The following is a 50,126-nucleotide window of genomic DNA, read 5'->3' as shown; positions in this document are numbered from 1 at the left end:
GAGGTGGCTTAACCTGACCCTGTGCTGATCCCTTGTAGGCGCGGCCTTGTGTCGCGATGGGCCGCAACGCGGCCCCCTTTCTCATTTCTTGCCTTTCACCGCAGCCGGCGCCTTGCCCGCCTTCATCTGCTGCAACAACGGCGTGCACTGGTTAGGATCATCCCCGCTGCTAGGCGCAATCAGTGCCAACAGCCCCGCCGCCGGTCCGGCCACCACCCCCAGCGCCACCATCCCCGCCCCACGCAACGCCAGCGGCACCGCCTGCACACCGGCACTCGGTTTGGCAAACGGCCCGCGTACATACAGCGGCGAACGCAGCGAGAACAGGCGCAAACCTTTCGATTCCGGGGTGACCTTCAGGTCCAGCTGCTCGCTGGCAAAGTTGGCCGTGCCGTTGATGTAGATGATCGCGTTCTCGGTATCGAAGATGAACAACCGGGTCGTCGCCAGGCCATCCTTGATCCCGACATCGGCGGCCGCGCAGTTGATCTTCACGTCCTCATCGCCGAACAGCTTGCCAACCACATAGTTGCCCACGTTCAACCCGGCGATTTCCATGAGGCTGCGGCTGATCGCGCCATCATTGACCAGCATACGCAAATCGCCATTTGCCGTGCCCAGCAAGGCTGCCACCGAATTGCCCCGGCCACTGATGTCGGCATCGCCGTTCAGCTCACCAAAGCTGGTCTGCATCGGCGCAAAGGTGGGGAACAGTTGCTTGAGCTTGAAACCGCGCGCCGTCAGCCGGGCACGGCCTTGCAGCGGCACGCTTCGACCATCCAGGCGGATATTGGACGCAAGGCTGCCACCCGCCACGCCAAACCGTAGGGGGTCGAGCCGCAACAGGCCATCTTCGAGGATCACGTGGGCCGACAGGTCGTTGAACGGCAGTTGCTCGCTGTGCACGATGCGCTTGCCGGCAAAGGTGACGTCTGCGTCCATTGCGCGCCAGCGCTCGGTGCGGAACTCTTCTACTGGCAGTACCTTGCCGGCCGGCTGCTTGCTGGCGCCGCCACGGGCTTTTTGCTCGGCATTGCTGTCGGCACCGATCAGCGGCGCCAGGTCCTTGAACAGCAGTTGGTTGGACACCAGGTTGCCGGCCAGCTTGGGCCGTGGCTGGCTGGCGACGAAGGCCAGGTCGCCGTGGATATCACTGTCGCCGATCTTGCCGTTGAAGCCCTGGTAATTGAACGTCGCCCCCTGCGCCGCGTGCAGGTTGGCGCTGAGGCGGCCGTCGGTGGAGTAGGCCGGGGTGTCGGGCAGGGTAACCCCGGTCAGTGGGTACAGGTTGCCCAGGCTGGCACCCGACAGCCGCAGGCGCAGGTCGAGGGCGCCGAGGTTGCGCGGGTCGGTCAGGGTACCGGCAAGCACCACGTGGGTATCGGCGATGCGCACGTCAGCCTGTAGCGGGAACGGCTGGCTGGCGTCCTGCAGGGCCAGCAGGCCGCCGATCTTGCCGGTGCCGGATACCGGCTGGCCCTTGTAGCGGCCCTGGGCCTTGAAGCCGAAGGCGTAGTCCTGCGCACCGCCGGCTTTCTCGGCGCTGGCCTTGCCGACAATATCGCTGAACGGGATGGGCTTGCCCAGCGGGTCGACCTGCACCTTCATGCTGGTTTTCAGGGTCTGGTCGTCGAAGCTGACATTGCCCTGGTCAAAACCGATCGCACCAATGTCCAGCACCCACTTGGACGGCGCTGCGTTTTCATCCTTCGGCCCGAAGTCGAAGGTCCAGTTGGCGCGGCCATCGGCCAGGCGCGTCAGGCTGGCCGTGGGCTTGGTCAGGTTGATGCGCGGGATGCTGATCTGCTGGAACAACAATGGCAGCGGTGCCAGGCGAAACTCCACGCGCTCCAGGCCGACCATTTTCGGTTCCTTGAGCCACTCGGGGTTGCCCAGGGTCAGGTCTTCGGCAATGAAGTGCGGCCACGGCACCCAGGCACGCCAGCCGCCCTCTTCGGGCTCGGTGCGCCAGTGCACGGCGAGGTTGCCATTGATCGCGAATGGCCGGTGCAAGGCCTCGGAGACCTTCTCGTTTAGCAGCGGCTTGACCCGGTTCCAGTCAAAGGTGGCGATCACTACCACCAGTATTGCCAGCACTGTCAGCAGCGTGGCTAGGGTCCAGACGACGATTCTGGCGGGGCGCGTCATTGCGTGATTCTCCTTGCGGTATGGCACAGAACAGGCGCAGCGATGGCACTTAGTATCTGGGACTGATGAAAACCCGAGGGGTTTTATCCATGGCGCCATGATAACCAAGTTTTTCCTGGCGTTTTGCTCAGCAATGCGTCGCGCCACTACCTCGTGTTACCCATGGGCGATGACGCCATATAGCCATCATCCTGCCCGAAAACCGCGATCTAGAGATGTTGCGAACCTCTATCAATACGGTCGATTGTTACCATTACCCGTATGAACTTCTCTCTGGCGTTACCCGGCGTAGCATTGGTTTCGTACCCACTTTCCAGCCCCCGAGAGGAGCACCCAATCATGAAACGCCCCCTGCTGACCCTGACCCTGTCCATCCTGGCTGCCAACGCTTTCGCCCTGCCAGCCGCCGAACAGCACCTGACTGCCGAATCGCGCTCCAGCGCCATCGAAATTGCCCAGCCGCTGAAAACCGTTGCTGAAGGTGGTTCGGATCGCCTGATCGAGAAATCGGGTCGCGTTGCCGAAGGTGGCTCGGATCGCCTGATCGAACAGTCTGGCCGTGTTGCCGAAGGTGGCTCCGACCGCCTGATCGAACAGTCTGGCCGTGTTGCCGAAGGTGGCTCCGACCGCCTGATCGAACAGTCTGGCCGCGTAGCCGAAGGTGGCTCGGATCGCCTGGTTGAACTCAGCCGTGTGAGCTGATCAACATGGCCGAAAAGAACAACCTTTGTCACAACGCATGCTCCCCTCCAGGCCCGGTCATTGACCGGGCTTTGTTTTTTTAACTAGAGTGCCCAGCCTTACCGTCACAGAAGCCCGCACCATGCTGCCGCGCGCCGAACAGAAGCTACAGACCCGCCAGGCCCTGCTCGATGCCGCCTGCCTGCTGATGGAGAGCGGCCGTGGTTTCGGCAGTATCAGCCTGCGTGAAGTGGCGAAGACGGCCGGCATCGTGCCTACCGGCTTCTACCGGCACTTTCCCGACATGGACGCCCTGGGCCTGGCCCTGGTGGCCGAAATCGACACCACCTTCCGCCAGACCATTCGCCTGGTGCGCCACAACGAATTCGAACTGGGCGGCATTACCGACGCCTCGGTGCGCATTTTCCTCGACGTGGTTGCCGCTCACCGCGCGCAGTTCCTGTTCCTGGCCCGCGAGCAGTACGGTGGCTCGCAGCCCGTACGCCAGGCCATTGCCCGCCTGCGCCAGGACATCAGCGACGACCTGGCCACCGACCTTGCGCGCATGAAACGCTGGCAGCACCTGGACAGCGCCGCGCTGGCGGTGATGGCCGACCTGGTGGTGAAGACTGTGTTCGCGACCCTGCCCGAGCTTATCGACAGCCCGGAGGCAGGTTATCCACAGGCGCTGACGCCGCAGGAAAAAATTACCCAGCAGCTGCGTTTCATTTTTGTCGGGGCGCGGCATTGGCAGGGGTTAGGCAACCCGGGCTGATCTTTAGCCTGTACTGGCCTCTTCGCGGCGGTTCGACGCATCGATAAACCTGCTCCCACAGGTAATCCACATTGCTCGGTCCTGTGGTGATCCTGTGGGAGCGGGTTTACCCGCGAAGAGGCCCGCACAGGCTACCGAAAACCCCACTTCTGCTACCATGGCGCCCTGCCCGACAGCGACGAGCGCCGAAATGTCCAACCCCCGCCCCACCCTGCCCGCACTGGCCCGTTTCAACCAGCATTTTGCCGAGCGCATCGTGCCGATGTGGCAAGGCCCGGGCTGGAACGCCGACATGGCCCTGCCCTACGAAGCCCTCGACGCCCAACACCAGCCCTTGCCGGTGCAGCGCTACCGGGCCATGGCCTGCGCACGCCAGCTGTACCTGTTCAGCAGCCGTATCGAACAACCGGGCGCGGCCGAACGGGCGGCGGCCCTGTTCCGCTCGCTGCAAAAGCATTTCCACGACGCCGAACACGGTGGCTGGTTCTACAGCATCGATGCCCAAGGCAAGCCGCTGGACCGGCGCAAGGACCTGTACACCCACGCGTTCATCGTCTTCGCCTGCGCGCACTACTGGGGCAAGGTGCGTGAAAGCCTGGTGGCGTCCACCCTGAATGCCGCACTGGGCATCATCGACCAGCAGTTCGCCCGTGACGATGGCCTGTACGAAGCCAGCCTGGGCGAAGACTGGGCCGACCTGGGCAGCGGCCCGCTGCAGAACCCGCAGATGCACCTGGCCGAGGCCTTCCTGCAGGTACTGGCCGTACGTGACGACGAGTACGTTCAGCAATCGCTGCTGCAACTGTGCGAAGCCCTGCAGGCGCATTTCATCGAACCTGCCCACGGCCTGATGCTGGAAAAGCCACGTGGGGATGTGGATAACTGGTTTGAGCCAGGGCACCAGTTCGAATGGTTCTACCTGCTGCACACCTCGCCGCTGCTGCGTGATACGCCGCTGCATGCGTCGATCGACCGGGCGTTCGGCTTTGCCGAGCAGCGTGGGGTGAAGGATGGTGCAGTGCTGGCGATGCTGGCTGTGGATGGCCAGGTGCTGGATGCCACACAACGGATCTGGGCGCAGGCGGAATACCTGAGGGCGCTGGTGTTGCGGGCTGGGGACGAGGCGAAATTGCCTGGGCAGTTGCAGGTGCTGGAGGCGCGGTTCCTGCGGGACGCGGGCTGGTATGAGTGCCGGGATGGTGAGGGCAATGTCAGCCGGCACGATATGCCTTCGACGACGCCCTACCACTTGGCGACCTGCCTGGAAGGGTGGCAGCGCCTGGGCTGACGCATTCGCGGGTGAACCCGCTCCCACAGGTACTGCACAGTTTTCAAGTTCTGTGATGTCCCTTGTGGGAGCGGGTTTACCCGCGAAGAGGCCCTCGGATCAGCCCCTGGCCGAACGGTCGATCGAGAGCCCGGCGAAGTCCTGGCGCACCGGCATCAGCTCGAGGCTGTTGATGTTGATGTGCGCCGGCTGGTTGAGGATCCAGAAGATGGTCTCGGCAATGTCCTGCGGCTGGATCGGCTCGGCGCCCGCGTAGGTGGCGTCGTATTTCGCCTGGTCACCGCTGTTGCGCACCAGTGAGAATTCGCTCTCGCACAGGCCCGGCTCGATGTTGCTCACCCGTACGCCGGTGCCGCGCAGGTCGCAGCGCAGGCTCAGCGAGAACTGGCCGACGAAGGCCTTGGTCCCGCCATACACGTTACTGCCCGGGTACGGGTAGTTGCCCGCCACAGAACCGACGTTGAGGATCGACGCGCCGCGACCATAGGCGATCAGGCGTGGCAGCAACAGGTGGGTGGTGTACATCAAACCCTTGATGTTGGTGTCGACCATGGTGTCCCAGTCGTCCAGGCTGCAGTTCTGCGCTGCGTCCACGCCCAGCGCCAGGCCGGCGTTGTTGACCAGGCCGCGCAGCTTGTCGAAACCGGCCGGCAGGCTAGCGATGGCCTGCTCCATGGCCTTGCGATCACGCACATCAACAGCCAGGCCATGCACTTCGGTCTTGGCCGAAAGCTCGGCGCACAGGGCGTCCAGGCGCTCCTTGCGGCGACCGGTTAGCACCAGCTTCCAGCCAGCATCGGCAAAACGGCGGGCAGTCGCCTCGCCAAAGCCGGAAGTGGCGCCAGTGATGAATACGGTGGACGTCATGCTCTGTTCCTCACGGTAGGTGGTCATGGCAGCTTCGCAGCATGCCCGCGGCCGACGCTGGCGGCAAGCTGTACAGGCCGCTGTTCATTTTTTGTTCATATGCTGCAAACCCTTGTGGCAGAAGGCCCGGCGCCAGCTATGCGCATGTTATCCACAAGGCTTTCCCCACGGATTGGGGGCAACTTGTCCACTGAGCGGAACCCTTTCAGCGGGTTGTGGTCGGTGGATATCTTTTGGGTGATGGCGCAAGGCTTTCAAGCATGCCGCTTGTAGCGGTCTGTCCAAGGTTTTTGCACAGAGTTACCCACAGGATTTGCACCCACCGAAATATGCACGCAGGGCACTGAAAAGCTTGGGGAAATCATCCACAACGGGGTTCTGATCAAAAAATGATCACCTCGCTTCACGCCTTGGTATCAAAGGGCTTGAGGGAGATGCCACCATGTTTTCCACAGGCAGTTCCACATTATCCGTGGAAAAGATCTGGCCTGTGGAAACAAGGGCTTGGGAGAGGATGGTGATGCGTATGGCGAGAGGTGCGCGACAAGTTGTCCACATTGGGAATGGGGGTCGCAAAGGGGCTCCCTTAGGCAAATACGGCCCAAATGGCCAATCTTCAACTCTTCATTGATCAGCATCTCGTACCCATCCGACTATGCGGGTCTCTGGCCCGCCACAGAACCTTAGATGTCAGGGTACTAGTGTGCTAATATTCCGGCGAAATCTTATCCAAGGGACACTTGGAATCAAGCAATGCTTAATCGCCCAGATTTGTCACAAATTTTTTCCAGCAAACGTATTACCGAGCTTAGCTTCGGAGATACCCGCTTCATTGAAGCCATAGCCTCATCCTTCGAAGCTGAACTTGCAGAGAACTTCACTATTAGTGAAGTTTATGATGCGTGTTATAGCACACTGAGCAAAACTTTCAGAAATGAATATTTTCTTAAGAACATCATCATTCAAAAGATACTTTTAGGAAAACATTCCCTCAATACAGCTACAGCAATTACTGAGTTCCGCGTAGGCAAAAGTAAAGCTGACTGTGTGATAATAAATGGTCACTCAACGTGCTATGAAATAAAGTCAAATTACGACAACCTCGATAGACTCCATGGCCAACTCAGCCATTATAGGATGATTTTCGACAAGACGTATGTGGTTGCTGAAGAATCTCAAATTGAAAAATTGAGCAAATTCGATCTTGGTGATGCTGGCTTGATGCAACTAACCCAGCGAGGAACGCTAAAAACGCTAATAGAAGCCACGACCATTCGCGACGCTATTGATGCTAGCACTTTGATTCGTTCATTGAGGATGAATGAATACCTTGAGCTTGTGAAGCGCATCCATGGCTACAAACCGGACCTTTGTAACACTGAAATTTTCTTCGAGTGTGAACGATTGATGAAGGCTGCATGCCCTACTAAACTGCGGATCGAGTTCTGCAAAGTACTAAAAAACTCAAGAAAAAATGATCAGCACTTTCTGAGCGCTTTGCCCGACTCACTACTTGCTGCGGGAATTAGCTACAAACTAAATAAAAGCCAACAAAACAAGCTTATATCAACGCTCAACAGCCAACATAGAAAGGACGCTTTATGTATTACCCAATCCTTAGAGGCAAACAGTTTGAATTAATCGCACTTAGAGAACTGGCAGCCAAACTTCCACCCAAAACAGTCACACCATTTATCGAGCCTGTCAGAATTAATTTAAGACCACTGACAGCTACCATCGAATGCCTCTACGAACAAGGCATAATGCCCGTTATCGTTATAAACCCATCACTCGGCGATTTTTCAAAATCAGAAACAAACTTAGCAGACTCCCTAAACAAGGTAGTTAAGAACAAGTACATACCATGTATAAAAATTAGCGCAAACCGAAAAATCTCTGAAGAAATTCAACGGAGCATCAACAACGAAACTGCAGTTTTCATCGAAGGCAGCATTGACAAAACAACCATTGCACTTATAAATGATGCAAAGTTCACTTTCATTAATACTGAAAGAGTTTCTACCGCAGCAATCCCACTACTGAAAAATTTAGTTATCTATAAAGATTCCTTTGATAAACAGTCAAGAAACGCCGACTATCAAGAATCCTCCTTTTATTCGAACACTCATGTCGACTACAACAAAACAGAAAATGCAATCGGATTTGGTGACTTCACCATTTTGAGCGAGGATTATAGCGAATCCGGCGGACCTGCTTATGTAGTAACCATACATTTGAGCTACATTGATGACGAGCAGTTCGATTCAATGTACGTGCGTCATTTCTCCTCATTTAACGATGATTCTCCTACCAACCCTGGCGGTAAATTTAGTGATGCTCTGCAAAAATTGACCGCCTATGTTAATGACAACCCCCAAAAATTTTATAAATCGACGGGGTTAACTGGTCTTCTCGATCTGAATGCTAAGCCGTTCCCCGGTCTAGGCGTAGTTAAGAAAATGTCTTTGAAACATCACATTGAAACTATTGCTGATTACATAGGGGAATGATGAGATGACGGCATGCTGTATCAACTGTTTCTCAGACATTGCCATCAAGGAAAAAATTAACAGCCTTGCTGAAATAAACCGCTGTAGTCACTGTGGCAGCGCACGAACAAACTGTATTTCTCCCGAAAACCTCAGGGACAAGCTAGAGCTATTCACCTATGGCCTTGAAGAATCAACGGATGGATATAGCTTTACCGAAATACTTGACTATCACTACGGTATCTTTACAAAAAACGTCCGATCAGCCTCGGACCTAATTGATGAGATATTTTCTGAACAGGGGTATTCGAATCGTCGCTTCGTATTTACATTCGACATCCTACGCCACAACCAAGAATGGGAAGAATTCAAGCAGGAAATCAAGCACACCAATCGCTTTTTCCCTAAAGCCTCTATTTACTCAACCATTTTCAAACAAGCAACAACTGCCGCCGGCAGCATAGTACTATTTCAACTAATAGAGCAGCTTAAAACCCCGATCTACCCTCGTGAAGGTTTTTATAGGGCGCGTATCTCCGACACGCCCCTAAAGAGCGATAAAATGGGGAGCCCTCCCGCGAGCATTGTTAGTGGAGGAAGGGCGAATCCTGTTGGCGTCCCCTACTTATATCTTGCTGAAAACATCGAAACCTGCATCAACGAAGTTCGCCCAACTAACTCAACAAAAGTTTACGTCTCAGAAGCCTCCCCTAAGAAAGAACTTTCCCTATTAGATTTAACTGAACCTCGAACTGCTTGCTCAGCCGCGTCATTTGAAGAGGATCAATTAGAGCTTGTCCTAAACTTACTTAACCTGCTTGAGATTTTTTCAAAAGACTTATCAAAGCCTGTCAGGCCTGAAAGCGGTCACTTAGAATATATCCCAACTCAATTCCTCTGCGAATTCATAAAAACCGAGGCCAGATTGGATGGTATTATATTCAACAGTTCGTTCGCATCAGGGAAGAATTATGTTGTTTTTGATACTGATTCATTCAATATAAAAGACCCCAACGAATATACCGTCATTGAAACTTCCCACAGAACGCTACCGTCATATTCACAATAATGCTGAACGTTGCTAGCCCGTCGCGGCTAGCAACGTTGATGATTCTTAATGCCCGCCCAGATAAGCGTTACGCACCTCTTCATTGACCAACAACTCCTGCCCCGTCCCGGTCATGCGGATCTGCCCGTTGACCATCACATAAGCCCGGTCCGACAGCTTCAGCGCATGGTTGGCATTCTGCTCGACCAGAAAGATGGTCATGCCAGTCTTGGCCAGCTCACGCAGGGTCGAGAAGATCTGCTTGACCACGATCGGCGCCAGCCCCAGCGAGGGTTCGTCCAGCAACAGCAACTTCGGCCGGCTCATCAGCGCCCGGGCAATGGCCAGCATCTGCTGCTCGCCACCGGACATGGTCATGGCCCGCTGGTTGCGCCGCTCTTTCAGCCGCGGGAACAGCTCGTACATACGCTGCATGTCTTCGGCGGCATGCTTGTCGCCAATGGGGATGGTGCCCATCATCAGGTTTTCCTCGACGGTCATGTCGGGGAACACCCGGCGCCCTTCCGGCGACTGGGCGATGCCGTTGGAAGCAATGTAGTGCGACGACTTGCGGGTGATGTCGGTACCGCGGTACACGATCTGCCCGGAGGCCGCACGGGGCTGGCCGAAGATCGACATCAGCAGGGTCGACTTGCCGGCACCGTTGGCGCCGATCAGGCTGACCGTCTCGCCTTCGTTGATGTGCATCGAGACCTTTTTCAGCGCCTGGATCGGGCCGTAGAACACGTCCAGGTCCTTCAGCTCGAGAATGGGTGCAGTCATACCAGTTCCTCTTCGTCGGCACCCAGGTAGGCGGCGATCACCGTCGGGTTGTGGCGGATGTCCTGCGGCGCGCCTTCGGCAATCACGTTGCCGTGGTCCAGCACCACGATATGGTCGGAAATGCTCATGACCATGCCCATGTCGTGTTCGATCAACACCACGGTGATGTCGTGCTCGTCACGCAGCACGCGGATCATGCGGCTGAGCGCCTCGGTTTCCTGCGGGTTCAGGCCGGCCGCCGGTTCGTCCAGGCAGATGATCTTCGGCCGCGTGCACATGGCCCGGGCGATTTCCAGGCGGCGCTGCTGGCCGTACGACAGCTCGCCAGCCAGGCGGTTGGCACAGTCGACCAGGTCGACCACTTCCAGCCAGTAGAAGGCGTGGTCCAGCGCGTCGCTTTCGGCCTTGCGATAGGCCTTGGTGTTGAGCACCCCGGCCAGCAGGTTGCGGTTGACCCACATGTGCTGGGCCACCAACAGGTTTTCCACCACCGACATTTCCTTGAACAGGCGAATGTTCTGGAAGGTGCGCGCCAGGCCGGCACGGTTGACCAGGTGGGTACCGCCGAACATCTTGTAGTACATGCGGTTGGCAAAGCGCGCCGGCGACACGAAGTCGGCCGCCTGGAACCGCTCGCCGAGCAGCTGGATGACGTTGGTGTGGCTGCCGCGCACGTTCAGCTCGATGCGCCCGCCACTGGCCTTGTAGAAGCCGGTCAGGCAGTTGAACACGGTGGTCTTGCCGGCGCCGTTGGGGCCGATCAGGGCGAAAATCTGGTTGCGCCTGACCTTGAGGCTGACGTCGCTGAGCGCCTTGATGCCACCAAACTGCATCATCAGGTTGTCGACCGAGAGAATGATTTCGTCGCTCATGGCGCCACTCCTTTACGCGGGGTCACACCGGTACGGCTGATGCGGATCAGCCCACGCGGTCGCCAGATCATCATCAGCACCATCAACACGCCGAACAGCAGCACGCGGTACTCGGAGAAGCTGCGCAGCAGCTCTGGCGCCACGGTCAGCACGAAGGCGGCAATGACCACGCCCACGGTCGAGCCCATGCCACCCAGCACAACGATGGCGAGGATCAGTGCCGACTCGAAGAAGGTGAACGACGACGGGTTGACGAAGCCCTGGTAGGTGGCGAAGAACACCCCGGCCAGACCTGCGGTGGAGGCACCCAGGGTAAACGCCGAGAGCTTGACCAGTACGTGGTTCAGGCCCATCGAACGGCAGGCGATCTCGTCTTCGCGCAGCGCTTCCCAGGCACGGCCAACCGGCATGCGGGTCAGGCGGTGCTTGATGTACAACACCGCCAGCACCACCAGGAACAGCACCGCGTAGATGAACACGAACTTGAGGTTGGCGTTGTATTCGAAGCCGAAGAACTCATGGATCGGCACCCCACCGTCCTTGGCCCGGCGGCCGAACTCCAGGCCGAAGAAGGTTGGCGACGGTGCCGGCATGCCATTGGGGCCACCGGTGAACGACAGCCAGTTGTTCAGCACCAGGCGGATGATTTCGCCAAAGCCCAGGGTCACGATCGCCAGGTAGTCACCGTGCATGCGCAGCACCGGGAAGCCGAGGATGCACCCCGCCAGCGCCGCCGCAATGGCCGCCAGCGGCAGTACGCTCCAGAAGCCCAGGCCGAGGTACTGGTAACCCAGCGCCAGGCCGTAGGCACCGATGGCGTAGAACGCCACGTAACCCAGGTCGAGCAGGCCGGCCAGGCCGACCACGATGTTCAGGCCCAGGCCCAGCAGCACGTAGATCAGGCCGAGAATGACCACGGTCAGCAGGTACTTGTTGGCGAAGATCGGGAAGACAATGGCGATCACCACCAGCGCCGGGATGATGTAGCGCAGCCGCGACACGTAGTTCGGCGCGCGCACATGCACACCCGAGCCACCGCTGTCGAAGCCTTCGAGCATGCGCCGGCCGGCAGCGGTCTGCACGTACAGGCTGAGCAGGAAGCGCCCGAGCATCACCCCACCCACCAGCCACGCCACCCGGCGCGGTTCGGCGTTGAAGGTGTAGCCGTCGAGCACCACGCCGACGATCGGGCCGAAAACGATCAGCGCCAGCAGGCCGGCAACGATGGTTTCGAGCAAACTGCGTTTGATATCGAAACCTTTGGTTTCAGAGGCAGAAGCAATCTTGGCAATCGACATGTTCACACCTTAGCCACGAGCGGGCGACCCAGCAGGCCTTGTGGGCGGAAGATAAGGATCATCACCAGCAGCGAGAAGCTGAACACGTCCTTGTAGTCGGAGTTGATCAAACCCGAGAACAGCGACTCGGAGATACCCAGGATGATCCCGCCAAGCATGGCGCCCGGCAGCGAGCCGATGCCGCCAAGCACTGCAGCGGTGAACGCCTTGATGCCGATGATGAAGCCGGCGTAGAAATCGAAGGTGCCGTAGTTCATGGTGATCAGCACGCCGGCCAGCGCGGCCATCACCGCACCGATGACGAACACGTAGGAGATCACCCGGTCGGTGTTGATGCCCAGGATCGAGGCCATCTTGCGGTCTTGCTGGGTGGCGCGGCACATGCGGCCGAGCTTGGTGTACTTGATCACGTAGGTGAGCAGGCCCATGCCGACGAAGGCTGCCACCAGGATGAAGATCTTGGTGTAGGTCAGTTGCACGAAGCCGGTACCGACCTCGACGCGCATGGCGCCTTCAAGCAGGGTTGGCACGCCTTGCTGGCGGGCGCCCTGGCTGATTTGCGCGTAGTTCTGCAGGATCAGCGAAATGCCGATGGCACTGATCAGCGGTGCCAGGCGGGTGGAGTTACGCAGGGGCTTGTAGGCGATGCGCTCGATGGTGAAGCCATACACGCCGGTGACCACCACGGTGAACAACAACGTGCCGAGCATCAAAAGCGGGAAGGATTCGATACCGAAGTAGGCCAGCAATGCCAGGCTGATCGCCGCCAGGTAGGCGGAAATCATATACACCTCGCCGTGCGCGAAGTTGATCATGCCGATAATGCCATAGACCATTGTGTAGCCGATGGCGATCAGGCCATAGACCGACCCGAGGGTCAGGCCGTTGACCAGTTGCTGCAGGAAAATACCATCCATAACGCAATCTCACTGAGCGAGACTGCACGCATGCCGACCACGCAAGGCCACGGATGAAGCGGCCCCAGCAGTGCACAAACGTGCAGGTCTCCGAATAAGGACAGGTACCGCGGGGCTTCGGCCCGGGCGCAGGCGCACCCGGGCTGCGGGCCGTTATTATTTTTGTTTATCCAGCTGGTGGTACTTGCCGCTCGCGTCCCACTGGTAGACCACGTAGTCGGACACGGTCAGGTCGCCCTTGCTGTCCCACTTCTTCTCGCCCATCACGGTTTGCACCGGGTTGGCCTTGAGCCACTTGGCCGCGTCTTCGCCCTTGTTCGACTTGGCACCGTTGAATGCGGCGGCCAGCGCCTGCAGCGAGGCGTATGCATAAAGGGTGTAGCCTTCAGGTTCGGTACCGGCCTTGCGGAACTCTTCCACCACCGCCTTGCTGTCTGGCAGCAGGCGTGGGTCGGCACCGAAGGTCATGTACACGCCATCGACGTACTGCGCGCCACCGGCGGTCGCTACCAGTTCGTCGGTGACAATGCCGTCATCGGACATGAACTTGACGTCTTTCAGGCCCTGCTCGCGCAGCTGGCGGACCAGCGGGCCGGCTTCCGGGTGCAGGCCACCGAAGTAGACCACGTCGGCACCGGTGGAGCGGATCTTGGTGACCACGGCGCTGAAGTCTTTCTCGCCACGGGTCAGGCCTTCGTACAGCACAGGCTTCACGCCACGTTTTTCCAGCTGCGCCTTGGTGGCGTCGGCCAGGCCCTGGCCGTAGGTGTCCTTGTCGTGCAGCACCGCGACTTTCTTGCCCTTGAGCACGTCGACGATGTAGTCGCCAGCGACGATGCCCTGCTGGTCGTCACGGCCGCACATGCGGAACATGGCGCTCAGGCCGCGCTCGGTAACCTGTGGGTTGGTGGAGCCCGGGGTGATGGCGATGACGCCCGCCTCGTCATACACCTCGGACGCCGGGATGGTGTTGGAGGAGCAGAAGTGGCCGACCACACCGATTACCTTGTCCTGGTCGACCAGGCGGTTGGCCACGGCCACGGCCTGCTTCGGCTCGCACGCGTCATCGCCTTTTACCAGGACGATTTTCTCGCCATTCACGCCACCGGCGGCGTTGATCTTGTCGGCCGCTGCCTGCGCACCTTTCATGTACTGCTCGCCAAACGCTGCGTTGGCCCCGGTCATGGGGCCCGCTACACCGATCTTGACGTCGGCCTGAACATACGAAGAAACACCCAGTGCCGTAGCTACGGCCAGAGCCAGGAAACCTTTCTTGTAAAACGTCTGCGACATGAGGTGGTGCTCCTAGAGTTTTTTTTGGTTGGCACTACAACTTCTCAGCCCTGTGCTCTGAGCAAGGGCCGTGCCATAGGTTTTGTCTTCCGGGAAAACACACTGTGACGGGCGCCAGCAGGCGACCGACGGCCTTTTCTTTATTGAGCGTGCAACCGTCTGCCACGCGGCAGGCGCCACCACACGTACAGACAAGGAGCAACCGTCGAGTGCCATCATTGCAACCCTGGCAAGTGTTTACGTGCAACCGCCCTGTAACAGCCGACGTCACCGAACTGCACACCGTTGGTGCGCGACTGCTACAGGCAGCACTGTTTCAAGGCTAGCTGGTGCACAAAAAAACACGCGGTTTTGGCAGATACGCGGGCCCTGTGGGAGCGGGTTCACCCGCGAAGAGGCCAGCCCAGGCACAACAAGCCCGAAAAGGCTGGCACAATGTCCGCCATTCGCCGCTTCCGGAGCCCCCTTGATGAGCGAAAGCGCATTCGCCGAGCGCATCGTGCACAACCTGCTCGACACCGACTTCTACAAACTCACCATGATGCAGGGCGTGCTGCACAACTACCCGGACGCCGACGTCGAATGGGAATTCCGCTGCCGCAACGGCGAGGACCTGCGCCCCTACCTCGGCGAGATCCGCAACCAGCTGGAACTGCTCAGCGACCTCACCCTCGATGATGGCCAGTTGGGTTTCCTTGAGCGCATCAGCTTCCTCAAGCCCGACTTCCTGCGCTTTCTGCGGCTGTTCCGCTTCAACCTGCGCTACGTGCGCATCGGTATCGAGAACGACCAGCTGTTCCTGCGCCTGAAAGGCCCGTGGCTGCATGTGATCCTGTTCGAAGTGCCACTGCTGGCGATCATCAGCGAAGTACGCAACCGCCAACTGCACCCGCATATGCGCCTGGCCGAGGCCCGCGACCAGCTGTACCGCAAGTTCGACTGGCTGCGCGCGCATGCCAGCGAGGACGAGCTGGCCGAAATGCAAGTAGCCGACTTCGGCACCCGCAGGCGCTTTTCCAGCCGCGTGCAGGAAGAGGTGGTGCGGGTGCTGCGTGACGACTTCCCGGGCCGTTTTGTCGGCACCAGCAACGTCGACCTGGCATGGAAACTGGATATCAAGCCGCTGGGTACCATGGCCCACGAGTGGATCATGGCCCACCAGCAGCTCGGCCCACGGCTGATCGACAGCCAGATTGCCGCGCTGGACTGCTGGGTACGCGAGTACCGCGGCCTGCTCGGCATCGCCCTGACCGACTGCATCACCATGGATGCCTTCCTCGGCGATTTCGACCTTTACTTTGCCAAGCTGTTCGACGGCTTGCGCCACGACTCGGGCGAGCCGGTAGCCTGGGCGGAAAAGGCCATCGCCCACTACCAGAAACTGGGTATCGACCCGATGACCAAGACCCTGGTGTTTTCCGATGGCCTGAACCTGACCCGCTCGCTGGAAATCTTCCGTGCCCTGCGCGGGCGCATCAACGTCAGCTTTGGTATCGGCACCAACCTCACCTGCGACATCCCGGGTGTGGCGCCGATGAGCATCGTGCTTAAAATGACCGACTGCAACGGCGCACCGGTGGCCAAGATTTCCGACGAAGCCGCCAAGACCCAGTGCCGTGACGAGAACTTCGTCGCCTACATGCGTCATGTATTCAAAGTCCCCAGCAAGGAGTAACCCATGCAAGCGGTTCAGCAAGAGATTGCCCAGGCGCTGAAGGTCCAGCCGCCGTTCGCCGACGCTGCAGCGCTCGAGGCCGAAGTTGCCCGGCGCGTGGCGTTTATCAAGGGCTGCCTGGCCAATGCCCGGCTCAAGACCCTGGTGCTGGGCATCAGCGGCGGCGTCGACTCGCTGACCGCCGCCCTGCTCGCCCAGCGCGCGGTCAACGAGTTGCGCGCCGAAACCGGCGACAAGGCCTACACCTTCATCGCGGTGCGCCTGCCGTATCAGGTGCAGCATGACGAGCATGACGCCCAGGCCTGCCTGGAAGTGATCAAGGCCGATGAAGTGCACACCGTGGACATTGCCCCGGCAGTGCGGGCATTGGCGGCGGAAGTGGTTGAGCTGAAGAACGGCTCGCCAACCCTGGTCGACTTCGTGGTCGGCAACGTCAAGGCACGCACGCGCATGGTCGCCCAGTACACCATCGCCGGCGCCCGCGCAGGCCTGGTGATCGGTACCGACCATGCCGCCGAGGCGGTGATGGGCTTCTTTACCAAGTTTGGTGATGGTGCCTGCGACCTGGCGCCGCTGAGCGGGCTGGTGAAGAACCAGGTACGGGCGATTGCGCGCAGCTTTGGTGCGCCGGAGTCACTGGTGGAGAAGGTGCCGACTGCAGACCTGGAAGACCTGGAGCCGGGTAAACCGGACGAAGCGTCGCATGGCGTGACCTACCAACAGATCGATGCCTTCCTGCATGGGTTGCCGGTTGACCAGGCAGCGTTCGACATCATCGTCGCCACCTACCGCAAGACCCAGCACAAGCGCGAACTGCCGTTCGCCCCTTGATCAAGCTACCAAGGCAGTAGGAAAACCTGTGGGAGCGGGTTCACCCGCGAATGCGATGGTAGCTCCACCGACGCATTCGCGGGTAAACCCGCTCCCACAGGCTTCGATTACTTGACGACGACCTTGCCCTTCATCATCGAGATGTGGCCCGGGAAGGTGCAGAAGAAGCTGTAGTCACCACCGGCTTCCAGCTTGGTAGCGTCAAACTTCACTTCGGTTTCTTTCTCTGGCGCGCCGATCATTTTGGTGTGGGCGATGATCGCGGCGTTGTCAGCCTTGATGTAGTCCTTGTCCAGCCCCTGGCTCATGCCTTCGGTGGCAATGCCCTGCATGTCGGCAGTCTTGCTGATCACCAGGTTGTGGCCCATGACGTTCTTCGGCAGGTTGCCGGAGTGGGTCAGTTTGACGGTGAATTCCTTGCAGCTCTTGTCGACGGTGATTTCCTTGGTGTTGAAGGACATCTGGTCAGTCGAGTCGACGGTGACCGAGCACTCGGCGGCGAAGACAGAAGCGCTGGCGAGGGTCAGCAGGGATACCGCTACAGCTTTCGCAAACATCATGAATCTCCTTGGCAGGGTTTTATCAATTGCGAGACTGCCTGAAACCGTTCAGCCCCTTGCTGATATGGGTCAAGGGGGTGTCAAGTGGCCAGCCAGTTGAATTGTTCAATGGATTGTATACAACCAATCTAAGGGCACATCATGCCCTTTTATTAGACGATGGGACAACCTCTCATTTAGGAGCAATACCAAATGCCCATCTCCAATTTCCTCAACAGCCTGCTCGCCGCCTACGCCCACGGTGCCACGGGCGCCATCTGCGAATTCTCCCGCCCCGAATGAAAGCGGCCTTGGAAGCGACGGGCATGCGCCGTACCCTGTGCAGCTGAGTGACAGGAGATGAGCAATGCCCGTACGTTCCGTTTGTGTGTTCTGTGGTGCCAGCATCGGCAGCAACCCCGCCTACCGTGAAGCAGCCATCGCGCTGGGCCAGGCCATTGCCCGCCGTGGCCTCACCCTGGTGTATGGCGGTGGTGCGGTCGGTTTGATGGGCGTGGTGGCCGACGCGGCCATGGCAGCCGGTGGCGAAGTGGTCGGGATCATCCCGCAGAGCCTGCTGGACGCTGAAGTCGGGCACAAGGGCCTGACACGGCTGGAAGTGGTCGATGGCATGCATGCACGCAAGGCCCGCATGGCCGAGCTGAGCGATGCCTTCATCGCCTTGCCGGGTGGGCTGGGTACGCTGGAAGAATTGTTCGAGGTGTGGACCTGGGGGCAGCTGGGTTATCACGCCAAGCCGCTGGGGCTGCTGGATGTGAACGGCTTTTACGACAAGCTGGGCGGGTTCCTCGACCATATCGTCGAAGAAGGCTTTGTGCGCCCGCAGCACCGGGCGATGTTGCTGCTGGGGCAGCAGCCGGATGAGCTGCTGGACGGGATGGACCGCTTTGTCGCACCGGTGGCGCCGAAGTGGGTCGACAAGAAACCCGATTGATCTCGATTGATCTCGTTTGATTGGCCTGACACCTAACCTGTGGGAGCGGGTTCACCCGCGAATGCGATGGTAGCTCTACTGACGCATTCGCGGGTAAACCCGCTCCCACAGGGTTCTATGCAAGGCCTGGATTAACGCGGGATGACCGGCTGACGCGGCTTCTTGCCCTTGCCGCCACCGCCTTTGGCCGCCTCTTTGCGCTCCTTGGCCGCCTGCTGGTTACGCGCAAACGCCTCGGCCTTGGCCTTTTCACGCTTGTCCCACGGCTTGCTGCCATCGCTTGCACGCGGCGGCAGGCCGGTGTGCTGGGTCAGGATCTTCTGCTCCTTGCCCACCTTGTGGCTACCGGCCGGCGTCGAGTTCTTGCGACGCGCACTCTGGTAGGTATCGGTCTGTGGCTGGTGCAGCGGGATCAGCTGGTGCTTGCCCGGCCCGATCAGGTCGGCACGCCCCATGCGCTCCAGCGCTTCACGCAGCATCGGCCAGCCTTTCGGGTCGTGGTAACGCAAGAACGCCTTGTGCAGGCGGCGCTGCTCTTCGCTCTTGACGATCTCCACCCCTTCGCTCTTGTAGGTCACCTTGCGCAGCGGGTTCTTGCCCGAGTGGTACATGGCCGTGGCCGAGGCCATCGGCGACGGGTAGAACGCCTGCACCTGGTCGGCACGGAAGCCGTTGCCCTTCAGCCACAGGGCCAGGTTCATCATGTCTTCGTCGGTGGTGCCCGGGTGCGCCGCGATGAAGTACGGGATCAGGTACTGCTCCTTGCCCGCCTCTTTCGAGAACTTCTCGAACATGCGCTTGAAGCGGTCGTAGGTACCGATACCCGGCTTCATCATCTTGTCCAGCGGGCCACGCTCGGTGTGTTCCGGGGCAATCTTCAGGTAACCGCCAACGTGGTGGGTGACCAGCTCCTTGACGTACTCCGGCGATTCAACGGCCAGGTCGTAGCGCAGGCCCGAGGCAATCAGGATCTTCTTCACACCCGGCAAGGCACGGGCCTTGCGGTACAGTTCGATCAGCGAACTGTGGTCGGTGTTGAGGTTTTCACAGATGCCCGGGAACACGCACGACGGCTTGCGGCAGTGCTTCTCGATCTCGTGGCTTTTGCAGGCGATGCGGTACATGTTGGCGGTCGGGCCGCCAAGGTCGGAAACCACGCCGGTAAAGCCCGGTACCTTGTCACGCATCTCTTCGATTTCGTGCAGGATCGACTCATGCGAGCGGTTCTGGATGATGCGGCCTTCGTGCTCGGTGATCGAGCAGAAGGTGCAGCCACCGAAGCAGCCACGCATGATGTTCACCGAAAAACGGATCATCTCGTAGGCCGGGATGCGCTCCTTGCCATACGCCGGGTGAGGAATACGCGCGTAGGGCATGCCGAACACGTAGTCCATTTCCTCGGTGGTCATGGGGATGGGTGGCGGGTTGAACCACACGTCCACCTCGCCATGCTTCTGCACCAGCGCACGGGCGTTGCCCGGGTTGGTTTCCAGATGCAGCACGCGGTTGGCGTGGGCGTAGAGCACCGGGTCGTTACGCACCTTTTCGAACGACGGCAGGCGGATCACCGACTTTTCGCGGGTCACGCGCGGGCTGTCGAGAATCTGCACCACCTTGGCTTCGTTCGGGTCTTCCTGCTCGCCCTTGGCCTGCTCGATGGCGCAGGCCTGGGTGTCCTGGGTGTTCACGTACGGGTTGATAATCTTGTCGACGCGGCCCGGGCGGTCGATGCGGGTGGAGTCGATCTCGAACCAGTCGGCAGGCGTGTCACGGCGAATGAACGCGGTGCCACGCACATCGGTGATGTGCTCGATCTTCTCGCCCTGGGACATGCGCTGCGCGACCTCGACGATGGCCCGCTCGGCGTTGCCGTACAGCAGGATATCGGCGCTGGCGTCGATCAGGATCGAGTGGCGGACCTTGTCCTGCCAGTAATCGTAGTGGGCAATACGACGCAGCGAAGCCTCGATGCCACCCAGCACGATCGGTACGTGCTTGTAGGCTTCCTTGCAGCGCTGGCTGTATACCAGGCTGGCACGGTCCGGGCGCTTGCCGGCCAGGCCACCCGGGGTATAGGCGTCGTCGGAACGGATTTTCTTGTCCGCGGTGTAGCGGTTGATCATCGAGTCCATGTTGCCCGCGGCCACACCGAAGAACAGGTTCGGCTCGCCGAGCTTCATGAAGTCGTCTTTGGACTGCCAGTTCGGCTGGGCGATGATGCCCACGCGGAAGCCCTGGGCTTCCAGCAGGCGGCCGATGATGGCCATGCCGAACGACGCGTGGTCGACGTAGGCGTCCCCGGTCACGATGATGATGTCGCAGGAATCCCAGCCGAGCAGATCCATCTCCTCCCTGCTCATTGGCAGGAAAGGTGCTGGCCCGAAGCATTCGGCCCAGTACTTGGGATAGTCGTAGAGTGGTTTGGCTGCTTGCATGTCAGTGACCGGTTCTGGTGTACAGGGAAATCGCGGGCGCGGAATATAGCACAAATTTTGACCAAATCCGACTGGATTCGTGGGGGATTGGTGGGTGGGGCGACGGCTGGGGTGGGCAAGGGTGCCGGATGGTTGGCTTGGGGGTTGCGGTGGGGTTGCCAGGTGTTCACCGCAACATTTTCAGCGCCTTGGCCATCGCACTCAAATAATGGGCAGCCCAGATCATCATCGGCTTCTCATCCATCAACCCGGTGATGGTCAACTCGCGCACATACCCCATCAACTCCGAAGACTGCTCGCGAGCGTCCCGGCACGGGATCCCGGGCTCGATGCGGAACAATGGGTGGATGCCATTTTCGCCTTGATAGAACGTGGTCTTGCCGACGGTGAACTGGGTGTCTTCTGTTGTCATTGTTCAATCCCCTCGAATTTCTCGACCGCCTGGGCCGGCCTCTTCGCGGGTAAACCCGCTCCCACAGGTACGGTGCAATTCTTGAAGCCTGTGGTGATCCTGTGGGAGCGGGTTCACCCGCGAAAGGGCCCGCCCAGGCGACATATCAACGAAGCCTTACAGCAGGCATCTGCCCCTGCATCGGGTTGTCTTCATCAAAAGGGGGATCGCGGGGCGGATCGGGGACAATCCTGAGCATGGCGTAATCTCGTCTGACTCCGAAAAGACCGCCACGGCATCACTTGCATTTGATGGGTGGCGGCTACGTACGGGTCTGCAAGACCGGACAGACGATAAAACCGGCAGATCCGAGGATCTCCCGTACTCAGCCACCATTGACCGAAATTGCCGACTGGCAGCAATCCGGATAGCGGTAGTAATCGTCTGCGGGCTTGCAGGCCCGGTCGCTGCTTGGGCAACGACAGAGCCAGACCAGGCCGCCCGGAAAACCACCGCAATGGCGCAAAGGCGGTTGAAAGCTATTTCAGAAACGGCCTACACGCAACAGGAAAAAGCTGATTATTGCTTGGAGAAATAGGCCAGCACAGGCCTTGTAGGAGCGGCCTTGCGTCGCGATGGGCTGCACAGCAGCCCCGGCACTTTTGCATCTTCGCTGAAATCCTGGGGCTGCTGCGCAGCCCATCGCGACGCAAGGCCGCTCCTACAGGGGTCCCTGCTAGCTCAATGAGTTATTCATCATCGTCGAAGTTGTACATACCCGGCGCGAGGTTCTCAAAGCGGGTGTACTTGCCGATAAACGCCAGCCGCACAAAGCCGATGGGGCCGTTACGCTGTTTACCGATGATGATTTCCGCCACGCCTTTGTGTTCGGTCTCGGGGTGGTACACCTCGTCGCGGTACACGAACATGATCACGTCGGCGTCCTGCTCGATTGCACCGGATTCACGCAAGTCGGAGTTCACCGGGCGTTTGTTCGGGCGCTGTTCCAGCGAGCGGTTCAGCTGCGACAGGGCAATAACCGGGCAGTTGAATTCCTTGGCCAAGGCCTTGAGCGAGCGGGAGATCTCGGAAATCTCGTTGGTACGGTTGTCACCAGCCGAACCCGGAATCTGCATCAGCTGCAGGTAGTCGACCATGATCATGCCGATTTCACCGTGCTCGCGGGCCAGGCGGCGGGTACGGGCGCGCATTTCCGACGGGCTGATGCCGGCGGTATCGTCGATGAACAGCTTGCGGTCGTTGAGCAGGTTCACTGCCGAGGTCAGGCGCGGCCAGTCGTCGTCGTCCAGCTGGCCGGAACGCACCTTGGTCTGGTCGATACGGCCCAGCGACGAAAGCATACGCATGATCAGCGATTCGCCTGGCATCTCGAGGGAGAACACCAGCACCGCCTTTTCGCTGCGCAGTACGGCGTTTTCCACCAGGTTCATGGCGAAGGTGGTCTTACCCATCGACGGACGGCCGGCAACGATGATCAGGTCGGCCGCCTGCAGGCCGCTGGTCTTCTCGTCCAGGTCGGTGTAACCGGTAGAAATACCGGTAATGTCGCTGTCGGAGTTGAACAGCGTATCGATACGGTCGATGGCCATGGTCAACAGTTCGTTGACGCCCACCGGGCCACCGGTTTTCGGCCGCGCCTCAGCGATCTGGAAGATCTGCCGTTCGGCATCGTCGAGGATTTCCTCGGCATTCCGCCCTTGCGGGTTGAAGGCGTTATCGGCGATGTCGGTACTGATGCTGATCAGCTGGCGCAACGTGGCCCGCTCGCGAATGATCGCGGCGTAGGCCTTGATGTTGGCTACCGACGGGGTGTTCTTGGCCAGCTCGGCCAGGTACGCCAGGCCGCCGACTTGCGACGACAGGCCTTCCTTGTCCAGTTGCTCGTGCAGGGTCACCACGTCGAATGGCTGGTTGGCGTCGGCCAACTTGTGCACGGCACGGAAGATCAGGCGGTGGTCATGCCGGTAGAAGTCGCCATCCGATACCTGATCCAGCACACGCTCCCAGGCGTTGTTGTCCAGCATCAGGCCACCGAGTACGGCCTGTTCGGCCTCGATGGAATGCGGAGGCACCTTCAGGGCTGCGGTTTGCAGGTCAAGCTGTTCGGAGTTGGTAATCTCGTTCATGGCCACGAAAGAATTCTGGAGGACGAAAAAAACAAAGGGCACGGCCTGTAGAAAACAGGACCGTGCCCGATGTTAACCGCCTGGCCCGCAAGGAGCCAGCCAGTCAGCGCAGCTTAGGCAGCTACGACAACCACACGTACGGTGGCTTCAACGTCGCTGTGCAGGTGCACGGCTACGTCGTATTCGCCAACCTGACGGATGGTGCCGTTCGGCAGACGAACTTCAGCTTTGGCCACTTCAACGCCGGAGGCGGTCAGGGCGTCAGCGATGTCGTGGGTGCCGATCGAACCGAACAGCTTGCCTTCGTCGCCAGCGGTGGCAGTGATGGTCACTTCCAGCTCGGCCAGTTGGGCAGCGCGGCTTTCAGCCGACGATTTACGGTCTGCAGCTGCTTTTTCCAGCTCGGCGCGACGCTCTTCGAACGCAGCCAGGTTGGCGGCGTTGGCAACGGTGGCCTTGCCGAATGGCAGCAGGAAGTTACGGCCGTAACCAGCCTTAACTTTTACTTTGTCGCCCAGGTTGCCCAGGTTAGCGACTTTTTCCAGCAGGATCAGTTCCATTTGGTAAAACCTCTTAACTTTTAACCTTCACCGTTCGCGGAGTCATTCCCCTTGGGGGACTTGCGACCGCGAAAATCAATCAGGCTGTCGACAATGGCCAAAACCACCAGCAACGGATAAATCAGCTGCATGATCAGCGGCAACGTCACGTACATGCCCACCAGCCAGAAACCGGCCAGTCGGCCCTGTGCCACCAGCCCATGCATCAAGGCGATGCCGGCCAGCACCAGTACCAGGCTGGAAGCCGATGCCAGGATGATGAACTGCGGGCCGATAAACGGCGCCACCACCATCACTGCCACCAAGACCGCCATGGTCTGTTTCGGCAACTTCAGTTCGCGAAACTCGCGACCGAAGCCTCCAGGGTTGTACAACGCTGCCTGCCAGTAGCGCCCCAGCATCAAAGCCAGAACGCTGAACAATTGCACCGTCACTGCTGTGGAAGCGACCAGCACAGGGCGGATCAGCTCACCGGAGAGCACCGGTTGCCCGTCGACTTTCGGCATGGCTTCGGCAAACGCCTTGGCCAGCACATCGAAGGTTTGCGCCAGCGCCAGATCAAGCACGAGGCTGAAAGCCACGGCGAACACGGCACTGGCGAGCAACACCCGGCTCCAGGGGTGCTCGGCACGCAACATGGCGGCCAGGGCCAGGGCACCCGCAATCACCATAAAGGTGATGGGATCGCCCATGACCCACACGGCCAACCCGGCCAGCAAGCCGCCGGCGATGACCGATGTAGCATCCTTGAACCCGCGCCGCAGCAGCACAAGGCTGCCGGCAGCGGCACTCAACCAGAACAGCAGCGGCAGTACCGCGCTGATGACCACCACGAGGGTGGCCTGCACACGACCGCGCATGATGAAACTTGCTAACGCTCGCATGCTAATCCCTTACTGCTTGTCGACGACCCGGTCTCAGCGGCCGTGGCTGTCGGTGTAGGGCAGCAGGGCCAGGAAGCGGGCGCGCTTGATAGCGGTAGCCAGCTGACGCTGATAACGAGCTTTGGTACCGGTGATACGGCTTGGAACGATCTTGCCGGTTTCGGATACGTAAGCTTTCAGGGTGTTGAGATCTTTGAAGTCGATCTCTTTCACGTCTTCAGCAGTGAAGCGGCAGAATTTACGACGACGGAAGAAACGTGCCATTTAATAGGCTCCTCTAAAGGTCCGTGGATTACTCGTCAGCGTTATCGCTGGAGTCGCTGTCATTGCTGTCATCGCCTTCGGCGGAGTCAGCATGCTCAGGACGCTCGCGACGCTCACGGCGCTCGCTGCGGTTCTCTTCAGCCTTCAGCATCTCGGACTGACCGGTAACGGCTTCGTCGCGACGGATGACAAGGTTACGGATAACGGCATCGTTGTAGCGGAAGTTGTCTTCCAGCTCGGCCAGGGCCTTGCCGGTGCACTCAACGTTCAGCATCACGTAGTGAGCCTTGTGAACATTGTTGATTGCGTAGGCCAGTTGACGACGGCCCCAGTCTTCCAGGCGGTGGATCTTGCCACCATCTTCTTCGATCAGCTTGGTGTAACGCTCAACCATGCCGCCGACTTGTTCGCTCTGGTCCGGGTGAACCAGGAAGATGATTTCGTAATGACGCATGAATGCTCCTTACGGGTTAGTAGTCTGCCAGTGAATCTGGTCAGACAAGGAGTGAATGACACTGTATGTCTTGCACGGAGGGGAGGCACATGAGCGCCTGCCAGCTCGGCAAGGGGCGCAATTGTAGAGAAGGTGGGGCGTACAAGCAAGGTGATTGGTGAATATTTGAACAGCCTGAAACATATTCACAGGCTAAGGGCCTCTTCGCGGGTAAACCCGCTCCTACAAGTACTCCACAGGGCTCAGGCCTTGTACGATCCCTGTGGGAGCGGGTTTACCCGCGAAGAGGCCGGCGCAGGCTAAAGGTTAGCGCTTTGCCTGACGCTGACGCACGGCCTCAAACAGGCAAACCCCGGTCGCCACCGACACGTTCAGGCTGCTGACACTACCGCCCATCGGCAATTTCACCAGGAAATCGCAATGGTCACGGGTCAGCCGGCGCATGCCCTTGCCTTCCGCGCCCATGATCATCACCAGCGGACCGGTCAGATCCTGCTGGTAGATCTCCTGCTCGGCCTCGCCGGCAGTACCGACCACCCACAGGCCACGCTGCTGCAACTTCTCCAGGGTACGCGCCAGGTTGGTCACGGCCACCAGCGGAATCACCTCGGCGGCGCCGCAAGCAACCTTGCGCACCACCGGGGTCAGGGTTGCCGACTTGTCCTTGGGCACGATCACTGCCGTGGCACCGGCCGCATCGGCGGTACGCAGGCAGGCACCGAGGTTGTGCGGGTCGGTCACACCGTCCAGCACCAGGATCAGCGGCGGTGTTTCAGTGCGTTCGAGCAGTTCTTCGAGCATCAGCTCGCCCCACACCTGGCTCGGGCTGACCTCGGCGACCACGCCCTGGTGCACACCCTCGACCCAGGCATCCATCTCGCGGCGCTCGGCCTGGCCAACCGCCACGCGGTTTTCTGCGGCCAGCGCCAGCAGCGCCTGCAGGCGTGGCTCGCTGCGCCCTTCCGACAGCCAGATCTGCTTGACCCGCTTCGGATGGTGCTGCAGCAATGCCTGCACGGCGTGCACGCCGTAGATCTTTTCCAGCTGACTCATGACTTGCTCTTGCTCTTGCGTGGCGCACCGGACTTCGGCGGGCCTTTACGATGCTTGGTCGGCTTGCCGGCGCCAGACGACTTGCCGCCTTTCTCCGACTTGCTGCCGGCGCTGCTGCGCGCGTCGGTCATCAACGCTTTCTTCATTTCGCGGCTTTTGCGCACCTCGGCGTTACGCTGCACGGCGTCTTTCGGGAAGTACGCTTCGGACGCTTCGCTCTTGCGGCTGCGCGGCTTGGGGGTCGCCTTCGCTTCGGTTACCGGCGGCTGCTCAGCCTTGTCGCCTACAGGCGCGGCGCCGCGCTGCTTGCGGCCGATCGGTGCGGCCAGGGTCTTGTCCGACACTTCGAAGTCGATCTTGCGCTCGTCCAGGTCGACGCGCATGACCTTGACTTCGATGGTGTCGCCCAGGCGGAAGCTGCGCCCGGTACGCTCGCCGGACAGGCGGTGGTGCACCGGGTCGAAGTGGTAGTAGTCACCCGGCAGCGCACTGACGTGCACCAGGCCTTCCACATAGATGTCGGTCAGTTCGACGAACAGGCCGAAACCGGTCACCGCGGTGATCACACCCGGGAAGGTCTCGCCCACGCGGTCCTTCATGAACTCGCACTTGAGCCAGTTGACCACGTCGCGGGTGGCTTCATCGGCGCGGCGCTCGGTCATCGAGCACTGCTCGCCGAGTTGCTCCAGGGTGTTTTCGTCGTACGGGTAGATACGCGCCTTGGGGATGCTCATGGCGCCGGCACGCTTGACGTGCGGGGTATCGACCCTGGAACGGATGACACTGCGGATGGCGCGGTGCACCAGCAGGTCCGGGTAACGACGGATCGGCGAGGTGAAGTGGGTGTACGCCTCGTAGTTCAGGCCGAAGTGGCCGTTGTTCTCGGTGCTGTACACGGCCTGGCTCAGCGAGCGCAGCATCACCGTCTGGATCAGGTGGAAGTCCGGGCGCCCGGCGATGCTCGCCAGCAGGGCCTGGTAATCCTTTGGCGACGGGTCCTTGCCTTTGTGCAGGCTCAGGCCCAGTTCGCCGAGGAAGGCGCGCAGTTTTTCCAGGCGCTCTGGCGGCGGGCCGTCGTGCACCCGGTACAGGGCTGGCACGCCGTGCCTCTGCAGGAACTCGGCCGTGGCGACGTTGGCCGCCAGCATGCATTCCTCGATCAGCTTGTGGGCATCGTTGCGCACGGTCGGGCGGATTTCCGCGATCTTGCGCTGGTCGCCGAAGATGATGCGGGTTTCCTGGGTTTCGAAGTCGATGGCACCACGGGTGTGACGCGCATCCACCAGCACCTTGTACAGGTTGTACAGGTTCTTCAGGTCCGGCACGACCGCCTTGTACTCTTCGCGCAGCGCCTTGCCCTCACGGGTACGCGCGTGCTCGAGCATGCTGCTGACCTTGTTGTAGGTCAGGCGGGCGTGGGAGTGGATCACGCCTTCGTAGAACTGGTAGTCCACCATCTGGCCGGCTTTGTTCATGGTCATTTCACAGACCATGGCCAGGCGATCGACGTGCGGGTTCAGCGAGCACAGACCGTTGGACAGCTCTTCGGGGAGCATCGGCACCACGCGCTCGGGGAAGTACACCGAGTTGCCGCGCTGCTGGGCTTCGACGTCCAGGGCCGAACCCAGGCGCACGTAGCTGGACACGTCGGCGATGGCCACATACAGGCGCCAGCCACCGGAGAACAGGCGCAGCTTGCCCAACGGTTCGCAATAGACGGCGTCGTCGAAGTCGCGGGCGTCTTCACCGTCGATGGTGACGAACGGCAGGTGGCGCAGGTCGACGCGCTTCTCTTTGTCCTTCTCTTCTACCTCAGAGCGGAACTTGCGCGCTTCCTTGACCACATCGTTTGGCCAGACGTGCGGAATGTCGTAGCTGCGCAGGGCAACGTCGATTTCCATGCCCGGCGCCATGTAGTTGCCGATGACCTCGACCACGTCGCCTTGCGGCTGGAAGCGCGGGGTTGGCCAATGGGTGATCTTGATCTCGACGAACTGGCCGATCTTCGCGCCACCGTTGCGCCCGGCAGTGACCAGCACTTCCTGCTGGATCTTCGGGTTGTCCGGGGTCACATAGCCGATGCCGCCTTCTTCGAAGTAACGGCCGACCACACTTTCGTGGGCGCGGGAAATGACCTCGACAATGACGCCTTCGCGGCGGCCACGGCGGTCGGTACCGGATACCCGCGCCAGCGCGCGGTCACCATCGAAGGCCAGGCGCATTTGCGACGGGCTCAGGAACAGGTCGTCGCTGCCATCATCCGGGATGAGGAAGCCAAAGCCATCGCGGTGGCCGGAGATACGGCCGCAGATCAGGTCCAGCTTGTCTACCGGGGCATAAGTGCCGCGCCGGGTATAGATAAGCTGGCCGTCGCGCTCCATGGCACGCAGGCGGCGGCGCAGGGCTTCGATCTGGTCTTCTTCATACAGACCAAACTCTTTCGCCAGCTCCTCGCGCGCAGCGGGTTCGCCGCGGTCGGCAAGGCGCTGCAGGATCAGCTCACGGCTGGGAATGGGGTTGTCGTATTTTTCCGCTTCGCGAGCGGCCTCGGGATCGAGGGATTGCCAATCGGCCATCAGAAGGGGTTCACCTTGGGGTATATAGATATGAATTCTGGCATAGGCGTATTGAAACCGGAAATGTCGGCCTTGGACAGCCCCTGCTGCAGTGCATAGACAGCAGGAATAGGCCTGTGGAATCAACAAGTTGAATTTTTTGAAATTTTTTTTGCTCGAGGGGTTTACAGCCCCCCGGACCGTCCGTATAGTGCGCACCACAACGACGGACAAGCCCGAAGTTGTAGTAGAGATTAGCGACGCTGTAAAGCATCAAATAATCTCGAATGTGTGCCCAGGTGGCGGAATTGGTAGACGCGCTGGTTTCAGGTATCAGTGACCGCAAGGTCGTGGAAGTTCGAGTCTTCTCCTGGGCACCAAGTATTTTCAAGTAACAGATGACCAAGGATCTGTTACTACTGTGTGAAAGCGAACGTTTTTCGCCTTCGCCAGATGATTCAAAGCTTTGCCCAGGTGGCGGAATTGGTAGACGCGCTGGTTTCAGGTATCAGTGACCGCAAGGTCGTGGAAGTTCGAGTCTTCTCCTGGGCACCATACAAAAACCCACTAGCTTGCTAGTGGGTTTTTTCTTGCCTGCGATTTGTGTAATCGCGGCCTCCCCGCTATCTCCCTCATTGCAATCCAGAATGATTCCTATCTAGGATTGAGCTTTCTCTCATGGAGCGAGCGAACGATGAGCACGGACCTGACCACCCCTCACCCGCTTCAAGCGTGTTGGGACCTGCAACTGGCAGGCCTGGCCGCCGATGCCTTGCGCGTGGCGCTGACGATCGGCCTGTTCGAACACCTCGGGCAGTACTCCACCCCTGCCCGGCTGGCGACGACGCTGGACCTTGAGCCCACCAATACTGGCTACCTGCTGGAGATGCTCTGGGCCCAAGGGCTGCTCGAACGTGACGAACAGGGCAGCCACTACCGCAATAGCGAAACTGCCCGACGCTTCTTGAGCCGAGGGGCCGGTGACTATTGCGGCGATGCCCTGCTCTTCCGCCACCAGGTGTTGCGCCAGGCTGGCCAGCCACTGGAGCAGGCACTGCGCAATGGGCTGCCACCGGCAACGGCCCCCACCGCGGAAATGGCCCGGCGCTGGGCCGAGGCAGCACGCGTGCAGATCGCCCAGGAACAGCAGTCGGTTACTGTCGATGTAGCGTGCACGCTGCTCGAGCGCTTGCCGCAAGCGCCGCGCCTGCAGCGCATGCTGGACCTGGGTGGCGGCCCCGGGCTGGTTGCCATCGCACTGGCCAAGCGGCTGCCGGATCTGCACGGGACGGTGTTCGACTTTGCCGAAACTGCTGCGGTGGCCCAGAAGAACATTGTTCGTGCCGGGCTGGAGAAGCGCCTTGGGATACTCGGCGGCGACCTGGACAGGGATGATTTCGGCAGCGGCTATGACCTGATCTGGTGTTCGTCGGTGCTCCACTTTGCCCATGACCTGGATGGGCTGCTGCGAAGGCTGCATGCGGCGCTGAACCCTGGCGGGGTGCTGGTGTGTTGCCATGCCGAGGTGCCCGAAGACCAACAGACTGCGGCGCGGGTGCTGCCTTATTACCTGCACATGCGCATGCAGGGGCGGCATGTGTTGCCGGCCGGGGAGCTGGCGCAGCGGTTGCGCGGGGTTGGGTTTGTCGATGTGCAGCAGCAGGATGGCCTGAGGTACCCGGTTGCGCCGGTGAGCGCTGTCATTGCCACCAGATTGTAAACCTGTTCCGGCCTCTTCGCGGCTAAAGCCGCTCCCACAGGTACCGCGCAGGCATCGGGCTCACACTGTAACCTGTGGGAGCGGCTTTAGCCGCGAATGGGCCGGCACAGGCAACACACTCGCCCCGCCTTGCACCATGGTCTGACCATGAATTTCTCGTCACCCGGCCACTTGAGAAACGATTTCGTTTACCATTGTTTCCAAATATGTAGCCGTAAGCGAGGAAGTACCCGCATGACGATCCGCCCGCAACCGCTGATGCGTACCTTGGCCGCCGCCGTGCTGAGCCTGGTCATCGGCGCTCCGGCCGCCATGGCAGACGCACCGGTCACCCTGACCATGTACAACGGTCAGCACAAGGAAATCGGCGAAGCCATCGCCAAGGCCTATGAGGCCAAGACCGGTATCCACATCGATATCCGCAAGGGTAGCAGCAACCAGCTGGCCAGCCAGATCATCGAGGAAGGCGACCGCTCGCCCGCCGACATCATCTATACCGAAGAGTCCCCGCCACTGAACAACCTGGGCGAGCTGGGCCTGCTGGCGAAGATCGACGACACCACCGTGAACATGGTGCCCAAGGAGTACGTCGGCGCCAACGGCACCTGGATGGGCATCACGGCCCGTACGCGTATCGTGGTGTACAACCCGAAGAAGGTCGACGAAAAAGACCTGCCAACCACGGTCATGGACTTCGCCGACCCTGAATGGGAAGGTCGTGTCGGCTATGTACCCACCAGTGGTGCGTTCCAGGAGCAGGCTGTGGCCATCCTGAAAATGCACGGTCGTGAAGCCACCGAGGAATGGCTGACCGGCCTGAAAGCCTTCGGCAAGACCTACACCAACAACATGGTTGCCCTCAAAGCCGTTGAAAAAGGCGAAGTGGCTGCAGTACTGGTGAACAACTACTACTGGTACGCGCTTGAACGCGAACGCGGCAAACTGGACACCAAACTCTACTACCTGGCTGACGGCGATGCCGGCAACCTGGTGACCATTTCGGGCGCAGCCGTGGTCAAGGCCAGCAAGCACCCGAAAGAAGCCCAGGCCCTGCTCAACTGGATGGCCAGCGAAGAAGGCCAGCGCGTGATCACCCAGACCACCGCCGAATACCCGCTGCACAAAGGCATGGTTTCCGACCGTGGCCTGAAGCCGTTCGAAGATCTGCGCCCGCCGAAGATCTCGCCGGCCGACCTTGGCAATGCCGAGGAAGCCATCGAGCTTGAGCGCGAGGTCGGCCTGCTCTGATGACCGCCGCCCTGTCCCAGCCTGCGCCGGTACGCTTCGTACCGCGCCGCAAGCGCCCTTCCATCTGGGTGCTGCTGCCCGTTCTGTTCCTGGTGGCGATGAGCTTGCTGCCGCTGGCCTATGTCGCCATCAAAGCCTGGGAAGCCGGCTGGCGCGAAGCCTTGCACCTGCTGTGGCGGCCCTTTGTCTGGGGGCTGATGCGCAACACCCTGCTGCTGATGGTCGGGGTGACGCTGACCTGCATGGTGGTCGGCCTGGCGCTGGCCTGGCTGCTGGAGCGCAGCAACCTGGCCGGCCGCCGCCTGTGGGGCGTGGTGCTGTGCCTGCCGTTTGCGGTGCCATCGTTCGTCAGCAGCTTTACCTGGGTGTCGCTGAGTTCGGACTTTGAAGGGCTTGGCGGGGCGATCATGGTCATGGCCTTGTCCAAGTACCCACTGGTGTTCCTGCCGGTGGCCGCCACCCTGCGCAACCTCGATACCTCGCTGGAGGAGTCGGCGCGCACTTTGGGCTGCAGCCGCTGGGGGGTGTTCGTCAAAGTCACCCTGCCGCTGCTGTGGCCGTCGATGCTCGGCGGCGCGCTGCTGATTGCCCTGCACATGCTGGTGGAGTTCGGCGCACTGTCGATCCTCGGCCTGCAAACCTTCACCACGGCGATTTACCAGCAGTTCGAACTGGAGTTCAGCAATGCCAACGCGGCGATGCTCTCTGCCGTGCTGCTGGCGATGTGCCTGGTGATGCTGTGGCTGGAGTTGCGCGTACGCGGCAAGGCCCGCCATGTGCGCATCGGCCAGGGCGTGGCACGCCGTGCGCAACCGTTGCGGCTACGGGGCTGGGCGGTACCGGCGCAACTGTTCTGCGTGGGCCTGGCGGTGCTGGGCAGCGGTATTCCGCTGGCCATGCTCGGTTACTGGCTGAGCGTTGGCTCGTCGGCGGCATTCCCGGTGGCGGCCATCTCCAAGGCGCTGTTCACTTCGCTGTCGGTGTCGCTGGGCGGTGCTGGCTTCTGCGTGCTGCTGGCACTGCCGATCAGCTTCCTGGTGGTGCGCTACAAGGGCCGCCTGGCGATCTGGGCCGAGCGCCTGCCGTACCTGCTGCACGCCCTGCCTGGCCTGGTCATTGCCCTGACCCTGGTGTTCTTCGCCTTGCACTACGTGCCGGCGCTGTACCAGACCACGGCGTTGCTGTTGCTGGCATATGCGCTGCTGTTCCTGCCACTGGCGCAGTCGCCGGTGCGCACCGCACTGAACAAGGCTTCGCCAACGCTGGAAGAAGCCGCGCGCACTCTGGGCGCGAGCAGCTTTGCCGCGTTCTGCCGGGTGACCTTGCCGATCATCTTCCCGGCCATGGCAGCGGCCTTTGCCCTCGTGTTCCTGGATGCCATGAAGGAACTGACGGCAACCCTGCTGCTCAGCCCAACTGGCATGACCACATTGGCCACCGAGGTGTGGGCGCATACGGCAAACGTCGAGTTCGCGGCGGCGGCGCCTTATGCGGCGTTGCTGATTGTGGTGTCGGGGTTGCCGGTTTATCTGCTGACTACGCGGATGTATCTGAACAAGGCGTAACCTTCTTCGCGGGCTTGCCCGCTCCCACAGGTACCGCGCCGCTCTCAGGGCCTGCGCAGTACCTGTGGGAGCGGGCAAGCCCGCGAAGAGGCCATCAGATGTTACGCAGCATACGGCGCACAATTGGCCCATGGGCCTTGCCAACGGGCAGCATGTAGAGGCGGCCGAAACGGTTGAAGCACCGCACCGAGGTGGTCACGCTCAAGCGCTGCCGGCCATCGCTCTGCTCACCCAGATCCATGCTCACCATCACCGCCAGGTGCGTGTCACGCGAGGTCAGGACCAATTGCTGGTCGCTGATAGCCTCGACCAGGAAGAAGTCCAGATACTCACCCACTGCCGGCACCCGTTCGGGGCTGCGCGATGAGAAACCGTGGATGGCCGCGACGTTGAAGCGGCGTGAGATAAAGTCGCGCAGGCGGAAGGCCTGGGCCAGCCAGCCGGGGACATCCGAGATCATGGCGCAGTAGGCCTGGAGGGCGGTCATTGGTGCAGCGATGTGCACGCTGTCGCGATGAAGGAAATCCAGCTCGGCCGGGGCGGCGACCAGTTGGGCAGACATGAACAACTCCCTTTGCCATGTGATGCGGCCATCATACCAACCCCACCCACCGATACCCATCATCACTCTCTGTGGGAGCGGGTTCACCCGCGAACACCGGCGAAGCCGGTGCCATCCACCGCGTCGTATTCTTCGCGGGTGAACCCGCTCCCACAGGGTTGCGATGAACCCGCACATTTCTATGCCCTGAACTGGCCCAGGCTGGCTCGCAGCTGCGCCGCCAGATCATCCAGCACCTTGCTGCTGGCCGTGGTCTGCATCACCACCTCCGCCGAGCGCTCAGCCTGGGCATGAATGGTCTCTACCCGCCCCCGCACCGCCTGCGCCCCGCTCGCCTGCTGCTCGGCCGCACGGGTCGCCAGGCCAATAGCCGCATGCACCTGCTCAACGGCAGCCTGCACCGACTGCTGGCGGCGCTCGTTGTCACGCAGCACCAACAGCCCCTCATTGGCCTTGAGCCCAGCCTGGCTGATAGTGGCCACAGCTTCCTTGGCGCCCTTCTGCAGCGCGGCGATGTGCGCCTGGATATCCCCGGTGGAGCTTTGCGTCTTGCTCGCCAGCGCCCTCACCTCATCCGCCACCACGGCAAAGCCACGCCCGGTTTCACCCGCACGGGCCGCTTCAATGGCGGCATTCAGGGCCAGCAAGTTGGTCTGCTCGGCAATACCGTGAATCACCGTCAACACCACTTCAATCTGCTCGCTCTGCTTGGCCAGGCGCTCGATCACCTGAGAGCCAGCGTCCACCTGCCCAGCCAGGTTCTCGATCAAACCGGCCAGCTGGGTCGAGGTGCGGCTGTTTTCATCGGTGGCCTGGCGGATATCCACTACTTGCTGCAACGCCGCCTGCATCGCGTGGCTTTCGGCCTGCGCCTCATCGGCCATGCTCGACAGGTCACGCAGGCTGGCTGCCACTTCATCTCGCTGGAGCGCGGCGGCGGCATCGGCGCCGGCATTGCGCTGGGCCATCGCGCCAATCTCCACGCCGGTACGCTGCGCCACTTCACCCGCCTCACGCACGATTGGCTGCAGCTTGTCGACAAAGCGGTTCACCGCCGAGGCCATGTCGCCAATTTCGTCGCGGCTGTCGAGCGGCACGCGTTTGGTCAGGTCACCCTCGCCCGCCGCAAGGTCATTCAGGGCGGTTATCAACAGGCGCAACTTGCTCAGTACCCGGCGGCCAAGTACCACGGCCACGACCAGCAGCACACCGAGCCCCACCACCACCAGGCCCAGGCCGATGCGCCAGCGCAACTCGGCAGCGGCCTCACGCACAGTCTGCGCGGTGTTGGCCTGCATTGCTGCGGCGCTGCCCTGTGCTTTTTCCAGGCGCTCGCGCAGGGTTTTGCCGCTGTCGGCGGCAGCACCGACCAGGCTGTCGCCAACCAACTGCTCACCACTGGCAATCAGCGCCGAAAAGCGTTGGTCGAGGGCCTTGAGCTCCTGGTCGATACCCGCGGTGGAAACACCCATCACCACCTTGCCGATTTCTGCACCATTGGGGTTGATCGGCGCTTCGACGAAGTACACCGCCGGATCACGACGGGCTGCATCGATTACCTTGTCCAGCGCGCGCTCGCCTTGGCCTTTCTCCATCAATGCCTGGTTGATCGGGTTTTGCCGATTCAGGTAACGAGTCAGGTGCTGGCCCTGAGCATCGTCGTAGATCACGAACAGCACGTTGGGGTTACGCTGGGCACGACGGGCGAAGTCGGAGAGCACCGGCACGTCGTTATCCCAGATCGCCCGCGGAGCGACCGAGGCCAGCAGCTCGGCCATGTCGTTGGCGGAGTCCTTGAGGTTCTTCTCCAGGGTGCTGCGCAGTTGCTGCTGTTCGCTTTGCAGGCGCGTAGACAAACCCGCGCTGAGGCGCTGGCGAGTGCTACTGGACAGGCCGTCGAGGCCCGAACGTACATCTTGCCCGGCTTGCTCCAGGTCGTTGGCGAGCTGGCGGCTGTCTTGGCCCAGGCGCTCGCCCAGGTCGGCCTCCAGGGCAGTGACCGTGCTGCGGGTAAGCGCAACGGCAACCAGCACTTGCACCAAAAGAGCGATACCAAGGGCAACAAACACAGGCCGCAAAAGGCGGCTTCGTAACAGTGAGAGGATGGCAGACACGGTGTAACCCTCGTGTTTTCTGGCGCCACTATTTTGATGGCATCGTCAGACGTTTCTTACAGCAAGGGTTGTGCCGGGGGGAGCAGGGATATGCGCCAAGGTTGAGCAATGGATTTTCCTGTGCAGGCTTCTTCGCGGGTAAACCCGCTCCCACAGGGACCGTATGGGCCGACACCACAAACAAAAACGCCGCAGCCCCTTTCAGGGCCACGGCGTCAGATCAGCCTGGAGGGCAGATCAGGCGAACGGGTGACGCAGCACGATGGTCTCGTTGCGGTCAGGGCCGGTCGAAATGATGTCGATCGGCGCGCCTACCAGCTCTTCGATGCGCTTGATGTAAGCACGAGCAGCTTCTGGCAGCGCTTCCAGGGTCTTGGCACCCAGGGTCGACTCGCTCCAGCCTGGCATCTCTTCGTACACCGGCTCCAGGCCGATGTAGCTGTCGGCATCGGAAGGTGCGTCGATCACAGCACCGTTCTCGTTCTTGTAGCCAACACAGATGTTGATGGTTTCCAGACCGTCCAGTACGTCCAGCTTGGTCAGGCAGATGCCCGAGATGCTGTTGACGTCGATGGCGCGACGCAGGATGACGGCATCGAACCAGCCGCAACGGCGGGCACGGCCGGTGGTGGAACCGAACTCGTGGCCACGCTTGGCCAGGGTAGCGCCAGTCTCGTCGAACAGTTCGGTCGGGAACGGACCGGAACCGACACGCGTGGTGTACGCCTTGGTGATACCGAGGATGTAGTCGAGGTACATCGGGCCAACGCCGGAACCGGTGGAGATACCGCCAGCCGTGGTGTTGGAGCTGGTGACGTACGGGTAGGTACCGTGGTCGATGTCCAGCAGCGAGCCTTGGGCGCCTTCGAACATGATGTCCTTGCCGGCGCGGCGCAGGTTGTGCAGCTCGGCGGTAACGTCGAGCATCATCGGCTTGAGCTGCTCGGCGTAGGCCATGCACTCGTCCAGGGTCTGCTGGAAGTCGATGGCCGGCTCTTTGTAGTAGTTCACCAGCTGGAAGTTGTGGTAGTCCAGCAGCTCACCCAGCTTGGCGGCGAAACGCTCGCGGTGGAACAGGTCGCCCACGCGCAGGCCGCGGCGTGCAACCTTGTCTTCGTAGGCTGGGCCGATACCACGGCCGGTGGTGCCGATCTTGGCTTCGCCACGGGCTTTTTCGCGGGCCTGGTCCAGGGCCACGTGGTACGACAGGATCAGCGGCGCAGCCGGGGAAATGCGCAGGCGCTCGCGCACCGGTACGCCCTTCTCTTCCAGCTTGGTGATTTCACGCATCAGTGCATCCGGGGCAACGACCACGCCGTTGCCGATCAGGCACTGTACGCCTTCACGCAGGATGCCGGACGGAATCAGGTGCAAAACGGTTTTTTCACCGTTGATCACCAGGGTGTGGCCCGCGTTGTGGCCACCTTGGTAGCGCACTACGGCGGCAGCATGTTCGGTCAGCAGATCGACGATCTTGCCTTTGCCCTCATCACCCCACTGGGTGCCCAGGACGACGACATTCTTACCCATTACATTGGTCCTCATTCACGCAAACTTGGTTGCCGGCCTTTGCCGACGCAGAAACTCACTGGGCCAGCGGCAGAACCTGCCAGCGCCCGTCTTGCTGAATCAATTGCCGATCACAATCCGCCTCGAGAGCAGCACTCAACGGCTGGCCAGGCAAAGCCTGGACCACACGCTGGCCCTCGTTGCGCAACTGGCAGACTTGCTGCCAGAGGGCCGCGTCGCCACTGTCCGGCATCCAGATGCCGCCAGTTGGCAATACGACCTCCGCTCGCCCCAGTGTGACCAGGGTCTTCAAATCCGTGGAGAAACCGGTAGCCGGGCGCGCCCGGCCAAAGTCGGCGCCGATGTCGTCGTAGCGCCCGCCCTGGGCGATCGATTGACCTTCGCCCGGCACGAACACGGCGAACACCACGCCCGTGTGGTAGTGGTAACCGCGCAGCTCGCCGAGGTCGAAGTACAGCGGCAGCTCCGGGTAGCGCGCGGCCAGGCGGTCAGCGATCGCCAGCAGGTCGTCCAGTGCTGCCAGCACGCTGGCCGGGGCACGGCCCAGGCGCACGCGGGCTTCGTTCAGCACTTCGCGGCCACCGCACAGTTCGACCAGCGCACGCAGCATGTTGCCCAGGTCCTTTGGCAGGTCGGCAGTCAGTGCCTGCACTTCATCGACCGACTTGCGCTGCAGGGCGTCGAACAGCTGCTGCTCGACCGCACCGGACAGGCCGGCAGCACGGGCCAGGCCGCGGTAGATACCGACGTGACCGAGGTCCATGTGCACGTCCGGCACATCGGCCAGTTGCAGCGTGGCGAGCATCAGGCTGATGACTTCGACGTCGCTGGTCGGGCTGGCGTCGCCGTACAGCTCGGCACCCAACTGGATCGGGCTGCGTGAGGTGGACAGTGCACGCGGCTGGGCGTGCAGCACGCTGCCGGCGTAGCACAGGCGGCTTGGGCCTTCACGGCGCAGGGTGTGGGCGTCGATACGCGCCACCTGCGGGGTGAAGTCGGCGCGGAAGCCCATCAGGCGGCCGGACTGCGGGTCCACCACCTTGAAGGTGCGCTGATCCAGGTCCTGGCCGGCGCCGGTCAACAGCGACTCCAGGTACTCGATATGCGGGGTGACGACCAGTTCGTAGCCCCAACTCTGGAACAGGTCCAACACCTGGCGGCGCGCGATCTCGATGCGCGCAGCTTCAGGTGGCAGTACTTCCTCGATGCCATCTGGCAGCAGCCAGCGGTCTACCGTTGCCATTACGCCATTTCCCCTCTGGTCCGGGCGGCTTGCCAGCAGGCGAGCCGTCAGTAAAGCCGGTATCGCGCACAGCAGCGGGCAGCACTGATCCCAGCGCAGCCACCGTACCCGATACCCTCGAATTGCCTTGCGAGCTGACCAATCCGTCAACTGGCGCTTTGCCAATCAACCTTGCAGACGCAAAAAAGCCGGGAAATTTCCCGGCTGCCTCATCATACACCCCTTTTCATTCAGGATGCACCCCGCCTGGTGTTTTAGCTGCCAGGCGGGGTGCCGCTGCATGAAAATCAGGGCCTGAGCATCACGGCCTGCTCTTGTCCAGGTAGCGGAAGAACTCGTTCTTCGGGTCCAGGACCAGCACGTCGCTCTTGCTCGAGAAGCTCTCGCGGTACGCCTGCAGGCTACGGTAGAACGCATAGAAATCAGCGTCCTGGGTGAAGGCCTTGGCGTAGATGGCAGCCGACTGGGCGTCGCCATCACCGCGGGTTTCTTCTGCTTCGCGGTAGGCCTCGGCCAGCAGCACACGGCGCTGACGGTCGGCGTCGGCACGAATACCTTCAGCCAGCTCGTTACCTTTGGCACGGTGTTCGCGGGCTTCACGCTCACGCTCGGTGCTCATGCGGTCGAACACGCTGCGGTTGACTTCCTTCGGCAGGTCGATGGCCTTGACGCGCACGTCGACCACCTCGATACCCAGCTCCTTGTTGGCCATGCGGTTCAGCGATGCAGTGATGTCAGCCATCAGCGCGTCACGTTCACCGGATACCACTTCGTGCAGGGTACGTTTACCGAACTGGTCACGCAGGCCGCTTTCCAGACGACGCGACAGACGCTCGTCGGCGATCTGCTTCATGCCGGAGGTGGCGGTGTAGAAGCGTTCGGCATCCTTGACGCGCCACTTGGCGTAGGCGTCGACCATCACCGCTTTCTTCTCCAGGGTCAGGAACCGCTGGGTCGGGGCGTCGAGGGTCATGAGGCGGGCGTCGAACTTGCGCACCTGGTTCACGTACGGAATCTTCACGTGCAGGCCAGGCTGGACATCTGCCTGGACCACCTTACCGAAACGCAGCATGACTGCACGCTCGGTCTGGGACACGATATAGAAGCTGTTCCAGGCCACGATGGCCAGGACCACGGCGGCGATCAGGGCGATCAGCGATCTATTGCTCATCAGCGGCTCTCCCTAGTACGCAGCTGCTGCTGTTGCTGTTGCAGGTCCTGCGCGGCACGCGCGGCGGCATCGTTGGCCGATGGCGACACACTGGTGGCTGGCGCGGACGTATTGCGGCTGCCTTCGACCATCTTGTCCAGTGGCAGGTAGAGCAGGTTGTTCTGCCCGTCCTTGGTTGCCACCATGACTTTGCTCGAGTTGCTGTAAACCTCTTGCATGGTCTCCAGATACAGGCGCTGACGTGTCACGTCAGGTGCCTTGCGGTACTCACCCAGCAGTTTGGTGAAGCGGTCGGCTTCACCCTTGGCGCGGGCGATGACCTCGTCGCGGTAACCGTTGGCGTCCTCGATGATGCGCTGCGCCTGACCACGGGCTTCGGGCACCACGCCATTGGCGTAGGACTCGGCCTGGTTGCGGGCACGCTGCTCGTCTTCACGGGCGCGGATCACGTCGTCGAAGGCTTCCTGCACTTCACGCGGGGCTGCCGCGCTCTGTACGTTGACCTGGGTCACGGTGATACCGGTACGGTAGTTGTCGAGGAAGCGCTGCAGGCGTTCGCGGATATCCACGGCCATCTGCTCACGGCCTTCGGTCAGCACCTGGTCCATCGAGGTGGAACCCACCACGTGGCGCAGGGCACTGTCGGTCGCGTGCTGCAGGCTCACCTCAGGCTGGTCGACGTTGAGCACGAAGTCCTGCAGGTTGCTGATCTTGTACTGGACGGTCAGCGGCACCTCGACGATGTTCTCGTCTTCGGTCAGCATCTGGCCCTGCTTGGTGTAGGCACGCTCACGCGTGACGTTTTCCATGTACTTGCGATCGAACGGCGGGAAGTAGATGTTCAGGCCGGGACCGACCGTCTCATAGTACTTGCCGAAGCGCAGCACCACGGCCTGCTCCTGCTCGTCGACCACGTACACGGCGCTGTACAGCCAGATGGCAGCCAGCACCGCCAGGCCAATGCCCAGCAGGCCAAGGCCACCGCCCTTGCCGACATTGCGGTCACCGCCGCCACGTTTCTTTTTACCGCCGAACATGCCGTTCAGGCTGTCCTGCAGTTTGCGGAAGGCCTCGTCCAGATCCGGCGGACCTTTCTTGTCACCACCACCGCCACCGCCACCACGGCGGCCGCCCCAGGGATCCTGATTGTTCGAGTTGCCACCCGGCTCGTTCCAAGCCATAGCGCTCTCCATCTGATAAAGCAAAGACGCGCCCACGGCGCGCCGTCCAATGCTACAGAATGCCTGTCACTGCTGCCCGGCGACCTCGACGGGCATTTATTGCAAAGTGTGTTGCTCGACAAACACTTGCGGCTCCATGCCTTCGCGGCTGACCAGGCGATTCAGTTCGACCATGGGCAGTCGCACGCTCAGCAGGCTGCGCCCTTCTTCATCATGCTCTTCACCCTGCACCGCACCCAAGGCAAAGAATTGCGCGCGCAAGCGGGCAAAACGCTGCTCAAGGCAAAGGGTACCGACAAACAGATCTTCCCCCAGCAACTCGGCAATCGCCTGGCCCACCAGCTCCAGGCCACGCCCATCGCGTGCCGATACCCAGACCCGTTCCGGCTTGCCATCGGCATTACGCTGGATCTGCGGCTCGACATCTTCAAGCAGGTCGAGTTTGTTATACACCTCGAGGATCGGCAAGCCTTCGGCGCCAATCTCGCCCAATACCGCCAAAACCTGCTCGATCTGTTCCATGCGCTCGGGCTCATGGGCATCGATCACATGCACCAGCAAGTCGGAGTTGCTCGACTCTTCGAGCGTAGCCCGAAATGCCTCGACCAGCTTGTGCGGCAGGTGGCGGATGAAACCCACGGTATCGGCCAGCACAATCGGGCCCAGGTCGTTGAGTTCGAGCCGGCGCAGGGTCGGGTCGAGGGTAGCGAACAGCTGGTCCGCGGCGTACACCTCGGATTCGGTCAGGGCGTTGAACAGCGTGGACTTGCCGGCGTTGGTATAACCCACCAGCGACACCGAGGGGATATCCGCGCGCTTACGCCCGCGACGTGCCTGCTCGCGCTGGCTGCGCACTTTCTCGAGGCGTGACTTGATCTGGCGTATGCGCACCCGCAACAGGCGGCGGTCGGTTTCCAGCTGGGTTTCACCCGGGCCGCGCAGGCCGATACCACCCTTTTGTCGCTCAAGGTGGGTCCAGCCGCGCACCAGCCGCGTGCTCATGTGGTCCAGCTGGGCCAGTTCGACCTGCAGCTTGCCTTCATGGGTACGCGCCCGCTGGGCGAAGATATCGAGGATCAGCCCGGTACGGTCAAGCACACGACACTCGAACACACGTTCGAGGTTGCGCTCCTGACTGGGCGTGAGGGTGTGATTGAAAATCACCAGGTCTACCTGTTCGGCATGGACCAGGTCGTGCAGTTCCTCGACCTTGCCGCTGCCAATCAGGTATTTGGCGGAAGGCTGATGCCTTGTCACCGTGACCAGCGAAACGATGTCGGCACCGGCCGACAATGCCAACTCCTGAAACTCCTGCGGGTCTTCGCGCGCCTCAGGGTTATGACCTTCCAAGTGAACGAGCAACGCCCGCTCACCACCACCGTGGCGCTCAAAGAACAATGCAGGCTCCTATCAGGCGTTGCCTGGCTCGCTGTCGCCGTGTTCGCCGTCGGTCGGGCTTGGCAGGCGGACCGGACGGGCCGGTACCACAGTCGAAATGGCGTGCTTGTAGACCATCTGGCTGACGGTGTTCTTCAGCAGCACGACGAACTGGTCGAACGATTCGATCGAACCCTGCAGCTTGATGCCGTTGACCAGGTAAATGGAAACCGGGACCTTTTCTTTTCTCAAGGTGTTCAAGTAAGGGTCTTGTAGCGAATGCCCTTTTGACATATGCCGCACTCCTGTAAGGATAAATAATAGAAAATCAATAAAATCGATAAATTAGGCCGCCCCTTCGCAAGAATAGACGGCAATCAGCAGGGACTCAGCTCAATATGGAGATGGCCCCAAGGTATTTCAAGGTGCGGGACAGATTGTCGCAGGCCAGGCTGTCAAGCCAGTGTACGTCAGGCCAGCCACGCAACCAGGTGAACTGCCGCTTGGCCAGCTGCCTGGTGGCAATGATACCGCGTTCACGCATCTCATTCTCAGTCAGCTTGCCGTCCAGGTAATCCCAGACTTGCCGATAACCCACTGCCCGTATAGACGGTAGCCCGGCGTGCAAGTCACTTCTGGCTCGCAGCGATCGGACCTCGTCAACGAAGCCCTGTTCCAGCATCTGCGAAAATCGTAACGCAATTCGCTGATGCAAAATGTGACGATCTGTAGGAGCAATCGCCAAACTGGCGACAGTATAGGGCAAATGTCCGTCAGCGCCTGCGTCTGCGCCGCGACTTTCCGCGAATTGACGTTGACGATGCGCCGTCATGCTTTCGCCACTCACCCGGTACACTTCCAGCGCGCGGATCAACCGCTGCGGGTCGTTGGGGTGAATGCGCGCCGCCGACACCGGGTCGACCTCGGCCAGTTGCCGATGCAGCTCGGCCAGACCAAGCGCTTCGGCCTGGGCTTCCAGTTCGGCGCGCACCGTGGCATCGGCCGCCGGCATGTCGGCCAGGCCATCGATCAAGGCCTTGTAATAGAGCATGGTACCGCCGACCAGCAGCGGGATCTTGCCGCGCGCTGTGATCTCGGCCATGGCCTGCAGGGCATCGGTGCGGAACTGCGCGGCCGAATAGCTCTCGGCCGGGTCACGAATGTCGATCAGCCGGTGCGGGTGGGCAGCGAGGATTTCTTTCGACGGTTTGGCCGAGCCGATGTCCATGCCACGGTAGACCAGCGCCGAGTCGACGCTGATCAGCTCGCAGGGCAGCACTTTGGTCAGTTCGATGGCGAGATCGGTCTTGCCGGCCGCCGTCGGGCCCATCAGAAATATTGCAGGGGGCTTGCCACTCATGTCATCGACCGCGCAGGAATAGTTTGTCCAGGTCGTCCAGGCCCATCTGGGTCCATGTAGGGCGACCATGGTTGCACTGGCCGCTGCGCTCGGTGTTTTCCATGTCGCGCAGCAGGGCATTCATTTCGGGAATGGCCAGGCGCCGGTTGGCGCGCACGGCGCCGTGGCAGGCCATAGTGCCGAGCAGCTCGTTGAGGTGCGCCTGGATACGGTCACTGGTGCCGTATTCCATCAGGTCGGCGAGCACGTCCTGCACCAGGCGGTTGGCCTCGGCCTGCTTGAGCAAGGCCGGGATCTGGCGGATTGCCAAAGTCTCCGGGCCCAGGCGCTGCAATTCGAAGCCCAGGCGCTGGAACCACTGCGCGTGCTCTTCGGCGCAATCGGCTTCGCGCTGGCTCAGGGCCAGGGTTTCCGGCACCAGCAGCGGCTGGCCGCTAAGGCCTTCGCTGGCCATGGCTACCTTCAGCCGCTCGTACATGATGCGCTCGTGGGCGGCGTGCATGTCCACCAGCACCAGCCCGACGGCGTTTTCGGCCAGGATGTAGATACCCTTGAGCTGGGCCATGGCATAGCCCAGCGGCGGGATGTCGCCCTGGCTTTCGGGTAACGCCGAAGGCGCAACCACGCCATCGTCCATGGGTTTGTAGAATTCGCGGTAGACCGCCTGCGCTTCGGCAGCCGCCAGCGGCTGGGACGGCCGCGGGCTGTACTGGGACTGGTAACCCGAGCCACTGCCACCATTGGAAATGGAAAACTGTGGTGCCCGGGGCTGCTCCAGCACCGGTGAAGCCAGGCGCATTTCGCCCTGCGGGCCAAACTCGCCTGCCAGCTGGCCCGTGGGGCGGATCGCCTCAGGCAAGGCAGCAGGCGCGGCCAGTTGGTCTTCCGGGCGCACATCGGCCAAGGCACGGTGCAGAGTGCCGTACAGGAAGTCGTGTACCGAGCGGCCTTCACGGAAACGCACTTCGTGCTTGGTCGGGTGCACGTTGACGTCGACGCCGTTGGGCTCCAGCTCCAGGAACAGCACGAAGGTCGGGTGCCTGCCATTGAACAGCACGTCACGGTAGGCCTGGCGCACGGCATGGGCGACCAGCTTGTCGCGCACCGCACGGCCATTGACGAAAAAGTACTGCAGGTCGGCCTGGCTGCGCGAGAACGTCGGCAAACCCACCCAGCCCCACAGGCGCAGGCCATTGCGTTCGACGTCGATCGGCAGTGCCTGCTCCATAAAGCCTGGGCCGCAGATGGCACCCACGCGTCGCGCACGGGCGGTTTCGTCGTGGGCTTCGTGCAGGCTGAGGATGCTCTTGCCGTTGTGGCGCAGGTGGAAGCCGACGTCGAAACGCGCCAGCGCCAGCCGGCGGATCACTTCCTGCAGGTGATCGAACTCGGTTTTCTCGGCCTTGAGGAACTTGCGCCGCGCCGGGGTGTTGAAGAACAGGTCGCGCACTTCCACCGAAGTGCCCACCGGGTGCGCCGCCGGCTGCACCCGCGGGAGCATGTCGCGGCCTTCGGTTTCCACCTGCCAGGCCTCAGTGGCGCTGGCAGTGCGCGACGTCAGGGTCAGGCGTGCCACCGAGCTGATCGAGGCCAGGGCCTCGCCACGGAAGCCCAGGCTCAACACGCCTTCGAGGTCTTCCAGCTCACGGATCTTGCTGGTGGCGTGACGGGCCAGCGCCAATGGCAGGTCGTCGGCAGAGATACCGCTGCCATCGTCCCGCACCTTCAGCAGCTTGACACCGCCCTGCTCCACGTCCACATCAATGCGCCGGGCGCCGGAGTCCAGGCTGTTTTCCAGCAGTTCCTTGGCAACAGAAGCTGGCCGCTCGACCACTTCGCCGGCGGCAATCTGGTTGGCCAGCCGCGGGCTGAGCAGCTGAATGCGCGAACCACCACTCATTATTGCGAGGCCAGGGTGGTGGCTGGTACATCGAGGCGCTGGCCAACCTTCAGCTCATCGGTCTTGAGGCTGTTGGTGCTGCGCAGGCTGGCCACGCTGACCTGGTAGCGCACGGCGAGCATCGCCAGGGTTTCGCCAGGGCGCACCGTGTGCTCACGCGGGCCGGCGGCGATCTTGCCGGTGTCACGCAGCCAGGCGATGTAGGTGCCCGGCGGCGGGTTCTGTTGGAAGAACTGGCGCACGCCGGTATGAATCGAGCGGGCCAGCGCCTGCTGATGGCTGCGCGTGGCCAGCTTGGCCGCCTCGTTGGCGTTGGAGATAAACCCGGTTTCAACCAGAATCGACGGGATATCCGGCGACTTCAGCACCATGAAGCCAGCCTGCTCCACACGCTGCTTGTGCAGCGAGGTGATGCGGCCCATGTTGCCCAGTACCTTCTGCCCGACATTCAGGCTGGAGCTGAGCGTGGCGGTCATCGACAGGTCGAGCAGCACACCCGCGAGCATGCGGTCCTTGTCGTCGAGGCTGACGTTACCGGCGCCACCGATCAGGTCGGAACGGTTTTCCGTGTCTGCCAGCCAGCGCGCGGTCTCGGAGGTGGCACCACGGTCGGACAGGGCGAACACCGAAGCACCGAATGCGGCCTTGGATGGCGCAGCGTCGGCGTGAATCGAAACGAACAGGTCGGCGCCCTTCTTGCGGGCAATCTCGGTGCGCTTGCGCAGCGGGATGAAGTAGTCACCGGTACGGGTCAGCTCGGCGCGGAAGCCCTTTTCGGTGTTGATCTGGCGCTGCAGTTCCTGGGCGATCTGCAGCACGATGTCTTTTTCATGCTGGCCGCGCGAGCCGGAAGCACCCGGGTCTTCACCGCCGTGACCGGCGTCGATGGCGATAACGATGTCGCGCTTGCCGCTAGGCACCGGCGGCAGCTTGATGGCTGGCTGGGCCGGCGACACGGGCACGGCTGGTGTGGTGGCAGGCGTTTGCACCGGGGCCGGCGCCGGCGTGGGCGCAGTGGCGGCGATGGCATCGGCTTCCTGGTCGTACAGGTCGACCACCAGGCGGTTGCCGTACTGGGCGTTGGGCGCCAGGGTGAAGCTTTTCGGGGTGACCGACTTTTTAAGGTCGACCACCACGCGCAGGTCGGTCGGCGTACGCTGGGCCGAACGCACGCTGCTGATCGGCGTATTGGAGGTGGCCACGTTCAGCGGCGCGGCCAGGGTCGCGCCATTGATGTCGATGACCAGGCGATCAGGCGCGCTCAAGGTAAAGACGCTGTGCTGCACGGGGCCAGACAGGTCGAAGACCAGCCGCGTGTTGTCTGGCGCGCGCCACAGGCGCATGCTCTTGACTTGAGTGACGGCCAGAGCGTCAACGGTCACCGTTGTCAGCAGCAGCCCAACGATGGCGACCAGTGCGCGTATGCGCATACCTACCCCACTTACTGTTTATAGTGTTCGGCCAGTGCCACGCACCAGGCCTCGCCGCGAGCCCCCTGCGGCGAAAGGTTCAGCGAGCGTCCGCCCGCTTGGGGGCTTATGGTAATGGTCAGGTCAGGCTTTGGCAAAACGCCCGCACCGTTTTGTGGCCACTCGAACAGGCACAACGGGTCGCCCTCGAAATAGTCACGAATGCCCATGTACTCCAGCTCCTCCGGATCGACCAGGCGATACAGGTCGAAGTGAAAAGCTCGGACATCGCCGATTTCGTAGGGTTCGACCACGGTGAAGGTCGGGCTTTTCACTGCACCAGTATGGCCCAGGCCGCGGATCAGGCCACGCGACAGGGTGGTTTTACCTGCCCCCAGGTCGCCCTCGAGGAAAATCACGCCGCGACCGCCGGTCACCTCGGCCATTTTTGCACCGAAGGCGACCGTGGCCGCTTCATCGGCCAGAAACAGATTTAAGCCAGACACGCAGAATGCTCCTCCAACAATTCACGAATGACCGGCGCCAGATCACTGGCCGCCAGGCCTCTTCCTTTTACCCCCAGGCGCTCGCCGGCACAGGCGTGCAGCCACGTACCCAGGCAACCTGCGCGCCAGGCGTCCAGCCCTTGGGCCAATAGCGCCGCCAGCACGCCAGTCAGTACATCGCCCAGGCCAGCGCCGGCCATCGCCGGGTGGCCGCGCTCGCACAGCATCAGCTGGCCACCCGGGTCTGCCACCAGCGTACCAGCCCCCTTGAGCACGCAGACGCTGTTGTAACGGCGCGCCAGCTTGCGTGCCGCCCCCGGGCGGTCGGCCTGCACCGCCTCGGTGGAAACACCCAGCAGCCGCGCCGCCTCCCCCGGGTGCGGGGTCAGGATGCTGCCACTGGGCAAGGCCAGCGGGGTACGCGCCAGCAGGTTCAGGGCATCGGCGTCCCACACCTGTGGCCGCTCGGCGTTGGCCACTGCCGACAACAGGCTACGGCCCCACGCCGCCTGCCCAAGGCCAGGGCCTACCACCAGTACCGTGGCGCGTTCGAGCACGCCCATCAGCTGGTTGGCCGAACTGGCGCCCAGGCACATGACCTCGGGCAGGCGTGCCAGGCTGGCGGCCACGTGCTCGGGCCGGGTTGCCACACTGACCAGCCCGGCACCGCAGCGCAAGGCGGCTTCGGCGCTGAGCAGCACAGCACCGCCGGTGCCGAGGTCGCCACCCACCACCAGCACATGGCCAAAGTCGCCTTTATGGGCATGCGCATGCCGTGCCGGCAAATGCGCGACGTTCACGCTGCTGAGCAGTTGTGGGGCATTGCCGGGGTGTTTGGTCTGCCGCATGGGGTCAAAGGCTCCAATGTCTGGCAGAATTATACGCACCTGAGCCTGTATTGCCTTGCCCATCCATGTCCGCCTCTACACCTGACCTCGCCCAACTGGCCCAATCGATCAAGATCTGGGGCCAGGAACTCGGTTTTGCCCACGTCGGCATCGCCGGGGTCGACCTTGGCGAACACGAACACCACCTGCAGCGCTGGCTCGACGCCGGCTACCAGGGCGAAATGGAGTACCTGGGCGCCCACGGCAGCAAACGCTCGCACCCCGACCAGTTGATCCCCGGTACGGTGCGCGTGGTCTCGCTGCGCATGGACTACCTGCCCGGCGACACGCAGATGGCCCAACGCCTGGCGCAACCAGAAAAAGCCTATGTGTCGCGCTATGCCCTGGGCCGTGACTACCACAAGCTGGTGCGCAAGCGCGTGCAGTTCCTGGCCGACCGTATTCAAGAAGCCATCGGCCCGTTCGGTTACCGCGCCTTCGTCGACAGTGCCCCGGTGCTGGAAAAGGCCTTGGCCGAGCAGGCCGGGCTGGGCTGGATCGGCAAGAACACCCTGCTGCTCAACCGCAAGGCCGGCAGCTACTTCTTCCTGGCCGAACTGTTTGTCGACCTGCCGTTGCCGGTGGACGAAGCCACCACCAGTGAACACTGCGGGCGTTGCACCGCCTGCCTGGACATTTGCCCGACACAGGCGTTCGTCGGGCCTTATGTGCTGGATGCGCGGCGCTGTATCTCGTACCTGACCATTGAACTGAGGGGGGCGATTCCTGTGGAATTGCGCTCGATGATGGGCAACCGGGTGTTCGGCTGTGATGACTGCCAGATCGTCTGCCCCTGGAACCGCTTTGCCAAACACAGCCAGGAGCAGGACTTCCAGCCACGGCATGGGCTGGAGAATGCCGAGCTGGCCGAGATGTTCCTGTGGGATGAGCGGACTTTCCTGCGCAAGACCGAGGGTGGGCCGTTGCGGCGGGCGGGGTATGAGCGGTTCTTGCGCAACCTGGCGGTGGGGCTGGGTAATGCGCCTTCGACCATTCCGGTGCTCGAGGCGCTGAAGGCGCGGCGTGAGGATGCGTCGGAACTGGTGCGCGAGCATGTGGAGTGGGCGCTGGCCCGGCACACTGCTCGATAGTCACGCGATTCCCTGTAGGAGCGGGGGGGGGGGGGGGGGGGGGGGGGGGGGGGGGGGGGG

General features: G+C 61.4%; 43 protein-coding genes and 2 tRNA genes. 15 read left to right on the top strand and 30 right to left on the bottom strand.

Features of this window, described 5'->3' with window-relative positions:
- Positions 1–81: 81 nt before the first annotated feature.
- On the bottom strand, positions 82–2,148 hold the full coding sequence (locus IAE39_RS13015) for an AsmA family protein (RefSeq protein WP_201202936.1): 2,067 nt from the start codon (positions 2,146–2,148) through the stop codon (positions 82–84).
- A gap of 339 nt (positions 2,149–2,487) precedes the next feature.
- Here IAE39_RS13015 and IAE39_RS13010 point away from each other — a divergent pair, with 339 nt between their 5' ends.
- The 3 genes from IAE39_RS13010 to IAE39_RS13000 all read left to right on the top strand — a co-directional run bounded on the left by IAE39_RS13010 (position 2,488) and on the right by IAE39_RS13000 (position 4,892).
- Positions 2,488–2,850: a hypothetical protein gene (locus tag IAE39_RS13010; protein WP_201202934.1), complete on the top strand. Its 363-nt coding sequence runs from the start codon at positions 2,488–2,490 to the stop codon at positions 2,848–2,850.
- Between the two features lie 121 nt (positions 2,851–2,971).
- Complete coding sequence (locus tag IAE39_RS13005; protein WP_201202933.1) at positions 2,972–3,604, top strand: TetR family transcriptional regulator; 633 nt, start codon at positions 2,972–2,974, stop codon at positions 3,602–3,604.
- A gap of 190 nt (positions 3,605–3,794) precedes the next feature.
- Positions 3,795–4,892: an AGE family epimerase/isomerase gene (locus IAE39_RS13000; RefSeq protein ID WP_201202931.1), complete on the top strand. Its 1,098-nt coding sequence runs from the start codon at positions 3,795–3,797 to the stop codon at positions 4,890–4,892.
- Positions 4,893–4,991: 99 nt separating this feature from the next.
- Here the strand turns inward: IAE39_RS13000 and IAE39_RS12995 are convergent, their stop codons facing one another.
- On the bottom strand, positions 4,992–5,759 hold the full coding sequence (locus tag IAE39_RS12995; RefSeq protein WP_201202929.1) for an SDR family oxidoreductase: 768 nt from the start codon (positions 5,757–5,759) through the stop codon (positions 4,992–4,994).
- A 753-nt stretch (positions 5,760–6,512) separates the two neighbouring features.
- Here IAE39_RS12995 and IAE39_RS12990 point away from each other — a divergent pair.
- From IAE39_RS12990 to IAE39_RS12980, 3 genes are read left to right on the top strand one after another with little or no spacing between them, the layout of a single operon-like run.
- Positions 6,513–7,400: a sce7726 family protein gene (locus IAE39_RS12990; RefSeq protein WP_201202927.1), complete on the top strand. Its 888-nt coding sequence runs from the start codon at positions 6,513–6,515 to the stop codon at positions 7,398–7,400.
- Positions 7,361–8,269, top strand: a complete 909-nt coding sequence (locus tag IAE39_RS12985) for a sce7725 family protein (RefSeq protein WP_201202925.1) — start codon at positions 7,361–7,363, stop codon at positions 8,267–8,269. The genes IAE39_RS12990 and IAE39_RS12985 overlap by 40 nt, the downstream gene beginning before the upstream one ends.
- Positions 8,270–8,273: 4 nt before the next feature.
- Entirely contained in the window at positions 8,274–9,317 is a 1,044-nt protein-coding gene (locus IAE39_RS12980) for an RES domain-containing protein (RefSeq protein ID WP_201202923.1), read from the top strand.
- 45 nt (positions 9,318–9,362) lie between these two features.
- Here the strand turns inward: IAE39_RS12980 and IAE39_RS12975 are convergent, their stop codons facing one another.
- From IAE39_RS12975 to IAE39_RS12955, 5 genes are all read right to left on the bottom strand, one after another.
- Entirely contained in the window at positions 9,363–10,079 is a 717-nt protein-coding gene (locus IAE39_RS12975) for an ABC transporter ATP-binding protein (RefSeq protein WP_201202921.1), read from the bottom strand.
- Positions 10,076–10,951, bottom strand: coding sequence for an ATP-binding cassette domain-containing protein (locus tag IAE39_RS12970; RefSeq protein WP_201202919.1), 876 nt, complete (start codon positions 10,949–10,951; stop codon positions 10,076–10,078). The genes IAE39_RS12975 and IAE39_RS12970 overlap by 4 nt, the downstream gene beginning before the upstream one ends.
- Entirely contained in the window at positions 10,948–12,249 is a 1,302-nt protein-coding gene (livM, locus tag IAE39_RS12965) for a high-affinity branched-chain amino acid ABC transporter permease LivM (protein WP_201202917.1), read from the bottom strand. The genes IAE39_RS12970 and livM overlap by 4 nt, the downstream gene beginning before the upstream one ends.
- Positions 12,250–12,251: 2 nt before the next feature.
- Entirely contained in the window at positions 12,252–13,166 is a 915-nt protein-coding gene (locus IAE39_RS12960) for an ABC transporter permease subunit (protein WP_194790242.1), read from the bottom strand.
- Positions 13,167–13,322: 156 nt separating this feature from the next.
- Positions 13,323–14,459, bottom strand: coding sequence for a branched-chain amino acid ABC transporter substrate-binding protein (locus tag IAE39_RS12955; RefSeq protein ID WP_201202916.1), 1,137 nt, complete (start codon positions 14,457–14,459; stop codon positions 13,323–13,325).
- Positions 14,460–14,928: 469 nt separating this feature from the next.
- Here IAE39_RS12955 and pncB point away from each other — a divergent pair, with 469 nt between their 5' ends.
- Both pncB and nadE read left to right on the top strand, forming a co-directional pair.
- On the top strand, positions 14,929–16,134 hold the full coding sequence (gene pncB, locus IAE39_RS12950; RefSeq protein ID WP_201202915.1) for a nicotinate phosphoribosyltransferase: 1,206 nt from the start codon (positions 14,929–14,931) through the stop codon (positions 16,132–16,134).
- A gap of 3 nt (positions 16,135–16,137) precedes the next feature.
- Positions 16,138–16,965, top strand: a complete 828-nt coding sequence (nadE, locus tag IAE39_RS12945; protein WP_201202913.1) for an ammonia-dependent NAD(+) synthetase — start codon at positions 16,138–16,140, stop codon at positions 16,963–16,965.
- Positions 16,966–17,072: 107 nt separating this feature from the next.
- On the opposite strand, the gene azu is transcribed toward nadE, so the two are convergent.
- Positions 17,073–17,522, bottom strand: coding sequence for an azurin (gene azu / locus IAE39_RS12940; RefSeq protein WP_025752457.1), 450 nt, complete (start codon positions 17,520–17,522; stop codon positions 17,073–17,075).
- A 349-nt stretch (positions 17,523–17,871) separates the two neighbouring features.
- On the opposite strand from azu, the gene IAE39_RS12935 reads away from it, so the two are divergent.
- Complete coding sequence (locus tag IAE39_RS12935) at positions 17,872–18,459, top strand: TIGR00730 family Rossman fold protein (RefSeq protein ID WP_201202907.1); 588 nt, start codon at positions 17,872–17,874, stop codon at positions 18,457–18,459.
- A gap of 131 nt (positions 18,460–18,590) precedes the next feature.
- Here the strand turns inward: IAE39_RS12935 and IAE39_RS12930 are convergent, their stop codons facing one another.
- The 9 genes from IAE39_RS12930 to rnr all read right to left on the bottom strand — a co-directional run bounded on the left by IAE39_RS12930 (position 18,591) and on the right by rnr (position 29,223).
- Complete coding sequence (locus IAE39_RS12930) at positions 18,591–20,894, bottom strand: YgiQ family radical SAM protein (protein ID WP_201202905.1); 2,304 nt, start codon at positions 20,892–20,894, stop codon at positions 18,591–18,593.
- Between the two features lie 166 nt (positions 20,895–21,060).
- Entirely contained in the window at positions 21,061–21,306 is a 246-nt protein-coding gene (locus tag IAE39_RS12925; RefSeq protein WP_201202903.1) for a DUF3077 domain-containing protein, read from the bottom strand.
- Between the two features lie 728 nt (positions 21,307–22,034).
- The gene (dnaB, locus tag IAE39_RS12920; protein ID WP_201202901.1) at positions 22,035–23,432 is read right to left on the bottom strand and encodes a replicative DNA helicase; all 1,398 of its coding nucleotides are present in this window, start codon (positions 23,430–23,432) and stop codon (positions 22,035–22,037) included.
- Positions 23,433–23,545: 113 nt separating this feature from the next.
- Positions 23,546–23,992 (bottom strand): 50S ribosomal protein L9, encoded by a 447-nt coding sequence (gene rplI, locus IAE39_RS12915; RefSeq protein ID WP_012316464.1) that lies wholly within the window; start codon positions 23,990–23,992, stop codon positions 23,546–23,548.
- Positions 23,993–24,012: 20 nt separating this feature from the next.
- Entirely contained in the window at positions 24,013–24,876 is an 864-nt protein-coding gene (locus IAE39_RS12910; RefSeq protein WP_201202899.1) for a hypothetical protein, read from the bottom strand.
- Positions 24,877–24,909: 33 nt separating this feature from the next.
- On the bottom strand, positions 24,910–25,140 hold the full coding sequence (rpsR, locus tag IAE39_RS12905) for a 30S ribosomal protein S18 (RefSeq protein WP_003249563.1): 231 nt from the start codon (positions 25,138–25,140) through the stop codon (positions 24,910–24,912).
- Positions 25,141–25,168: 28 nt separating this feature from the next.
- Positions 25,169–25,594 (bottom strand): 30S ribosomal protein S6, encoded by a 426-nt coding sequence (gene rpsF / locus IAE39_RS12900; protein ID WP_003249557.1) that lies wholly within the window; start codon positions 25,592–25,594, stop codon positions 25,169–25,171.
- A gap of 306 nt (positions 25,595–25,900) precedes the next feature.
- Complete coding sequence (gene rlmB, locus IAE39_RS12895) at positions 25,901–26,647, bottom strand: 23S rRNA (guanosine(2251)-2'-O)-methyltransferase RlmB (protein ID WP_201202897.1); 747 nt, start codon at positions 26,645–26,647, stop codon at positions 25,901–25,903.
- Entirely contained in the window at positions 26,644–29,223 is a 2,580-nt protein-coding gene (rnr, locus tag IAE39_RS12890) for a ribonuclease R (RefSeq protein ID WP_201202895.1), read from the bottom strand. The genes rlmB and rnr overlap by 4 nt, the downstream gene beginning before the upstream one ends.
- A 272-nt stretch (positions 29,224–29,495) precedes the next feature.
- On the opposite strand from rnr, the gene IAE39_RS12885 reads away from it, so the two are divergent.
- The 5 genes from IAE39_RS12885 (at position 29,496) to IAE39_RS12865 (ending at position 33,735) form a co-directional block, all read left to right on the top strand.
- Positions 29,496–29,582 (top strand) — tRNA-Leu (locus IAE39_RS12885).
- 88 nt (positions 29,583–29,670) lie between these two features.
- Positions 29,671–29,757 (top strand) — tRNA-Leu (locus IAE39_RS12880).
- Positions 29,758–29,896: 139 nt separating this feature from the next.
- On the top strand, positions 29,897–30,922 hold the full coding sequence (locus IAE39_RS12875) for a methyltransferase domain-containing protein (protein WP_201202893.1): 1,026 nt from the start codon (positions 29,897–29,899) through the stop codon (positions 30,920–30,922).
- 234 nt (positions 30,923–31,156) lie between these two features.
- Positions 31,157–32,170, top strand: a complete 1,014-nt coding sequence (locus IAE39_RS12870) for an extracellular solute-binding protein (protein WP_201202887.1) — start codon at positions 31,157–31,159, stop codon at positions 32,168–32,170.
- Entirely contained in the window at positions 32,170–33,735 is a 1,566-nt protein-coding gene (locus IAE39_RS12865) for an ABC transporter permease (protein ID WP_201202885.1), read from the top strand. Before IAE39_RS12870 ends, IAE39_RS12865 begins: the two co-directional genes overlap by 1 nt.
- Positions 33,736–33,829: 94 nt before the next feature.
- On the opposite strand, the gene IAE39_RS12860 is transcribed toward IAE39_RS12865, so the two are convergent.
- The 13 genes from IAE39_RS12860 to IAE39_RS12800 all read right to left on the bottom strand — a co-directional run bounded on the left by IAE39_RS12860 (position 33,830) and on the right by IAE39_RS12800 (position 48,936).
- The gene (locus IAE39_RS12860; RefSeq protein WP_201202884.1) at positions 33,830–34,297 is read right to left on the bottom strand and encodes a DUF2867 domain-containing protein; all 468 of its coding nucleotides are present in this window, start codon (positions 34,295–34,297) and stop codon (positions 33,830–33,832) included.
- Between the two features lie 179 nt (positions 34,298–34,476).
- Complete coding sequence (locus IAE39_RS12855; protein WP_201202883.1) at positions 34,477–36,411, bottom strand: methyl-accepting chemotaxis protein; 1,935 nt, start codon at positions 36,409–36,411, stop codon at positions 34,477–34,479.
- A 237-nt stretch (positions 36,412–36,648) separates the two neighbouring features.
- The gene (locus tag IAE39_RS12850; RefSeq protein WP_027592535.1) at positions 36,649–37,941 is read right to left on the bottom strand and encodes an adenylosuccinate synthase; all 1,293 of its coding nucleotides are present in this window, start codon (positions 37,939–37,941) and stop codon (positions 36,649–36,651) included.
- A gap of 55 nt (positions 37,942–37,996) precedes the next feature.
- Positions 37,997–39,184, bottom strand: a complete 1,188-nt coding sequence (locus IAE39_RS12845; RefSeq protein WP_201202882.1) for an ATP phosphoribosyltransferase regulatory subunit — start codon at positions 39,182–39,184, stop codon at positions 37,997–37,999.
- A 301-nt stretch (positions 39,185–39,485) separates the two neighbouring features.
- Positions 39,486–40,355 carry a protease modulator HflC gene (gene hflC, locus IAE39_RS12840; protein WP_201202881.1) on the bottom strand — a complete coding sequence of 290 codons (870 nt, stop codon included), beginning with the start codon at positions 40,353–40,355 and terminating at the stop codon, positions 39,486–39,488.
- On the bottom strand, positions 40,355–41,536 hold the full coding sequence (hflK, locus tag IAE39_RS12835; protein ID WP_201202868.1) for an FtsH protease activity modulator HflK: 1,182 nt from the start codon (positions 41,534–41,536) through the stop codon (positions 40,355–40,357). The genes hflC and hflK overlap by 1 nt, the downstream gene beginning before the upstream one ends.
- A 96-nt stretch (positions 41,537–41,632) precedes the next feature.
- On the bottom strand, positions 41,633–42,934 hold the full coding sequence (gene hflX, locus IAE39_RS12830; RefSeq protein WP_201202865.1) for a ribosome rescue GTPase HflX: 1,302 nt from the start codon (positions 42,932–42,934) through the stop codon (positions 41,633–41,635).
- Positions 42,935–42,946: 12 nt separating this feature from the next.
- Positions 42,947–43,207, bottom strand: a complete 261-nt coding sequence (hfq, locus tag IAE39_RS12825) for an RNA chaperone Hfq (RefSeq protein WP_012274457.1) — start codon at positions 43,205–43,207, stop codon at positions 42,947–42,949.
- A gap of 94 nt (positions 43,208–43,301) precedes the next feature.
- Positions 43,302–44,273: a tRNA (adenosine(37)-N6)-dimethylallyltransferase MiaA gene (gene miaA / locus IAE39_RS12820; protein ID WP_201202863.1), complete on the bottom strand. Its 972-nt coding sequence runs from the start codon at positions 44,271–44,273 to the stop codon at positions 43,302–43,304.
- Between the two features lies 1 nt (position 44,274).
- Entirely contained in the window at positions 44,275–46,173 is a 1,899-nt protein-coding gene (gene mutL, locus IAE39_RS12815) for a DNA mismatch repair endonuclease MutL (RefSeq protein WP_201202861.1), read from the bottom strand.
- Positions 46,173–47,603, bottom strand: coding sequence for an N-acetylmuramoyl-L-alanine amidase (locus IAE39_RS12810; protein ID WP_201202859.1), 1,431 nt, complete (start codon positions 47,601–47,603; stop codon positions 46,173–46,175). Before IAE39_RS12810 ends, mutL begins: the two co-directional genes overlap by 1 nt.
- A gap of 11 nt (positions 47,604–47,614) precedes the next feature.
- Positions 47,615–48,088, bottom strand: a complete 474-nt coding sequence (tsaE, locus tag IAE39_RS12805) for a tRNA (adenosine(37)-N6)-threonylcarbamoyltransferase complex ATPase subunit type 1 TsaE (protein ID WP_201202858.1) — start codon at positions 48,086–48,088, stop codon at positions 47,615–47,617.
- Entirely contained in the window at positions 48,076–48,936 is an 861-nt protein-coding gene (locus IAE39_RS12800) for an NAD(P)H-hydrate dehydratase (RefSeq protein WP_201202854.1), read from the bottom strand. Before IAE39_RS12800 ends, tsaE begins: the two co-directional genes overlap by 13 nt.
- A 65-nt stretch (positions 48,937–49,001) precedes the next feature.
- On the opposite strand from IAE39_RS12800, the gene queG reads away from it, so the two are divergent.
- On the top strand, positions 49,002–50,066 hold the full coding sequence (queG, locus tag IAE39_RS12795; protein ID WP_201202852.1) for a tRNA epoxyqueuosine(34) reductase QueG: 1,065 nt from the start codon (positions 49,002–49,004) through the stop codon (positions 50,064–50,066).
- The last annotated feature ends 60 nt before the right edge of the window (positions 50,067–50,126 follow it).

Origin of the sequence: Pseudomonas sp. S37 (assembly GCF_016658545.1) — a bacterium.
GTDB lineage: Bacteria > Pseudomonadota > Gammaproteobacteria > Pseudomonadales > Pseudomonadaceae > Aquipseudomonas.
The sequence above is the reverse complement of the archived record's forward strand: the minus strand, read 5'-3'. Positions and strand labels throughout refer to the sequence as shown.

Excerpts from the sequence above, each read along its gene's own strand:
- IAE39_RS13015 (WP_201202936.1), bottom strand. The coding sequence starts at position 2,148 with ATGACGCGCCCCGCCAGAATCGTCGTCTGGACCCTAGCCACGCTGCTG.
- IAE39_RS13010 (WP_201202934.1), top strand. The coding sequence starts at position 2,488 with ATGAAACGCCCCCTGCTGACCCTGACCCTGTCCATCCTGGCTGCCAAC.
- IAE39_RS13005 (WP_201202933.1), top strand. The coding sequence starts at position 2,972 with ATGCTGCCGCGCGCCGAACAGAAGCTACAGACCCGCCAGGCCCTGCTC.
- IAE39_RS13000 (WP_201202931.1), top strand. The coding sequence starts at position 3,795 with ATGTCCAACCCCCGCCCCACCCTGCCCGCACTGGCCCGTTTCAACCAG.
- IAE39_RS12995 (WP_201202929.1), bottom strand. The coding sequence starts at position 5,759 with ATGACGTCCACCGTATTCATCACTGGCGCCACTTCCGGCTTTGGCGAG.
- IAE39_RS12990 (WP_201202927.1), top strand. The coding sequence starts at position 6,513 with ATGCTTAATCGCCCAGATTTGTCACAAATTTTTTCCAGCAAACGTATT.
- IAE39_RS12985 (WP_201202925.1), top strand. The coding sequence starts at position 7,361 with ATGTATTACCCAATCCTTAGAGGCAAACAGTTTGAATTAATCGCACTT.
- IAE39_RS12980 (WP_201202923.1), top strand. The coding sequence starts at position 8,274 with ATGACGGCATGCTGTATCAACTGTTTCTCAGACATTGCCATCAAGGAA.
- IAE39_RS12975 (WP_201202921.1), bottom strand. The coding sequence starts at position 10,079 with ATGACTGCACCCATTCTCGAGCTGAAGGACCTGGACGTGTTCTACGGC.
- IAE39_RS12970 (WP_201202919.1), bottom strand. The coding sequence starts at position 10,951 with ATGAGCGACGAAATCATTCTCTCGGTCGACAACCTGATGATGCAGTTT.
- livM (WP_201202917.1), bottom strand. The coding sequence starts at position 12,249 with ATGTCGATTGCCAAGATTGCTTCTGCCTCTGAAACCAAAGGTTTCGAT.
- IAE39_RS12960 (WP_194790242.1), bottom strand. The coding sequence starts at position 13,166 with ATGGATGGTATTTTCCTGCAGCAACTGGTCAACGGCCTGACCCTCGGG.
- IAE39_RS12955 (WP_201202916.1), bottom strand. The coding sequence starts at position 14,459 with ATGTCGCAGACGTTTTACAAGAAAGGTTTCCTGGCTCTGGCCGTAGCT.
- pncB (WP_201202915.1), top strand. The coding sequence starts at position 14,929 with ATGAGCGAAAGCGCATTCGCCGAGCGCATCGTGCACAACCTGCTCGAC.
- nadE (WP_201202913.1), top strand. The coding sequence starts at position 16,138 with ATGCAAGCGGTTCAGCAAGAGATTGCCCAGGCGCTGAAGGTCCAGCCG.
- azu (WP_025752457.1), bottom strand. The coding sequence starts at position 17,522 with ATGTTTGCGAAAGCTGTAGCGGTATCCCTGCTGACCCTCGCCAGCGCT.
- IAE39_RS12935 (WP_201202907.1), top strand. The coding sequence starts at position 17,872 with ATGCCCGTACGTTCCGTTTGTGTGTTCTGTGGTGCCAGCATCGGCAGC.
- IAE39_RS12930 (WP_201202905.1), bottom strand. The coding sequence starts at position 20,894 with ATGCAAGCAGCCAAACCACTCTACGACTATCCCAAGTACTGGGCCGAA.
- IAE39_RS12925 (WP_201202903.1), bottom strand. The coding sequence starts at position 21,306 with ATGACAACAGAAGACACCCAGTTCACCGTCGGCAAGACCACGTTCTAT.
- dnaB (WP_201202901.1), bottom strand. The coding sequence starts at position 23,432 with ATGAACGAGATTACCAACTCCGAACAGCTTGACCTGCAAACCGCAGCC.
- rplI (WP_012316464.1), bottom strand. The coding sequence starts at position 23,992 with ATGGAACTGATCCTGCTGGAAAAAGTCGCTAACCTGGGCAACCTGGGC.
- IAE39_RS12910 (WP_201202899.1), bottom strand. The coding sequence starts at position 24,876 with ATGCGAGCGTTAGCAAGTTTCATCATGCGCGGTCGTGTGCAGGCCACC.
- rpsR (WP_003249563.1), bottom strand. The coding sequence starts at position 25,140 with ATGGCACGTTTCTTCCGTCGTCGTAAATTCTGCCGCTTCACTGCTGAA.
- rpsF (WP_003249557.1), bottom strand. The coding sequence starts at position 25,594 with ATGCGTCATTACGAAATCATCTTCCTGGTTCACCCGGACCAGAGCGAA.
- rlmB (WP_201202897.1), bottom strand. The coding sequence starts at position 26,647 with ATGAGTCAGCTGGAAAAGATCTACGGCGTGCACGCCGTGCAGGCATTG.
- rnr (WP_201202895.1), bottom strand. The coding sequence starts at position 29,223 with ATGGCCGATTGGCAATCCCTCGATCCCGAGGCCGCTCGCGAAGCGGAA.
- IAE39_RS12875 (WP_201202893.1), top strand. The coding sequence starts at position 29,897 with ATGAGCACGGACCTGACCACCCCTCACCCGCTTCAAGCGTGTTGGGAC.
- IAE39_RS12870 (WP_201202887.1), top strand. The coding sequence starts at position 31,157 with ATGACGATCCGCCCGCAACCGCTGATGCGTACCTTGGCCGCCGCCGTG.
- IAE39_RS12865 (WP_201202885.1), top strand. The coding sequence starts at position 32,170 with ATGACCGCCGCCCTGTCCCAGCCTGCGCCGGTACGCTTCGTACCGCGC.
- IAE39_RS12860 (WP_201202884.1), bottom strand. The coding sequence starts at position 34,297 with ATGTCTGCCCAACTGGTCGCCGCCCCGGCCGAGCTGGATTTCCTTCAT.
- IAE39_RS12850 (WP_027592535.1), bottom strand. The coding sequence starts at position 37,941 with ATGGGTAAGAATGTCGTCGTCCTGGGCACCCAGTGGGGTGATGAGGGC.
- IAE39_RS12845 (WP_201202882.1), bottom strand. The coding sequence starts at position 39,184 with ATGGCAACGGTAGACCGCTGGCTGCTGCCAGATGGCATCGAGGAAGTA.
- hflC (WP_201202881.1), bottom strand. The coding sequence starts at position 40,355 with ATGAGCAATAGATCGCTGATCGCCCTGATCGCCGCCGTGGTCCTGGCC.
- hflK (WP_201202868.1), bottom strand. The coding sequence starts at position 41,536 with ATGGCTTGGAACGAGCCGGGTGGCAACTCGAACAATCAGGATCCCTGG.
- hfq (WP_012274457.1), bottom strand. The coding sequence starts at position 43,207 with ATGTCAAAAGGGCATTCGCTACAAGACCCTTACTTGAACACCTTGAGA.
- miaA (WP_201202863.1), bottom strand. The coding sequence starts at position 44,273 with ATGAGTGGCAAGCCCCCTGCAATATTTCTGATGGGCCCGACGGCGGCC.
- mutL (WP_201202861.1), bottom strand. The coding sequence starts at position 46,173 with ATGAGTGGTGGTTCGCGCATTCAGCTGCTCAGCCCGCGGCTGGCCAAC.
- IAE39_RS12810 (WP_201202859.1), bottom strand. The coding sequence starts at position 47,603 with ATGCGCATACGCGCACTGGTCGCCATCGTTGGGCTGCTGCTGACAACG.
- IAE39_RS12800 (WP_201202854.1), bottom strand. The coding sequence starts at position 48,936 with ATGCGGCAGACCAAACACCCCGGCAATGCCCCACAACTGCTCAGCAGC.
- queG (WP_201202852.1), top strand. The coding sequence starts at position 49,002 with ATGTCCGCCTCTACACCTGACCTCGCCCAACTGGCCCAATCGATCAAG.